This is a genomic window from Streptomyces wedmorensis (assembly GCF_000716445.1).
In the GTDB taxonomy this organism is placed as follows: domain Bacteria; phylum Actinomycetota; class Actinomycetes; order Streptomycetales; family Streptomycetaceae; genus Streptomyces; species Streptomyces wedmorensis.
Map to the genome: position 1 here is coordinate 1 of NZ_JNWK01000002.1, position 57,671 is coordinate 57,671.

At 73.6% G+C, this 57,671-nt stretch carries 43 protein-coding genes and 1 tRNA gene (1 of these 44 running past the window's edge); 13 read left to right on the forward strand and 31 right to left on the reverse strand.

Going from position 1 to position 57,671, the window contains the following annotated elements:
* From OO54_RS01280 to OO54_RS01310, 7 genes are all read right to left on the reverse strand, one after another.
* Positions 1-269 (reverse strand): GTP-binding protein (locus OO54_RS01280; RefSeq protein ID WP_033201030.1); only part of this gene is annotated, 269 nt, incomplete at its 3' end.
* A gap of 2 nt (positions 270-271) precedes the next feature.
* Positions 272-1,210: a sulfate adenylyltransferase subunit CysD gene (gene cysD / locus OO54_RS01285; RefSeq protein ID WP_033201031.1), complete on the reverse strand. Its 939-nt coding sequence runs from the start codon at positions 1,208-1,210 to the stop codon at positions 272-274.
* Positions 1,207-1,794, reverse strand: a complete 588-nt coding sequence (gene cysC / locus OO54_RS01290) for an adenylyl-sulfate kinase (protein ID WP_051786643.1) — start codon at positions 1,792-1,794, stop codon at positions 1,207-1,209. The genes cysD and cysC overlap by 4 nt, the downstream gene beginning before the upstream one ends.
* Positions 1,795-1,945: 151 nt before the next feature.
* Entirely contained in the window at positions 1,946-2,722 is a 777-nt protein-coding gene (locus tag OO54_RS01295) for an alpha/beta fold hydrolase (RefSeq protein ID WP_033201032.1), read from the reverse strand.
* 113 nt (positions 2,723-2,835) lie between these two features.
* On the reverse strand, positions 2,836-3,444 hold the full coding sequence (locus tag OO54_RS01300) for a response regulator transcription factor (protein WP_017237901.1): 609 nt from the start codon (positions 3,442-3,444) through the stop codon (positions 2,836-2,838).
* A 70-nt stretch (positions 3,445-3,514) separates the two neighbouring features.
* Complete coding sequence (locus OO54_RS42215) at positions 3,515-5,488, reverse strand: sensor histidine kinase (RefSeq protein ID WP_051786644.1); 1,974 nt, start codon at positions 5,486-5,488, stop codon at positions 3,515-3,517.
* A 213-nt stretch (positions 5,489-5,701) separates the two neighbouring features.
* Complete coding sequence (locus OO54_RS01310; protein WP_051786645.1) at positions 5,702-7,906, reverse strand: TOMM precursor leader peptide-binding protein; 2,205 nt, start codon at positions 7,904-7,906, stop codon at positions 5,702-5,704.
* Between the two features lie 339 nt (positions 7,907-8,245).
* On the opposite strand from OO54_RS01310, the gene OO54_RS01315 reads away from it, so the two are divergent.
* Positions 8,246-9,130 carry an AfsR/SARP family transcriptional regulator gene (locus OO54_RS01315; protein WP_063738241.1) on the forward strand — a complete coding sequence of 295 codons (885 nt, stop codon included), beginning with the start codon at positions 8,246-8,248 and terminating at the stop codon, positions 9,128-9,130.
* A 92-nt stretch (positions 9,131-9,222) separates the two neighbouring features.
* Here OO54_RS01315 and OO54_RS01320 read toward each other — a convergent pair whose 3' ends face one another.
* Both OO54_RS01320 and OO54_RS01325 read right to left on the reverse strand, forming a co-directional pair.
* On the reverse strand, positions 9,223-10,731 hold the full coding sequence (locus tag OO54_RS01320; RefSeq protein WP_033201033.1) for a long-chain-fatty-acid--CoA ligase: 1,509 nt from the start codon (positions 10,729-10,731) through the stop codon (positions 9,223-9,225).
* Between the two features lie 88 nt (positions 10,732-10,819).
* A complete protein-coding gene (locus OO54_RS01325) occupies positions 10,820-11,491 on the reverse strand; it encodes a DUF4097 family beta strand repeat-containing protein (RefSeq protein ID WP_033201034.1) in 672 nt (223 codons plus the stop codon).
* 356 nt (positions 11,492-11,847) lie between these two features.
* Between OO54_RS01325 and OO54_RS48260 the strand changes: the two genes are divergently transcribed.
* Positions 11,848-12,660: a hypothetical protein gene (locus tag OO54_RS48260; protein ID WP_033201035.1), complete on the forward strand. Its 813-nt coding sequence runs from the start codon at positions 11,848-11,850 to the stop codon at positions 12,658-12,660.
* 201 nt (positions 12,661-12,861) lie between these two features.
* On the opposite strand, the gene OO54_RS01335 is transcribed toward OO54_RS48260, so the two are convergent.
* Positions 12,862-13,347, reverse strand: a complete 486-nt coding sequence (locus OO54_RS01335) for an Imm21 family immunity protein (RefSeq protein ID WP_157856425.1) — start codon at positions 13,345-13,347, stop codon at positions 12,862-12,864.
* A gap of 168 nt (positions 13,348-13,515) precedes the next feature.
* On the opposite strand from OO54_RS01335, the gene OO54_RS01340 reads away from it, so the two are divergent.
* The gene (locus tag OO54_RS01340; protein WP_033201037.1) at positions 13,516-14,094 is read left to right on the forward strand and encodes a hypothetical protein; all 579 of its coding nucleotides are present in this window, start codon (positions 13,516-13,518) and stop codon (positions 14,092-14,094) included.
* 19 nt (positions 14,095-14,113) lie between these two features.
* Here OO54_RS01340 and OO54_RS01345 read toward each other — a convergent pair whose 3' ends face one another.
* A complete protein-coding gene (locus OO54_RS01345; protein ID WP_106969965.1) occupies positions 14,114-14,875 on the reverse strand; it encodes an AfsR/SARP family transcriptional regulator in 762 nt (253 codons plus the stop codon).
* Positions 14,876-15,025: 150 nt separating this feature from the next.
* Between OO54_RS01345 and OO54_RS41345 the strand changes: the two genes are divergently transcribed.
* Positions 15,026-18,034, forward strand: a complete 3,009-nt coding sequence (locus OO54_RS41345) for an AfsR/SARP family transcriptional regulator (RefSeq protein WP_051786646.1) — start codon at positions 15,026-15,028, stop codon at positions 18,032-18,034.
* A gap of 13 nt (positions 18,035-18,047) precedes the next feature.
* On the opposite strand, the gene OO54_RS45720 is transcribed toward OO54_RS41345, so the two are convergent.
* From OO54_RS45720 to OO54_RS01360, 3 genes are all read right to left on the reverse strand, one after another.
* Positions 18,048-18,203 carry a hypothetical protein gene (locus OO54_RS45720; RefSeq protein WP_157856426.1) on the reverse strand — a complete coding sequence of 52 codons (156 nt, stop codon included), beginning with the start codon at positions 18,201-18,203 and terminating at the stop codon, positions 18,048-18,050.
* 236 nt (positions 18,204-18,439) lie between these two features.
* On the reverse strand, positions 18,440-20,827 hold the full coding sequence (locus OO54_RS01355) for a proprotein convertase P-domain-containing protein (RefSeq protein ID WP_234439674.1): 2,388 nt from the start codon (positions 20,825-20,827) through the stop codon (positions 18,440-18,442).
* A gap of 207 nt (positions 20,828-21,034) precedes the next feature.
* Positions 21,035-22,645 carry a phospholipase A2 gene (locus OO54_RS01360; protein ID WP_234439675.1) on the reverse strand — a complete coding sequence of 537 codons (1,611 nt, stop codon included), beginning with the start codon at positions 22,643-22,645 and terminating at the stop codon, positions 21,035-21,037.
* 380 nt (positions 22,646-23,025) lie between these two features.
* Between OO54_RS01360 and OO54_RS47070 the strand changes: the two genes are divergently transcribed.
* A complete protein-coding gene (locus OO54_RS47070) occupies positions 23,026-23,661 on the forward strand; it encodes a hypothetical protein (RefSeq protein ID WP_063738242.1) in 636 nt (211 codons plus the stop codon).
* Between the two features lie 81 nt (positions 23,662-23,742).
* Here OO54_RS47070 and OO54_RS01370 read toward each other — a convergent pair.
* A tRNA-Arg gene (locus OO54_RS01370) sits at positions 23,743-23,815 on the reverse strand.
* Positions 23,816-24,117: 302 nt separating this feature from the next.
* Here OO54_RS01370 and OO54_RS01375 point away from each other — a divergent pair.
* The 7 genes from OO54_RS01375 to OO54_RS01405 all read left to right on the forward strand — a co-directional run bounded on the left by OO54_RS01375 (position 24,118) and on the right by OO54_RS01405 (position 33,062).
* A complete protein-coding gene (locus OO54_RS01375) occupies positions 24,118-25,737 on the forward strand; it encodes a dynamin family protein (RefSeq protein WP_033201038.1) in 1,620 nt (539 codons plus the stop codon).
* 1 nt (position 25,738) lies between these two features.
* Positions 25,739-27,616: a GTPase gene (locus OO54_RS01380; RefSeq protein WP_033201039.1), complete on the forward strand. Its 1,878-nt coding sequence runs from the start codon at positions 25,739-25,741 to the stop codon at positions 27,614-27,616.
* 255 nt (positions 27,617-27,871) lie between these two features.
* A complete protein-coding gene (locus OO54_RS01385) occupies positions 27,872-28,390 on the forward strand; it encodes a single-stranded DNA-binding protein (RefSeq protein WP_033201040.1) in 519 nt (172 codons plus the stop codon).
* Positions 28,391-28,614: 224 nt separating this feature from the next.
* A complete protein-coding gene (locus OO54_RS01390) occupies positions 28,615-30,030 on the forward strand; it encodes a Cys-Gln thioester bond-forming surface protein (RefSeq protein ID WP_033201041.1) in 1,416 nt (471 codons plus the stop codon).
* A 274-nt stretch (positions 30,031-30,304) separates the two neighbouring features.
* On the forward strand, positions 30,305-31,969 hold the full coding sequence (gene ettA, locus OO54_RS01395; protein WP_078905000.1) for an energy-dependent translational throttle protein EttA: 1,665 nt from the start codon (positions 30,305-30,307) through the stop codon (positions 31,967-31,969).
* A gap of 5 nt (positions 31,970-31,974) precedes the next feature.
* The gene (locus OO54_RS01400) at positions 31,975-32,400 is read left to right on the forward strand and encodes an acyl-CoA thioesterase (RefSeq protein WP_033201042.1); all 426 of its coding nucleotides are present in this window, start codon (positions 31,975-31,977) and stop codon (positions 32,398-32,400) included.
* On the forward strand, positions 32,397-33,062 hold the full coding sequence (locus OO54_RS01405) for a DUF8010 domain-containing protein (protein WP_033201043.1): 666 nt from the start codon (positions 32,397-32,399) through the stop codon (positions 33,060-33,062). The genes OO54_RS01400 and OO54_RS01405 overlap by 4 nt, the downstream gene beginning before the upstream one ends.
* Positions 33,063-33,180: 118 nt before the next feature.
* On the opposite strand, the gene OO54_RS01410 is transcribed toward OO54_RS01405, so the two are convergent.
* The 5 genes from OO54_RS01410 to OO54_RS01430 all read right to left on the reverse strand — a co-directional run bounded on the left by OO54_RS01410 (position 33,181) and on the right by OO54_RS01430 (position 42,087).
* The gene (locus tag OO54_RS01410; RefSeq protein ID WP_157856427.1) at positions 33,181-33,777 is read right to left on the reverse strand and encodes a hypothetical protein; all 597 of its coding nucleotides are present in this window, start codon (positions 33,775-33,777) and stop codon (positions 33,181-33,183) included.
* Positions 33,778-34,008: 231 nt separating this feature from the next.
* Positions 34,009-34,992, reverse strand: a complete 984-nt coding sequence (locus tag OO54_RS01415; protein WP_033201045.1) for an ABC transporter ATP-binding protein — start codon at positions 34,990-34,992, stop codon at positions 34,009-34,011.
* Entirely contained in the window at positions 34,989-37,796 is a 2,808-nt protein-coding gene (locus OO54_RS01420; RefSeq protein WP_033201185.1) for an FtsX-like permease family protein, read from the reverse strand. Before OO54_RS01420 ends, OO54_RS01415 begins: the two co-directional genes overlap by 4 nt.
* Positions 37,797-38,083: 287 nt before the next feature.
* The gene (locus OO54_RS01425) at positions 38,084-41,452 is read right to left on the reverse strand and encodes an ABC transporter permease (protein ID WP_033201046.1); all 3,369 of its coding nucleotides are present in this window, start codon (positions 41,450-41,452) and stop codon (positions 38,084-38,086) included.
* Positions 41,453-41,682: 230 nt separating this feature from the next.
* Entirely contained in the window at positions 41,683-42,087 is a 405-nt protein-coding gene (locus OO54_RS01430; RefSeq protein WP_033201047.1) for a globin, read from the reverse strand.
* A 194-nt stretch (positions 42,088-42,281) separates the two neighbouring features.
* On the opposite strand from OO54_RS01430, the gene OO54_RS01435 reads away from it, so the two are divergent.
* Positions 42,282-43,235, forward strand: a complete 954-nt coding sequence (locus OO54_RS01435; RefSeq protein WP_033201048.1) for a methyltransferase domain-containing protein — start codon at positions 42,282-42,284, stop codon at positions 43,233-43,235.
* A 121-nt stretch (positions 43,236-43,356) separates the two neighbouring features.
* Here the strand turns inward: OO54_RS01435 and OO54_RS01440 are convergent, their stop codons facing one another.
* The 11 genes from OO54_RS01440 to OO54_RS01490 all read right to left on the reverse strand — a co-directional run.
* Complete coding sequence (locus tag OO54_RS01440; protein ID WP_033201049.1) at positions 43,357-44,706, reverse strand: FHA domain-containing protein; 1,350 nt, start codon at positions 44,704-44,706, stop codon at positions 43,357-43,359.
* A gap of 41 nt (positions 44,707-44,747) precedes the next feature.
* Positions 44,748-46,100: a vWA domain-containing protein gene (locus OO54_RS01445; protein ID WP_033201050.1), complete on the reverse strand. Its 1,353-nt coding sequence runs from the start codon at positions 46,098-46,100 to the stop codon at positions 44,748-44,750.
* A 52-nt stretch (positions 46,101-46,152) separates the two neighbouring features.
* A complete protein-coding gene (locus tag OO54_RS01450) occupies positions 46,153-47,541 on the reverse strand; it encodes a PP2C family protein-serine/threonine phosphatase (protein WP_200146729.1) in 1,389 nt (462 codons plus the stop codon).
* 2 nt (positions 47,542-47,543) lie between these two features.
* The gene (locus OO54_RS01455) at positions 47,544-50,060 is read right to left on the reverse strand and encodes a serine/threonine-protein kinase (RefSeq protein WP_033201052.1); all 2,517 of its coding nucleotides are present in this window, start codon (positions 50,058-50,060) and stop codon (positions 47,544-47,546) included.
* Positions 50,057-51,334, reverse strand: coding sequence for a coiled-coil domain-containing protein (locus tag OO54_RS01460; protein ID WP_033201053.1), 1,278 nt, complete (start codon positions 51,332-51,334; stop codon positions 50,057-50,059). Before OO54_RS01460 ends, OO54_RS01455 begins: the two co-directional genes overlap by 4 nt.
* A gap of 53 nt (positions 51,335-51,387) precedes the next feature.
* Complete coding sequence (locus OO54_RS01465) at positions 51,388-52,419, reverse strand: glutamate ABC transporter substrate-binding protein (protein ID WP_051786647.1); 1,032 nt, start codon at positions 52,417-52,419, stop codon at positions 51,388-51,390.
* Positions 52,420-52,430: 11 nt separating this feature from the next.
* Complete coding sequence (locus OO54_RS01470; protein ID WP_078905003.1) at positions 52,431-53,858, reverse strand: hypothetical protein; 1,428 nt, start codon at positions 53,856-53,858, stop codon at positions 52,431-52,433.
* A 295-nt stretch (positions 53,859-54,153) separates the two neighbouring features.
* The gene (locus OO54_RS01475) at positions 54,154-55,128 is read right to left on the reverse strand and encodes an N-acetylglucosamine kinase (protein WP_033201054.1); all 975 of its coding nucleotides are present in this window, start codon (positions 55,126-55,128) and stop codon (positions 54,154-54,156) included.
* The gene (locus OO54_RS01480; protein ID WP_033201055.1) at positions 55,119-56,384 is read right to left on the reverse strand and encodes a 6-phospho-beta-glucosidase; all 1,266 of its coding nucleotides are present in this window, start codon (positions 56,382-56,384) and stop codon (positions 55,119-55,121) included. Before OO54_RS01480 ends, OO54_RS01475 begins: the two co-directional genes overlap by 10 nt.
* A gap of 8 nt (positions 56,385-56,392) precedes the next feature.
* Entirely contained in the window at positions 56,393-57,271 is an 879-nt protein-coding gene (locus OO54_RS01485; protein WP_033201056.1) for a carbohydrate ABC transporter permease, read from the reverse strand.
* Positions 57,272-57,274: 3 nt separating this feature from the next.
* Positions 57,275-57,671 carry the end of a carbohydrate ABC transporter permease gene (locus OO54_RS01490; RefSeq protein ID WP_051786648.1) on the reverse strand. The gene runs 602 nt beyond the window's last position, so the window shows 397 of its 999 coding nt (coding positions 603-999); its start codon lies off the right edge, out of view; it ends in the stop codon at positions 57,275-57,277.

Below are 57,671 nucleotides of genomic sequence, written 5' to 3' on the forward strand. Positions count from 1 at the left end.
AAGTAGCGGTAGGCCACGTCGATGGTGATGCCCTGCTCGCGCTCGGCCCGCAGGCCGTCGGTGAGCAGTGCCAGGTCGGGCGCCTCCTGGCCGCGCTTGCGGGAGGCGTGCTCGACGGCCTCCAGCTGGTCGGCGAGGACCGACTTGGAGTCGTGCAGGAGACGGCCCACCAGGGTGGACTTGCCGTCGTCGACGGACCCGGCGGTGGCGAAGCGCAGCAGCGAGGCGGCGGGGGCCTCCTGAGCGGCGGTCACGGCGGTGGTGGTCACGGCTAGAAGTACCCCTCGCGCTTGCGGTCTTCCATGGCGGCCTCGGAGAGCTTGTCGTCGGCCCGGGTGGCGCCGCGCTCGGTGAGGCGGCTGGCGGCGATCTCGGCGATGATGTCCGCGTTGGTGGCGGCGCCGGAGTCGACGGCGCCCGTGCAGGACATGTCGCCGACCGTGCGGTAGCGGATCAGCCGCTTCTCGACCCGCTCGGTCTCCTTGGGGCCGCCCCACTCGCCCGCGGTCAGCCACATCCCGTCACGGGCGAAGACCTCGCGCTCGTGCGCGTAGTAGATCGCCGGAAGTTCGATGCCCTCGCGTTCGACGTACTGCCAGACGTCCAGCTCGGTCCAGTTGGACAGCGGGAAGACGCGGACGTGCTCGCCGGGCGCGTGGCGGCCGTTGTAGAGCGCCCAGAGCTCGGGGCGCTGGCGGCGGGGGTCCCAGGCGCCGAACTCGTCGCGCAGCGAGAACACCCGCTCCTTGGCGCGGGCCTTCTCCTCGTCGCGGCGGCCGCCGCCGAAGACCGCGTCGAAGCGGTGGGACTCGATGGCGTCGAGCAGCGGCACCGTCTGCAGCGGGTTGCGCGTCCCGTCCGGGCGCTCGCGCAGCCGGCCCGCGTCGATGAACTCCTGGACGGAGGCGACGTGCAGGCGCAGCCCGTGCTCGGCCACCACCCGGTCGCGGTAGGCGAGGACCTCGGGGAAGTTGTGACCCGTGTCGACGTGCAGCAGCGCGAACGGCACCGGCGCGGGCGCGAACGCCTTCAGCGCCAGGTGCAGCATGACGATCGAGTCCTTGCCGCCGGAGAAGAGGATCACCGGCCGCTCGAACTCGCCCGCCACCTCACGGAAGATGTGCACCGACTCCGCCTCCAGGGCGTCCAGGTGCGACAGCGCGAACGGGTTCTCCGACGCCTCGGTCGGACGCCGGGTCGCGGTCGTCATGCCAGGCCCCTCTCGGTCAGGAAGGTGTACAGCTCGGCGGCGGACGCGGCCACCGACCGGCCCTGCGTCCGGATGCGCAGCTCCGGGTGCTCCGGTGCCTCGTACGGGTCGTCCACGCCGGTGAGACCGGATATCTCGCCGGCGGCCTGCCGGGCGTACAGGCCCTTCACGTCCCGCGCCGAGCAGAGCTCGACGGGGGTGGCCACGTGCACCTCAAGGAGCTCCGTGCCGCGGGCGGCGTGCCGCGCTCGGACGGCGGCGCGGGAGTCGGCGTACGGCGCGATGACCGGCACCAGCACCTTCACGCCGTGCGAGGCGAGCAGCTCGGCCACGAAGCCGATCCGGGTGACGTTGGTGTGCCGGTCCTCCCGGGTGAACCCGAGCCCCCTGGACAGGTACGAGCGGATCTCGTCACCGTCGAGCACCTCGACCTCGTGGCCCTCGGCGCGCAGCCGTCCGGCGAGGGCGAGGGCGAGGGTGGTCTTGCCCGAGCTGGGCAGCCCGGTCAGCCACACGGTGGCGCCGCGGGCACGGGCCGCGGCCGCGGTGTCCTCGGTGGCCTCCTGGGCGTGAGCTGTGGTCACGGCGATGTTCTCCCCGAAAGTGAGGTGGCGGCGGGGGCTCCCGGGCGCGCCTCGCCCGCGGACGTGTGGCCCGGGCGCGAGGGGCGGCGGGAACCCCCGGAAGGTCGCGGTAGTCCTCGGGCGGCGGAACCCCGGAAGGTGGCGGTGGCCCTCAGGCGGTGGCGAACTCGGCCAGGGTCCGGCCGAGCACGTCCATGTCGATCCGGTGCCAGGAGCCGGGCAGTTCGAGCCCCCGGCCGTTGGGCAGGGCCGCCGCCGTCGCCCGCGCCGCCGCCTTCAGCCAGGCGCTGGTGCTGTCGCTGTTGAGGACGAGGGTCTCCGTCTCGTAGGTCGCGAGCCGGTCGACCGGGACGGTGTAGTCGCCGCAGATCAGGGTGTCGTACGCGAGGGTGTGGGCGTTCGCCTCGTTCATCGCCCAGATCGGGCCCTTGCGCCACTCGGCGATGGTGTCGGGCGTGAAGCCCAGGAAGCCGCCGAGGAAGTGCTCGACCGCCTCGTCGCGCCGGTCCTCGGTGAGCAGGACCCGGAGCGTCTTCGCGAAGTTCCACACGGGCTTCGGGAAGTCCTCGGTCCGGAAGAAGGGCTCGTGCAGGGCGAGTTTCGTGATCGGGGCACCGGCGAGCGCCGCCTCGATCGCGAGGTTCGCGCCGGAGGACCCGGCGAACACCACCGCCTCGCCGCCGGCCTCCTGGATCACCGCCTCCAGGTCCTCCACCTCCCGCTCGACCGCGTACTCGGGCGCGTCGCCGCTCTGGCCGCGCCCCCGGCGGTCGTAGACGTACGTCGTGCAGTGCGGCGCCAGTTCGGGCACGAGGGCGTCGAAGATCGTGTGATCGCGGAACGACCCGTTGAGAAGCACGATGGGCGGGCCTTCGCCCGCCTTCTCGTAGGCGATCGTCGTGCCGTCCCGGGAAACGACCTTGCGCATCTCGCACTCCTCATGCCGACCGGAGGTGCTCTCACCTCGCCGTATGTCGGCATCTTCGAGCGCGTCGCTGGATCACCGGTCGAGGACCGGTCGCGGGTGGCGGCCCGCCTCCGTCAGGACAGCCAGCCGGCCTCGGTGGCGATGCGTACGGCGTCGAGCCGGTTGCGCGCGTTCAGCTTCATCACGGTCGTCGTCAGGTAGTTGCGTACCGTCCCGATCGACAGATGCAGTTTGGCGGCGATCTCGCTGGGCTCGTCGCCCTGGGCGGCCATCCCGAGGACCTCGGTCTCGCGCTCGGACAGGGGGTTCTCGCCGATGTCCCACGCGCTCATGGCGATCTGCGGGTTGATCACCCTGCGACCCGCGAACACCTCCCGGACCGCCTGCGCGAGCCCTTCGGCCGGGGAGTCCTTGAGCAGGAACCCCGAGACGCGTGCGGCCATCGCCCGCCGCAGCAGACCCGGGCGTCCGAGTCCGGTCATGATGAGCGTCCGGCAGTCCGGAAGCAGGTCGTGCAGCGTCTCCGCAGCCGTGAGACCGTCCATGTTCGGCAGGTCGACGTCCATGACGGCCACGTCCGGCCGGCACTCCAGCGCGGTGGGGACGATCAGGTCGCCCCGATCCACCACGCCGACGACCTCCAGGTCGGGCTCCAGTTCGAGCAGCGCGACCAGCGCTCCTCTGACCATGTGCATGTCCTCGGCGAGGAGAATTCTGATCACCCGATTCTCCACTTGTCCCCCTTTTACCTTCCTTGAAGGTATGTAATGCGCCTTAACCTACCTGCGAACCTCAGTTCGCGGCCCCCGAAAGACCGAGCGTGTACGACGGATCGTGTGCGACCGGTTGCCCCCGGTACCCCCGCGCCACGAGCCGCACGTCCGCGAGCGCCTGGCGCGAGATGTCGAGAACGGTCGTCAGTTCGTCCTGCGCGGGCCCCGGCGACCGGGGCAGCATCCGGTGGATGAGCGCGCATTTCATGGTGACCTCGGAGAGGCTCGACCCGAGCACCTCGTGCAGCTCGCGCTCCACGATCAGGCGCTCGCGGGCGACCGCCATCCGCACCAGCGCGCCCCTGGCCTCGTGGAGTTCGGAGACCAGCCGGTAGAGCGCGGTGAAGGCGTACACGGCCAGGCCCGCCATCAGCGAGGAGTCGGTCTCGTAGACGATCTCGTAGAGGGAGTCGCCCGCCGCCGCCCCCACCGGGATCACGACGGCGACCGAGGCCGTGTAGAGCACCCACCGGAGCCTCCCGCCCACGGTGAAGAGGAACGATCCGGCGAGGAACCCGACCATCGAGCCCCACGGCTCGCCGAGCCAGAGCAGCGGGGCGTACGTGGCCGCCGCCAGCACCCCGAGGCCGATGCCCCGCGCGTACCCCGGCCATGTGCGCGGGGGGCGCAGCGAGAGCAGCACCTGCACGGTCACGACGACCGCGAGGCAGCCGAGGAACGCGAGGAAGGCGGCCCCGGACGGGGTGGTGGCCGCCACGTTGATCACCGTGATGAGCGTGTAGCCGACCAGGACGGCCAGGAGCATGGCCCGCGCCATCCTCGGCGCCCAGGGCCGGGCGGCCTTCCGCTGCTCCTCGGGCTCGGGCTCCGCGCGGCGCTCCTCGGGCCGTGGCACGACCGGTGTCCGGGCGACCACCTCGAACCAGCCGTCCTCGGCCGGGCCGCCGCTCAGGTCGCCGCCGATGCCGCGCAGCCGGGTCGTCAGGTTGCCGAGCCCGCTGCCGCCCTCCGGGAGGGTGTCGGGACTGGTCTCGCCCACCCCGTCGTTGCGGATCCGCAGCGAGACCGTCCCGCCCTCGCGGGTCGCGGTGATCGCGCAGTGCTGCGCCTTGCTGTGGCGCAGGGCGTTGGTGACGGCCTCGCGCAGCACGATGGCCAGGACGGTGTCCACCTCGCGCGGCAGCGGCCCGCAGGTGAGGTCGGCCTCCGCCTCGATCTGCGCGGCGGTCAGCACCGAGAGCGCGGACTCGGCCTCGTCGGCCAGGGACATGTCGCGGTAGCCGGTGGCGACGACCCGCACGTCGGCGAGCGCCTCGCCGGCGATGCCGAGCACCTCGGCGACCTCGGACCTGGCCCGGTCGGGTGCCGTCGGGAGCAGCCGGTATCCGAGTTCGCTCTTCAGGGCGATCGCCGACAGGCTGTAGCCGAGCAGGTCGTGCAGGTCGTGGGCGACCCGCAGCCGCTCCTGGATGACGGCCATGCCGGCCAGCTCGCGCCTGGTGTCGCGCAGTTCGGTGACGAGGTCGGAGAGGGAGCTGACCCCGTAGATGATGAGGCTGGCGAGCAGTGTGGCGCCGAGTCCGTAGGCGGCCTTGTCGGGGCCGGCGATCGCGACGACCGCGGCCACGATGGCGGCGATGACGGAGGCGTACAGCGGCCAGCGGAGCCGGCCGGGAACGACGAGGAGGACCGAGCCCGCGAGCAGTCCGGCCATCGCGCCCCACGGCATCCCGAGCCAGACGAGCGGGAGGAAGGTGACCACGGCCTGCGCGGAGAGGGTCAGCGCCCGGGTCCGGACGGGCCAGTCGCGCGGCCGGCGGGTGGAGTGCGCGTACTGCAGGGCGAGGACGGCCGCCATGCTGAGGGCGAGTAAAGCGAGCCGCGCGGGGCCGGGGTTCTCGTCGCGGACGGCCAGCACGGTGACGACCGTGTGGCCGGCGAGCGTCCCCAGGGTCACCTGGAGCGCCATGCGTGATGCCTGCACCCCACACGCGTCGTGCGGGTCGTCCTCGCTTCGGGGTGCGTCGAGCATCAGCGCGCGCCTCCTAGTCCGACCAGCGGTGGACGAGAGCACAGGCGACCGCCCGAGTACCCCCCTGAATACCGCCGGTGATCATACCTGGGAAGTAACGGCTTGTCATGAGCACAATTTTCACTTTTCCGACTTCTTCGACGGGGCTCGACCGCCACCAGCGGTGATGCCCCCGGCCTCCTTTCCGGGCCTTTCGACCCCCCGCGGGGTCCCTCAGAGGAACAGCGGGACCGGGTTCAGATCCTCGTACGCCGTAGGGGAGTTCAGCCTTCCGAGCCGCACCGGCACGTCGAACAGGCGGCCGGGCGCGAACCTCGCCCAGAAGTGCCGCATGCCCGGGATGACGACCTTCACCACCGGCAGCCCGAGATCGGGCCGCGTCTGGTCGAGCACGAGCACCTCGAGACCGTGCTCGCGGGCCAGCGAGCAGAGGTGCTCCAGGTCGTCCCGCAGGTCGGCGCGCGGCACGTGGTCGTAGTCCGCGGGCGTCCGCGCCGGAAGCCCGGAGTCCGGTACTAGGTAGGGCTGTTCGGCGACCGTCGCCCCCCGCAGCCAGTCGAGCAGGTGCGCCGGCAGCCCCTTCGCGCAGCCGCCCGTCACGGCCGGCAGCAGCTGCCCCAGCTCGGTGACGGCGCGGCTCAGCGCGACGGCCGGATCCAGGTGTGCGCCGAAGCCGAGCATGATCTCCTCGGCCGGCCCGTCGACCCGCCGCGACACCGCCGCCATCACCGGAATCCCCAGGTCGGCGGTGAGGTCGAGCACCCAGAGCTCACGCCCCAACTCGCTGAATCGTTCCGGCAGAGCGGAGATCCACGCGTCGCCGAACGACTCCAGGTCCACCCCCGCGTGCCGCGTCCGGTTGTACCACCACAGCGCCACCGCGTCCCGCTCCACCAACTCCAGGAACCCCTGCAGGATCGCGTCCTCCACCGTGCCGCCGGCCGCGTTCCCGTTCGAGTCGGCGACGATCGAACCGACCCCCTCGGCGTCGAAGTACAACTGGCTCGTCGGCAGCAGCCGGTGCCTGCCCTCGGTGAGCGACCACACGGGCGTCCACTCGATCTCGGCGTCCTCGTCGAACCGCTCCGGCACATACTGGAAGGGAATCCCCGGCGCGTTCCACCGCTCCCGCTCCCGGTACTGCCGCTCGTCGAACAGCATGCACGACGCCGGATGCACCGCGTCCGGCGCCAGCGCCCGGTAACTGCCCAGCACCGTCGCCTCGTCACGGAACCGCGACGCGCTGTACCGCTCGACCGCCTCGCACAGCCCGCTGACCCGCGCGTCCAGATCGGTGCGCCCCTTGCCCCCGCTCTGCATCCGCAGCCCCGCACGGAACGACGACAGGTCCGCACCGGCGAACGCCAGGTTCGGCCCCGCCTGGTAGCAGTGCAGGAACGACGGGCTGCGCGGATCACGGACGACCCGCTCCACGATCCCCGTCACCGGATCCGCCAGGTGACCGAACCGCTCCCACATCTCCTCCGCCGACAGCGCCCGGTGCCCGTTGCCCGCGGCGACGCCCTTCGGCCGCGAGACCAGCCGCACCGGCCGCCTCGCCTGGTCGGCGACCAGCCCGGGATCGCCGCAGTCCGCGCACTGCGGCCTGCGGTCCACCGGATGGTGCGAGGCGCTCAGCGTCAGGGTGTCCAGTGACCACACCGCGTTCTGACTCTCGTCGCGCATCCCGGCCAGCCACTTCGCCGCCTGCAGCGCCGCCGTCTGCAAACCCAGCTCACGCGTGGCCGCCAACGACGCCTCCGGCACCCGCACCGGACCCGCCAGACCCAGCGCGCGCCGCACCTGCGACTCGCCGCGCCGGTGCGAGCGGAGCCGTACCGCCAGACAGGACCAGCAGGGCCCGTCGCCCGGCCGGAACACCGGGCCGATGCACAGCTGCGCCCCGTAGGGCTTGGCCGGCAGCCACGGCCGGCCGTCCGCGATCCGGGCGGCGTTGAACACGGCCAGCTCCGGATCGAGGTAGTCGTCACAGACGACCAGCGCGAAGGGCGCGTCGGGGCCGCACGTCAGTCCCGCCGCACGGCAGGCGCGCTCCGCCGCCTCCGCGTCGGCGCCGCCGATCGCCACGACGGCCACCTCGGCCGCCACCGGGTCGCCCACACCGGCGAGGTCCCAGTACGCCCCGGCCGCCGCGTCCCGCGGTCGCTCCGCGTGGAAACCGACGAGACCCGCGGAGGTGAGCCGGCCGAGCATGCCGTCCAGCTGCTCGGTGGGGATGTCCACGGCCGCCCGCAGTTCGGGAAGGGTCAGCGAGCCGTCGAGCAGCGGGGCCATCTTCTGGATCGCGGCACCGGAGAGGGCCGTGGTGCCCCGCGGGGAGACGAGGTAGACCGCCTCGCCCGGGACGATCTCGGCGCGGAAGTGGCGCCGGAAACCTATCCGTTCGTCAGCCTGCACGGTGCGTCGCTCTATCGCGCCACGTCGACGGGCAGGGAGTAACACCAGGGAGTGGGGTTCTCCCCGTCGGAGGGGGAGCCGTCCAGGTTCTCGATGATCAGGTCGTCGAAGCCGGGAGTGGTCTGCATGACGTCGCCTCTCTCTTCCGCCTGCCGCAGCCGGTTCGTCGCTGCGGTGCCCCGAAGTCAACAGCGACCCCGGCGAAGGCCGCCATGCGCCGATTCACGTTCCCCATGTGAATTCTTCATATGGGAGAGATGTGCAGCTCAGTGGGCAACTCCGGGCGCTCTGGGCATGCTGGAGACCGAGATCGATAGGTGCGATGCCTGGAGGAACGCAATGTCCGAAGGTCCTACAAGGTTCGACCCCGTCAACGCCGGTCAGCAGCCCGGACCGCTGAGCATCGGACTGCTCGGCTCGCTGTCCCTGCATCTCGACCGGACCCCGGTGACGGCGAGCGCCCCCAAGCAGCGGCAGGTGCTGGCGCTCCTCGCCCTGAACGCGGGCCGCGTCGTGACCGTACCGGCGCTCATCGAGGAACTGTGGGGAGACCGCCCCCCGCGCAGCCACGCCACCACCCTGCAGACGTACGTGCTCCAGCTCCGCAACGCGCTCGCGGCGGCCGACTCCGGCCGCCCCGGCGTGCGCCAGATACTCGGCACCTGCCACAGCGGCTACCTCCTCGAGGAGGGCGCCTGTACGACGGACGTGGAGGTCTTCGAGCGCCACGTGCGCGCCGGCCGCAACGCCTCCGAGGCGGGCGACCACCGCCGCGCCTCCGAAGAGCTGCGCCAGGCACTGCAGTTGTGGCGCGGTCCCGCCCTCGTCGACGTCCGCAAGGGCAGCGTCCTGGAGATCGAGGCGGTGTCCCTGGAGGAGAGCCGGCTCGGCGCCCTGGAACGCCGCATCGAGTCCGACCTCGCCCTCGGCCGCCACGCCGACCTGCTCGGCGAGCTGACCCGGGTCGTCGCCCGGAACCCCATGAACGAGAACCTCTGCGCCTACCTGATGATCGCCCTCTACCGCGCGGGCCGCGTCGGACGCTCCCTGGAGGCCTTCCACCGCCTGCGCTCCGTGCTCAACCACGAGCTGGGCGTCGAACCCTGCCCCCGACTCCAGGGCCTCCAGACGGCCATCCTCTCCGGCGACCCGGCCCTCGACGTCCGGTCCGTCTCCTGGTCCCCCGAGGAGTTCGCCGCCAACCGCCTCGCCCGCGCCTCCTGAACCCCCACCACGCGGGAACCTCCCCACCCGCAGGAGCCGTCCCCCCGGCACACGGCTCCTGGTGGGGGCGGGGGACGGCCGACGCGGTCCCGCTACTCCGCCGGGCCCTCGACCGTGATCTCCCGCTTCAGGATCTTGCCCGTCGGCCCCTTGGGCAGCCCCGGCACCAGCCGGACGATCCGCGGGTACTTGTACGGCGCCACCCGGGCCTTCACGAACGCGCGCAGTTCGTCCGCCGTGACCTCCGCACCCGGCTTCAGGGTGACGACGGCCGCGACCTCCTCGCCGTGCACCTCGTGCGGGACGCCCACCACGGCCGCCTCGGCGACCGCCGGGTGCTCGTAGAAGACCTCCTCGATCTCGCGCGGGTAGACGTTGTACCCGCCGCGGATCACCAGGTCCTTCTTGCGGTCCACGATGAAGTAGAAGCCGTCCTCGTCGCGCCGGGCGAGATCCCCGGTGCGGAACCAGCCGTCGGCGAACGCCGCCTCGTCGGCCTCGGGACGGTTCCAGTAACCGGCCATGACGTTCGGCCCCTTGACGGCGATCTCGCCGACGTCACCCTCCGCGACCTCCTTGCCGTCGTCGTCGACCAGCCGGACCCGCACGCCCTCGATCGGCGTCCCGATCGACCCCGGCTTGCGGGGCCCGTCCAGCGACCCGAAGGTGACGACGGGGGAGGTCTCCGACAGCCCGTACCCCTCGACGACAGGACACCCGAACGCGGACTCGAAGCGGTACAGCACCTCCACCGGCATCGCGGAACCGCCGGTCACACAGAGCCGCAGCCCCTCCTCGCCCGTCAGCCCGGTGGAACCCGCCGCCTCGGCGGCGGCGAGCAGACCCAGGAACATCGTGGGCACCCCCTCCATCACCGTGACCCGGTCCCGGGAGAGGATCCCCAGCGCCTTCGCGGCGTCGAAGCGCGGCAGCAGCGTGATCCGCGCGCCCGTCAGGACCGCCGCGTTCAGGCCGCAGGTCTGGCCGAACACGTGGAAGAACGGCAGCCCGCCGAAGACCGTGTCCGACGCCGACATCCCGAGCACCCGCGCCACGGTCGCCGTGTTGGAGCCCAGGTTCCCGTGGGTGAGCCGGGCCCCCTTGGGCCGACCGGTGGTGCCCGACGTGTACAGCAGCACCGCGAGGTCGTCGTCGTCCCGCTCCACGACTTCCCCGCGCGGCTCGGCCGCGGCCAGCTCGGCCCCGAAGCCCGGGTCCGTCACATCGACGCACCCGATGCCGAGCGCCGCCGCCGCGGCGCCCGCCTCGGCCATGGCGGCACCCCACGCCAGGATCAGCTTCGCCCCGCAGTCGCCCGCGCCGTAGCCGATCTCCCCCGACTTCAGCAGCGGATTCATCGGCACCGCGACCGCCCCGGCCCGCAGCACGCCGTAGTAGGCGACCGCGAAGTGCGGGATGTTCGGCAGCAGGATCGCCACCCGGTCACCGGGCCCGACTCCCCGCGCCGCCAGCCACCCCGCGACCAGCGCGCTGCGCCCGTCCAGCGCCCGGTAGTCGAGCGCCTGGTCGTCCAGCAGGATCGCCGTACTGTCCGGCCGCGCCGCCGCGGTACGAGCCAGATTGAGGGCCAGATTGGTCACCGTCGACCTCTTTCCGATGGTTCGGCTTTGCTCCCCGGCAGGCTATTCGGCCCCCCTCGGGACGCTGTCGGCAGCCCGCCGCCGCAGCTCAGAGGCTGCGCGCGGTGATGTCGCCGTACGACGTGCCGGCGTGGATCCGCAGGCCGGCGTCGGCGCCCTCGGTGTTGCCGAGGGTGTTGGTGATCCGCCCGTAGGCGGTGCCGGCGTCCAGCGTCGCGGAGGTGCCGCGGGCGGCACCGACGTCGATCGTCCCGGCCTCGGTGCGCAGCGTGACCGCGCCCCGCGTCGCCTCGACGACGCGGATGTCGCCCTGCTGCGTGCGGAACTCCGCGTCGCCGCCCAGCCGGTCCACCGTGATCCCGCCCGCCTGCAGCACGATCCGGCCACCCGCGACCTCCTCGAGCCGCACCTCGCTCTGCGCCCCCTCGAACGCGACCTCCCCCAGCCGTCCGACGCCCGTCAGCTCCCCCGCCGCCGTCCTGGCCTCCACCCGCGACCCGGCCGGCAGCCACACCGTGACCCCGACGACCCCGGACTCCCCGAACAGCCGGTTCTTCGGCGCCGTGTTCCCGACCCGCAGGACGCCGTCCTCGTACGCGACCTCGACGCCCTCGGCCGCCTTCACGTCCCGCCCCTTCGACGCGTCGGCCGGCAGGACCTCCACGGCGACCTCGTCCCGCTCCCCGGCGACGAGCCGGATGTCCCCGGCGGCGATGTCCAGGACGGCGACGATCTCGGCGGTGGTGGCGAACTTCTGCATTGCCTTCTCCTTCTCCAGCGGCGGGCTCTCGTCGGCCCGTCGTTTCCGATGAGGGAAAAGCTACGTTGCGTTCGCGCTGTTGGCAACAGATCTCCCCTTCGAAATGGCCATACTTGCAGGTCAATCCAGAGATTTCATTGCAACGACTTGTGAACTAACGCAACGCCAGATACGGAATTCATTGCAATGAACTGAAGGTGAATGCTCCTCGGGCCGGCCGGACCCGGGCGACCGGCCGGTGACCAATGGTGACCAATGGTGACCGGAGGTGGTCGAGATCGTTGCCCGGTCATCAACGAATACAGCCGATACGGGCGTAAAGCCGGAGGTGTGCGGTGGGCGGACAAGCGGCGAGCATGACGCGGGACCTGGTCCTGGGCGAGGCCGAGGACGTGCGGCGGGCGGCCGAAGCACTGGCCGAAGGGGCCGCGGTGGCCCACGGGTTCGGCAACTTCTACGCCCTGACGGCGCGCCCCGACCGGGAGGCCGTCGAACGCGTGAACCTGATGAAGGGCCGCCCCGCCGGCCAGATCGGCAGCGTCACCACCGTCCGCGAACGGGTCGGGTCGCTCTTCGACTGGACGCGGCTCCCGCCCGCGCTCCCGCGCCGCCAGATCGAGGACCTCGTCGACGAACTGCTCCACCTCGGTCCGTTCGGCCTGCGGGGCCCGGCGGCCGCGCACGTCCCGGCCCATCTGACGGCGGTCGCGCACGGCGTCGACACCGTGCAGCTGATCGTCCCCGGCTACTCCTGCCCGTCCAACGCGTTCCTCGCGGAGGCGCTGAGCCGTACCGGCACCGGATTCCTCTCGATCACCTCGGCGAACCGCTCACGCCACCTGACGGGCGCGGACCACGAACCCGCCCACTGGCGCGCCGACGGCGTCACCGCCGACTTCGGCCACGAGCCCGGCGTCCGCGTCCTCGCCCACCCCGACGAAGCCGCCGCCCGCCGCCGTCACCCCCACCACGCCACGACCTCCACCACCGTCCTCTCCTTCCATCACACCCCCGGCCACGGCCGCCCCGGCATGCCCGCGCTCACCCTCGAACGTCACGGCTCCCTCTCCGCCGACCACACCCGAGCCATCGCCGCCAACCACGGCTTCACCCTCACCCTCTCCCCCCAGGCCCACCACCGCCTCACCCCCCGCCCCTACTCCGCCTGAGTCCCGGCCCGCCGCTTCGGCGGCGGGCCCGGCCGGCCGCCGCCGCCCCGGCCGGGCGAAGGGGCGCACGCGCGCGAAGACGACCGTGGCTCCGCACCCGACGAAGGGTGCGGAGCCACGTTGTCCGCCCGGCGCACCGGTTCGCCGGACGTACGTGGCCAGGAGCACGGGCACGGCGTTGCCGGACCCTTCGGCGGCCGATCACTCGGGCAGCAGCCGGTCCAGCATGAACCGCGTCTCCGGATCGGGATCGATCGTCAGCGACTGGACGTGGTAGCGACGGGGCGGCAGTTCGACGCGGAGCGCCTCCACCGGCTGCTGCGTGCTCCGCAGGGAGTCGACGATCCTCTCGGCCTCGTAGGCGGCGTCGGCCAGCACGTACCGCCCTCCGAGTTCGACGGAGACGACGTCCTCCCAGCCGTCGGCCGGCATGGCGGCGCGGACGGCGGACAGCAGGCCCGTGTCGTCGTCGGCGTGACACCAGCGTGCGAACGCGAGTGGCTCGGCGAGCCACGTGACCGGCAGAGGCTCGGCCCCGAGCGTCAGGACGTCACGGCCCGCCAGCCGCAGGACCGAGACGTACTCGTCGATCACGGCGTCCGCCTCCGTCCCTTCCCACATCGGAAGGAGCTCCTCCGGGACGAGCGCGTAGCGAGCGAAGTCCGTGCCGTCGATCCAGGTAGCCACGCGGCAGATCATCACACCCGCCTCTGACGGACGTCGATTCCCCGCCGACCGAGGGGCGGAGAGCGGGCGGAGAAGGCAGGGAATGCGGAGAAAATACAGAACCCGTGCAGCCTCCTCTGCGACGTTGGTCCTCGACCCCGACCGCGGGGCGCGGAGGGAGGAGCGAGCATGGGGACAGCGCGGGACGCCGTACTCGACTACGCCGAGGGCACCTTACGGTTGCTGCCCGGCCAGGCCGCGGTGACCTCGGCGGTGCTCCAGGGGCCGCCCGCCGCCCTCCTGGAGCGGAGCACGCAGCTGGTGCGCGGTTTCGCGGGCGAACGGACGGACGGCGGGGCCCTGTTCCGCGCGGCGGCCGGACTTCCCGGGGAGACGGCCGCCCCGGGCCCGGACGGCGGGGCGGACGACGGGCGCGGCTGCGCCCTGGTGCAGTCCCTGCCCGCGCTGAGCCGGGAGTCGGAGGGGAGTGCGATGGCCACCCGCGCGGACCGGCTCGCCGAGGCCGCCGACCGGCTGCACTGGGAGCTGGCCGAGCGCGGGGGCCTTTCCGAGGGCCCCGCCGCCGGGCGCCTCGCCGCCCGGTACGCGCTCTGCTACGCCGGGGCCGCCCTCCTCTGGCTGTGGCGGGCGGGCGGGGAGAGCCGCCCGGAGTGGATGTACGAGGCCTTGGACGTCGTCCTGGCCGCGCTGGAAGACCCCGCCGGCGTGCCGGACGTCCCGGCCGCGCTCGCCCTGCTTCCCGCCTGAGGATCGCCGACAGCTGCGGTCAGGCGGCGAGTTCACCCGCCAAGGCCTGCTGGAAGGCACGGGTGAGCAGTGGGCCGGGGCCGACGCCCAGCCGGTCGGCGAGCAGTTCCCGGCCGGAGTGGAACTGGAGCAGGGCCGCCGCGGGCTGACCCGCACGGCACTGGGCGGTCATCAGCAGACAGCGGAACCGCTCCCGCAGCGGGTAGCGGGCCACCAGTCCGGTCAGTTCGGCGACGAGTCCGTGCGGCAGCCCGGTGGCGAGCTCGGCCTCGGCCCGGTCCTCCAGGGCTGTCAGCCGTGCCTCCTCCAGCCAGGGGCGCTCTTCCTGGGCGAGTTGCTCGGTGGTGTCGGCCAGTGCCTCGCCCTGCCAGAGGTCGAGCGCCGAGCGCAGGGCGGCGGCGGCCCGTCGCGGGTCCCCCTGCCGCAGCAGCGTGCCGCCGAGCGCGGCGCGTTCCGCGAACAGGTGGTGGTCGCAGGTCAGGTGTCCCGGGGCGGCCGACAGGCGGTAGCCGCGTCCCACCCGTTCCAGTCGGGCGGCCCCGTCGAGCGGGGCGCGCAGCCGGGAGGCGTAGGTGTGCAGCTGGGCGACGGAGCGGGCCGGGGGGCGCTCGCCCCACAGGGCGTGGATGAGGCGGCTGTCGGGGACGACCCGTCCCTCGGCGAGCAGCAGTGCGGCGAGGACCGTGCGGGGCTTCGCGCCGCCCAGGGCGTTCTCCGCGTCCCCCGACGCGGCCCGGATGCGGACCGGTCCGAGCAGCACTGTCTCCAGGAAGGGCGTCATGGGGGGCGACCGTAGGCCGACGGCCCATCCTTCCGGTATCGGCCGCTTATCGGCGGTCCGGACCGCCCGCTCGGACGGGGATCGTTCGCTCTGTCGAACCCGTGTCGCGGGCGTTATGATCATGACAATTTTCAGGGAGGGGGGCCCGGTTTGTCGTCGATACGGTTCGGTCTGCTCGGGACGATCCGGCTGACCTGCGAGGACCGGGAGATCCGGCTCGGCGGGCCCCGGCAGCGTGCGGTGCTGGCCCTGCTCCTGCTGCGGCACGGCCGCACGGTCTCGGTGGACGAGCTCGCCGAGACCGTCTGGGACGGTTCGCCGCCGCCCACCGCCCGGACCCAGATCTCCATCTGCGTCGCCCAGTTGCGCAAGTTGTTCCGGGAGGCGGGCGTCGACGGCGAGGTCATCGTCACCTCCCACCCCGGGTACCGGCTCGACACCGAGGGCCACGGACTCGACCTCGTGGACTTCCTCTCACTGACCGGGCACGCCGCCGCGCTGGCGGGCTCCGGCCGCTCGGCGGAGGCCGCCGACGCCTACCGGCGGGCCCTCGCCCTGTGGCGGGGCCCTGCGCTGGACGGCCTGACCGGTTACGCGCTGGAGCAGGAGGCCTGCTGGCTGGAGGAGCAGCGGCTGACCGCGCTGGACGGCCACGCCGAACTGCGGCTCGCCCTCGGCCGCCACCAGGAGCTCACCGCCGAACTGGCCGCCCTGGTCAGGGAGCACCCGCTGCGGGAGCGCACCCGGCACTCGCTGATGCTCGCCCAGTACCGCTCCGGTCGCCGCGCGGACGCCCTGGAGACCTTCCGCACCGGACACCAGCTGAGCATCGACGAGCTGGGGCTCGAACCCGGCACCGCACTGCGGGAGCTGCACAACGCGGTCCTCTGCGAGGACCCGGCCATCGCGGCCCCGCCGACCGTCCCCGAGCCCGTCGCGGCTGTCGCACCCGTCGCGGCTGTCGCGGCTGTCGCGGCTGTCGCACCTGCCGTGCCCGTCGCACCCGTTACGGCCGAGGATCCGGAGGGCCGGCCGGACACCTCGCCGGCGGACCTCGCGGGCGAGGCCCACACCACCACCACCACCGCCTGCCGCCCCGCCCCACCCACCACCCCGTCCGACCTCCCTCCGAACATCCCCTCCTTCACCGGCCGCACCGCCGAGACCGAGGTCCTCGACGCACTGCTCGACGGCCGCCCCGACGGCGAGCCGCCCCGGGTCGCCCTGGTCACCGGGGTGGCCGGGATCGGCAAGACCGCGCTGGCCGTGCACTGGTCGCACCGCGCGGCCGCCTCCTTCCCGGACGGCTGCCTCCACGTGGACCTGGGCTCCGCCCCGGCCGCCCCCGGCGAGGTCCTGGGCCGCCTGCTGCGCTCGCTCGGCGCGCCCGGCGACCGGCTTCCCGACGACGAGGCGTCCCGGATCTCGCTCTACCGCAGGCTGCTGCGAGGCCGTCGGGTCCTCGTCGTCCTGGACGACGCCTCCTCGTTCGCGCAGGTCGCCCCGCTGCTGCCGGCCAACGGCGGCTGCTGTGTGGTCGTCACCAGCCGGGAGAGCATGGAGGAGCTGGTGCTGCGGAACGGCGCCGTCCGGGTGCCGCTCGGGGTGCTGGACCGGGCCGACTCCACCGCCCTGCTCGATCGGATCGTCACCGGCGGCCGCACCGCCGCCTCCCCTGCGCAGACGGCCCGGCTGGCCGAACTCTGCGACGGGCTGCCGCTCGCCCTCTGCATCGCCGCCGCCCGGCTGGCCACCCGCCCGCACTGGACCGTGCGCCGCCTCGCCGACCGGCTCGCCGACGAGCACCGCCGCCTGGACGAGCTCAGCCTCGGCGGGAGCCGGGTCCGGGCCAGCTTCGAGCTGAGCCACGGCTGCCTGTCGCCTCGCCTCGCCTCCGTGTACCGGCGGCTCTCCCTCCTCGACGTCCCCGACGTGCCGGCCTGGGCCGTCGCCGCCCTCCTGGACTGCCCGGTGGAGACCGCCGAGCAGTACCTGGACGAACTCACCGACGCCCACCTCCTGGAGGTCTCCGGCCCGGACGCCACGGGCCAGTACCGCTACCGCTTCCAGAGCCTGCTCCGCCTCTACGCGCGCGAACGCGCCCAGGAGGACCCCGACCGCCCGGCCGCCGAGGCGGCCCGGGACCGGGCGCTGCACAGCTGGCTGACCGTCGCCGAGGCCGCCCACCGCCGCGAGTACGGCGGCGACCACTCCGTGGTGCACGGCCCGGCCCCCCGCCCGCACGTCGACCGGGACCTCCTGGACGACCTGCTGGCCCGCCCGCTGGACTGGTTCGACTCCGAACGCCACTGCCTGGTGGCGGCCGTCACCCAGTCCGCCCGGCTGGGACTCGCCGCGCTCGCCTGGGACCTGGCCGCCTCCACCGTCGGCTTCTGCGAGATCCGCAGCAACACCGACGACTGGCGCCGCCTCTGCGAGGAGGGCCTGGCGGCATCCCGGGCCGCCGGGGACCGGCAGGGCGAGGGCGTGATGCTCGGTGAGCTGGGCGCCGCTCTGCTCTACCGGGGCGAGTCGGAGGCATCGGTCCGGCTCCTGGAGGAGGCGGAAGGTGTCCTGCGAGCCGGCGGCGAGGTCTACGGGGCCGCGCTGAACGCCTGCAAGCTGGCCGTCGTGGTCCGCCAGCGGGGCGACGCGGCCGCGGCACGCGCCCTCCTGGACGGGGCGCTGCCCGCGCTGCGGGCCGCCGGGGACCTCTCCGCGCAGGCTCACGCGCTCAACAACCTCGCCCAGATCGCCCTGGACGCGGGGGACCCGGAGGAGGCCGTACGCCTCGGCCGGGAGGCGGTCGCGCTGGCCCGCGGGCTGGGCGCGACCCGGGGCGCGGCCCAGGCCTTCCACCGGCTGGGGCGGGCCCTGTTGGCGGCCGGGCGGCTGCCGGAGGCGGAGGAGGCCCTGACCGAGGCGGCGGGAATCGTCCGCACCAAGCACGACCGGCTGGGCATGGCCTACGTCCTGCTGGGTCTGGCCGAGGCCCGCCTGCGGGCCGGCCGCGCCGACCGGGCCGACGAGGACCTCACCGCCGCCCTCGCCCTGGCAGAGGAGACCGGCAGCACCGTTCTGATGGGCCGCCTGCGCCTGCTCCGGGTCGAACTCGAGGAGGCGCGGGCACCGGGCGCGGCGCTCCCGCAGGAGGCGTGACCCGGGCGGTCGTTCAGTCCCAGGGCTCGGTCTGGACGACCGTCGTCGTCTCGCCGGCCGCGGCCGTCACCGTGGCCCCGCCGGCCACCGCGGTACCCACGGCCAGTACGACACCCGTGACGACCGCCGCGACCGCCATGACCGCCTTGACCAGATGCCCGTTCCCCATGTTCCCCACGTCCTCTCACCGCGCCCACCGGACTCCGGCCCCTTGCCGGTCCGTTCCCCGGGCGACTCGCTCTGACATCGACAGACGTTAGGGGACCGTGACTTCGAATCCTTATCGGACCGCTATCCGTAGGCCTTCCCCGCCCCGCCCGCCTGCGGAAAAGGGCGAGGCCCCCGGTGGGGGAAACCGGGGGCCTCGCGTGCGGGAGTGGTTCGGAGTGGTCCGGACGGGACCGGTCAGAACTTCAGGGTCCAGTGGTCGAGCGTCCCGGAGGAGCCGGCCGAGATGTCCTCGACCCGGAGCTTCCACACCCCGCTCGCCGGGGAGGCGGAGGCGTCCACCGTGTAGACCTGCTGGATCACGCCGTTGCCCTCGTCCTCCACGGACTCCTTGACCAGGTACACCTTGCCGTCCGGGGCGACCAGGTGGACGTCCAGGTCACCGCGCCAGGTGTGGGTGGCGTGCAGGTACACCTGGAGGTTCTTCGGAGCGTTGCCCGCGATGCCGGTGACGGTGACCGGGACCGCGATGGTGCCCGGGTCCGGGACCGAGTGCGGGGTCTGCACCTCGTACGCGGGGAACGTCATCGACCAGGCGTTGAGGGTGCCGACGGAGCCGGTGTACGGGTCGGAGACCTTCAGCGTCCACTTGCCGTCCGCCGGGGAGGCGGAGGCGTCCACCCGGTAGGTCTCGCGGAGCACCCCGCCGTTCTCGGTGGCGGCGGTGGAGGTCGAACGCAGCGGGTAGGTCCGGCCGTCGGGGGAGAGCAGCTCGATCCGGACGTCGCCGCGCCACTCGTGGGTGACGTCCACGGCGACCTGGAGGGCGGCCGGGGCCTTGCCGCCGATGCCGTCGACCGTGAGGTCGGAGGTGACCGATCCGCCGTCCGGGACGCTGAGGTTGCCGGTCATGGCGAAGGGCGTGGGGAAGTTCAGGGACCAGCCGTAGAGGGTGCCCTTCCCGCCGGCGGAGGCGTCCGTGACCTGCAGCTTCCAGGTGCCGGAGGCGGGGGAGGCGGAGGCGTCGACGGTGAAGCCGCCGAGCGCGCCGCCCGTCTCGGTGGCGGAGGTGGACTTCAGGCGGTACAGCCGCCCGTCGGGGGCCACCAGGTCGATCTTGAGGTCGCCGCGCCAGTCGTGGTAGCCCTCCAGCTCGACCCGGAGCGCCTTGGGCGCGTTGCCCGGAACGCCGGTGACGGTCAGCGGGGCCTCCAGGGCGCCCGCGTCAGGGATGGGCCGGTCGGTGTCGTCGAAGACCTGGGAGGGACGGGGTCGGGCGGCCGGCGCCGGCTCCGGGGCGACCGTGCCGACGACGGCCTTGCCGACGTCGATCCGGGGGGTGACGGCCCCGGTGTACGTGATCGGCGTGCCGGTGGTGCCCAGCTTCGCCACCAGGTTCGCGATGCTCTCCGCCGGGTACTTCTGGCGCAGCAGCGCCAGGGACCCCGCCACGTGCGGGGCCGCCATCGAGGTGCCGTTCTTCGCCGCGTAGCCGCCGCCGGGGACCGAGGACACCACGGACGTGCCGGGGGCCATCAGGTCGAGCAGCGGGCCGCGGTTGCTGAACGAGGCCACCTGGTCGTCGTCGGTCGTCGCGCCGACCGTGACCGCCGACGGGACGCAGCCGGGGGCGTTGACCGCGTCGCCGTACCCGTTGTTGCCGGCGGCGACGACCGTCGCCACGCCCACCGAGTACAGGCTGTCGATCACGGACTTGCGGGGGTCGGTGTCGCAGGCCGTGGTCCAACGGCCCGCGCCCAGCGACATGTTGGCCGCGATGATGTCCATGCCGGACTGCTTCAGCGCGTACACCTTCTCCAGCGCCTTGATCTGCGAGCTGGTGAAGCTCAGCACGCAGGGGCTGTTGCCCGCGCCGCAGTAGTCGTCGGAGTCGAAGCGGGAGAACACCTGCATCGCCACGATGTTCGCGCCGGGGGCCACCCCGCGCTTGGGGGCGCCGCTCAGGCCGGTCCCGTCACCGGCGGCTATGCCCGCCACGTGGGTGCCGTGCGAGCAGGCCGCGCCCAGTTCCGCGCAGCTGCCGGTGTCGGCGTCGGCGCTGCCGGTGCCCTCCTGGGAGGCCTCGCCGTTCGGGCAGAGGCTGGTCGCGCCGTAACTCTCGTCGTTCACCGAGAAGCACGCCTCGGCCGTCACCCGGCCGCCCAGGAAGGGGTGGTTCTTCGCGACACCGGTGTCGATCACCGCGACCGCGGTGCCCGCCCCGGTGGCGCCGGCGGCGAAGGCCTTGTCCGCGCCGATCCGGACCGTCGATTCGTCGAGCATCGGGGCGACCGGGACGTCCTCCGTCACGCTCACCACGTCCGGGTTGGAGCGGAGCGTGGTGAGTCCCGCCTGGTCGACCGTGAGGGTCACCATCGGCAGTCGCTCGTAAGCCACTTCGGTCTCGCCCGCCGCGGCGGCCGTGGCCACGTCGGAGCGGGTCTGGGTCACCACGTTCACCCGGACCGTGCCGCCGCCCTGGGTGCCGGTCTCCAGCGCCGGGTCCACCGGGACCTCGTCGGCGGCCGCCGCGGGGGTCACTCCGACCAGGGGCGCCAGGCCCGCCGGCAGTGCGCCGAGCAGCAGGCCCGAGGCCATCGCGACGGCCACAGCAGATCTCTTCACGACAGGCTCCAGGGAGTAGGCACCGAGCGGGCGGTGCCGCGGCGGTAGGGAAAAAGAAGGGGGGGAGGGGGTAACTCGCTCACGAAGCCCGCGAGTTCAGGGCTGGAAGTTCAAGGGGCGGGGCCGTGTGGTCAGGCCCCGGGGCGGGGACCGGGCAGCAGCGTCGGTTGCTCAGCTGCCCGGTTCCCCTGCGTTCGCACGAGCCCGTCAGGTGGCGTCGGCACCGTTCCTCGGGTGGCCGCCGTAGAAGACACCGAGGTAGTACGAGTACGCGGTGGAGCGGCAGGCGCTCTTCCAGAAGTACGCCGGGCAGGTGTTGTAGTAGAGCATGTTGTAGAACGCGACGTCGGTCGCGATGCCCTTGTTGCGGTCCAGGTAGTAGCGGTAGCCCTTGTAGCTGTTGCCGATGGTGCCGTAGCCGTAGTCGTGCGAGTCACAGGCCGTACGGAAGTCCCAGCCGCCGGGCGTGTCGGAGGCGCTGGTGCAGTGGTCCTTGAAGACGCCCATGACCCAGGCGCCGGTCGGGGTCCTCTTCCAGCTGGGGTTGCGCCAGCCGTAGTGGGCGACCTTGGTCGCGCAGCCGCTGTACTGGTACCACATCCACGTCTCGGGGCGGGAGCAGTAGCTCGGGTAGGCCTGCGCGGAGGTGATCTCGCCGGGGCCGAAGTCCTCGGAGGCCGGGGCGACGCCCTCCTCCTGGGCCAGGCTGGGGGCGCCCTGGACGGCGCTGCCGGCCTCCGGGCGGATGCCGCTCGTCTCCACCGACTGCGGGGCGGCCGCGTCACCGGAGTAGGTCAGCTGCCAGGACGCGCCGTCCTCGGCGGAGGCGGCGACCACCCGGTCCGAGGCGTCGTAGCTGTAGGTGTTGAGCTGGCTGCCGGCCGCCGGGTCGATGACCTTGCGGAGCAGGCCGGAGCCGTCGTAGGAGTAGCGGGCGAGGGTCTGCACGGTCTGGCCGACGGTGACGGTGATGTCCTTGACCTGGCCCGCGACGTCGCCGAGGGTCTGGCCGGCGGCCGTGGTGGCGGTCGCGTAGTTGACCTTCACCGTCTGCGCGGGGATGTCGGCGCGCGCCGGGTCCTTGACGGTGGAGACGCGGCCGGTGCTGTCGTAGGTGACCGTCGTCGGCTTGAAGGCGGTGTTGCCGACCGCCGTCACCCGCCAGTTGTCGCCGCTGCCGCCGACCTGCTTCCAGGTGTAGGACGGCTTGAGGGAGGCGGCCGCGATCGGGTTGCCGGCGGAGTCCAGCGGCACGTCGTCACCCGAGGCGACCTGGGTCAGGTCGACGTTGAGCGTCTCGGTGACCGTGGTCTTCAGCACGCCCGCGAGGTCGTCCCACTGCACGTTCTCCACCAGCGTGGAACCGTCGGACGCCTTGTAGGTGTTGATGCTGCCGCCGTTGGCGCCGGCCACCGAGTCGGTCAGGTCGTAGCGGACGGACTCGGCGGTGTCCAGGTCGGTGGTGGTGATCGATCCGGAGCCGGGGACCAGCTTGCGGTTCAGCTGGCCGCCGACGAACTCGGCCTCCCAGCTCGGACCGAACACCCCGAGGTCGGCGCGGGCGGCCGGGGCGTCCTGGGCCTGGGCGACGCCCGCCCCGGTGCCGTCCACCGTGTGGGTGCGGCTCATCAGGCCGTACGTCACGTCGTTCTCGGATATCTGGAAGGTGTCGTCGGCCGACTGGTACATGCCCGGGCCGATCAGCTGGGTCTCCCCGGTCTCCAGCGCCGGGGAGGGGATCTCCTCGGCGACGGCCGACTGCGGGAGCAGCAGGGCCAGTGACACTGCCGCCACTGCGGGAAGCGCGGTTCTGCGCACGTTCGGTTCCTTCGGGTAACCGGCGGCATACGGCCCTGACCTCGCGGTCGGCCCCTGTTCGCCTGTTCGAACCGGTCGTTCTCGGCCGGCAACGAGAAACCTAGGAACCCGCCCCTTCGATCCGTTATGCCTCCGCCATCGCCCGCCCCGATGCCCATCCGATGGCACCCGGTTGCCCGTGCGACAACGCCCGCGGACGACCCCCGCGGCCACCTGGTCGGGCGGCCTGGGCGCGGGCGTCGTCGAGGGCCCCACAGGCGCTGTTCCTCGCCTGGCCCGATGAAGCCCGCCCGCGTCCCATCGGGGTTGAGTGCCTCTCTCCGCCCGCGTGAGTATGCGTACTCACGCGCACGGAGGCGGCTTGATCAGATGCTGTGCACATGAGACGAACCCCTTCCTCGCCCGCCGTGTCCGTGCGTTCCTCGCGTCGGCCGCTGCTCACCCTGGCCATGACGGCCCTCGCTGTGCTGGCACTTGGTGCGTGCGGCACCGCGAAGACGACCACCGGCGGCGAGGAGGCCGTGCGCGCAGAGGCAGTGGGAAGCCGGCAGCCTGCTCCGACCCTCGCGCAGATCAAGGAGCACATCGAGCGGTCGTGCCCCCCTCCGGGCGCCCCGCCCGCGACGCCGCCGAGTCCGCAGGCGCCGCCGCCCGGCATGGAGCCGCCGGCCGACATGGTCGTACCGATCACGCCCACGGCCGGACCGGAAGTGGAGCTGAACGCGCGTGACTGGTGCGCGGGCGCCCTTCACGAGCAGCGCATCGCCGAGGCCCTCCTGGATCTGGTGGATCCCACCCCCACGAAGGTCAGGGCGATCCTGAACGACCTCGGTTACGTCGACGAGCGCATCCACGACCTGAAGCAGTCCGGTGCCACCACGCGGTTCTTCCTCGACCTGCGCGAGAAGGGCGGCCGGCTCTGCCTGGACGGCTCGGCAGCCGGCGAGGAAACCGTCGTCGACAAGTGCGTAGCCCCCGCGACCGGCCCGTTCACCCCCGGAGACCGGAATCAGTGACCGCCACGACAGGGGACCGAAAACCCCGAAATCGCCCCTGACCAGCAAAAAGGACCCTCCCGAAGGAGGGTCCTTTCCTTGCGCCCCCGGCAGGACTCGAACCTGCGGCCAAGTGCTTAGAAGGCACCTGCTCTATCCACTGAGCTACGGGGGCCGGGTGGTGGCTGTGGGGCCAGGGGTCCCGGGTGGGCGGGGTGGGGCACGCCGGGACAAGGATAGGGCTCCGATGGCCTTGGCCCGGTTGCTTCACCTGCGTGGCACGATGTGGAGGTTCGGTGAAGCGGAACGATAATCGCAGGCAGGTGCGATTCGCGCAGCGCTTTTGACGTCGCTCGGGGCGGGTGTTGTGCACTCGTTATGCCTGGGCTTCCGATTGCCACCCCTTTCTACGGCGCGCAGGGCCGTAATAGGCTTCAAAAACACTCATAAATTGGGCATTCTTCGCATGTGGTGACCTTGGACGAACGGCCTCAGCTGATCGACGCACTCTCCGCCCTGCGCGACCGTGTCGCCGCCGTGCGTCTTCCCCTCCCCCTGCCGGACACGCCGCGCGCCCGGCAGACGAGGTCCGAGCTGCTCGCCCAGCTCGACGACTACCTGGTGCCCCGGCTGAAGGACCCCGACGCGCCGCTGCTGGCCGTCGTGGGGGGCTCGACCGGGGCGGGGAAGTCGACGCTGGTCAACTCCCTTGTCGGGCGGCGGGTCAGCGAGTCGGGCGTGCTGAGACCGACCACCCGGACGCCGGTGCTCGTCTGCCACCCCGAGGACCACCACTGGTTCGCCGGGATGCGGGTGCTCCCGCAGCTCACCCGCGTCTGGCTGCCCCAGAGCGACGAGGACCACCCGGCGGAGGAGAACGCCGCAGAGGAGAACGCCCTCCGGGTCGAGACGGCCGCCTCGCTGCCCCGCGGCCTGGCCCTGCTCGACGCGCCCGACATCGACTCGCTCGTCGTCGAGAACCGGCTGCTCGCGGCGGAGTTGATCTGTGCCGCCGACATCTGGGTGATGGTCACCACGGCTTCGCGGTACGCCGACGCCGTGCCCTGGCACCTGCTCCGTACCGCCAAGGAGTACGACGCCACCCTCGTCACCGTCCTCGACCGCGTCCCCCACCAGGTCATCGGGGAGGTGTCCCGGCAGTACGAGGCGCTGCTCGACAAGGCCGGACTCGGTGACGTGCCGCGCTTCACCATCCCCGAGCTGCCCGAGTCGGCGGACGGCGGCAGCGGGTTGCTGCCCGACAGCGCCGTCGCCGCCCTGCGCGGCTGGCTCGCCCACTGCGCCCAGGACCCGGCGGCCCGGCAGCAGGCCGCCGACCGCACCGCCTCCGGCGTCATCGACTCCCTCGACACCCGACTGCCCGAACTGGCGGGCGCGGTCGCCGCGCAGTACGCCGCCGCCGTCCGCCTCGGCGGCGTCGTCGAGACCGCGTACGCGGAGCAGGCGAAGCGGGTGCGGCAGCTGCTGGGGCGCGGCGCCGTCCTCGCCGGCGACGCCCGTACGCGCTGGCGCGGCTACCCCCGCGACAGCACCGCCGAAGAACTCCTGGACGCCCTCGCCGAGTCCCTCGCCGCCCTGCTGCACTGCGCGGTCTCGGCCGCCGAGGAGCGCGTACGCGACACCTGGCGCCGCGAACCCGCCTCCCAGGCCCTCGGCCCGCCGCGGACCGGCGGCGACCGGGAGGCCGGCGAGCGGATCGGCGTCGAGGTACGGCGCTGGCGCCGCGTGCTCGAGGAACTGGCCGAGGAGGAGGTGCGCGACGTCGAGCGCCCCTCCGGTTCGCGCGCGGCCCGCACCGCCGTCCCCGAGGCCGACACCGTCGCCGCCCTCCTCGCCGCCTCCCTCCTCGGCGGCCGCCGCAGCCGGTCGGCCGGCGAGCGCCTCGCCGAACTCCTCGGTGCCCAGGCCGCCCTGCGGCTGCGCGACAAGGGCGGCGAACTGGTCCTCTCGTACGTCGACCGTGTCCTGTACGTCGAGCGCGACCGATGCCTCGCCCCCCTCGAATCGCTCGCCGTGACCCCCGAGCCGCAGGCGGAGCTGATCGCCGCGCTCTCCGTACTGCAGAAGGAGAAGTGACGTGGTGGATGTGGACGTGGCGGGCAGGGCGGACGGGGACGGGGCGGGCAGGGGGAGCGGGGCGGGCAGGGCAGGCAAGGAAGGCGGGGCGGGCGACCGCGTCAGCTGGGACGACGGACTCATCGCGCGACGGGCGAGCGAGCGGGCCGCGGTGAAGGACGAGCAGCCCGGGGCAGGAGGGGGCCGGGAGGAGGACGAGGACACGTTGCCGCCGCTCGGCGGGAGTTACGGGGGGCCGCTCCGCAGCCGCCTCGACGCGTTGCACGAGCTCGTGGGACTGTCCCGTACGAGAGTGGAGACCGAGGCGCTCGCAGAGGCGGGGCGGGTCCTCGACGAGGCCGCCGCACGGCAGCGACTCTCCTCCCGGCACACGGTGATCGCGATCGCCGGGGCCACCGGAAGCGGCAAGTCGACGCTCTTCAACGCGCTGGCCGGCGTGCCCGTCTCGGAGACCGGCCTGCGGCGCCCGACGACCTCGGCACCCATCGCGCTCAGTTGGTCCGACGGGGCGGCGGGACTGCTCGACCGGCTCGCCGTGCCGGGGCGGCTGCGCCGCCGGCCCCTGGCGGGCGGAGCCGCGGACACCGAACTCCAGGGGCTCGTGCTCATCGACCTGCCGGACCACGACTCGGCGGTGACCGCGCACCGGGACCAGGTCGACCGGGTCCTCGGTCTGGTCGACGCCGTGATCTGGGTGGTCGACCCCGAGAAGTACGCGGACGCGGCGCTCCACGAGCGCTACCTGAGGCCGCTGGCCGGGCATGCCGAGGTCACGTTCGTCGTCCTCAACCAGATCGACCGGCTGGGGACGGAGGCCGCCGACCTCGTCCTCGACGACCTGCGCCGCCTCCTGGACGAGGACGGCGTGGCGCTCGGCGAGCACGGCGAGCCCGGGGCCACGGTCCTCTCGGTCTCCGCGCTGACCGGCGAGGGCGTGCCCGAACTGCGCGAACTCGTCGCCCGGTTCGTCCAGGAACGCACCGCTCCGGAACGTCGGCTCGCGGCCGACGTCGACGCGGCGGCGGCGCGGCTGCGCCCGGTGTACGTGGCCGACGGCCGTTCCGGCCTCGACGAGCGGGCCCGGGAAGCCTTCACGGACCGGCTGGCCGTCGCCGTCGGCGCGCAGGCGGCGGGCGAGGCCGCCGAGCGGGTCTGGCGCCGGGGGGCGATCCGCGCCTGCGGAACGCCCTGGCTGCGGCTCTACCGCCGGTACGAGCGGATGCGCGCGCACGGCTCCACCGACCCGCGCCTCGCCTCCCCGGTCGAGGAGGAGCTGACGGCCCGCCAGCGCGTCGAGCAGGCCGTGCGGATCGTCGCCGACGAGGCCTCGCGCGGGCTGCCGGTGCCGTGGGCGCAAGCCGTGCGCGAGGCGGCGGAGCGCGGGGCGGAGGGCCTGCCCGAGGCGCTGGACGAACTGACCGTCACCATGGGCGACCCCGCCGCCCGGCCGCCGAGGCCCGCCTGGTGGCCGGCGGCCGTCCTCGCCCAGGTGGTGATGACGCTCCTGCAGCTCTTCGGCGCGCTGTGGCTGGTGGGCCAGATCGTCGGTGTCGTACCGCCCGGCCTCCTGCCGCCGGTCCTCGTCATGCTCGGCGGCATCGTCGGCGGTCCCCTCGTGGAATGGGCCTGCGAGGGCGCGGTGAAGGGGCCGGCCCGCCGGTACGGCCAGGAGGCCGAACGCCGTCTGCGCGAGGCGGCGGCCGCCTGCGGCCGGGCCCGCGTGCTCGACCCCGTGGCGGCGGAGCTCATGCGCTACCGCGAGGTCCGCGAGCAGTACGCGACGGTGGTGGGCGCGCGCCCGCCGGCCCGCGTCGTCGGCGGCGGCCGCCCCGGTACGGCGCGGTTCGGGGCGACGCGGGCGGGGGTGCGCAGGAGGTAGGCACCGGGCAGGACGAGCGCGCGCCGCGAGCCGGGGTCCGACGCCGGCCGCGGCCGTGCTTTGTCCGGTATCACCCTCCAGGGTGAGGGAGTTGTCCTCATTCGCCCGGCTGTCCACAGGCCCCGGCGGGGTTGCCCGTGACGCTCCAGCATGGTGTCGAAGGCGAAGGGCGGCCGGGATGCGGCGCCCGGGCTTCGGCCTTCGGCCGACGGCGGCCGGAGAACGACAGACGGCACACAAAAGTGGGGGCGGACCATGAACGACACGACCGTGACGCTCGTCGGCAACGTGGCGACGGCGGTGGAGTACCGGGACACGGCGGCGGGCGGGGTGGCGAGGTTCCGCTTCGCGGTGACCGCGCGCCGCTGGGACCGTGAGCAGGGGGCCTGGTCCGACGGGCCGACCAGCTTCTACACGGTGTCGGCCTGGCGCTCGCTCGGCGCCAACCTCGCTGCCTCCGTTTCGGTGGGTGAACCGCTCGTGGTCCACGGGCGCCTGAAGGTGCGTGAGGACGAGCGCGACGGACAGCGCAAGACCTTCGTGGACGTCGCCGCGGTCGCCGTGGGCCACGATCTGAGCCGGGGGACCGCGGCGTTCCGCCGCGCGGCCCGGCCGGAGCCGGAACTCCGTGCCGACGGCGGCCCGCAGCCACCGCCCCGGCCGCAGGCGGGGGCGGCGCCCAAGCTGTCGCCGAGGCCGCCTTCGGAGGTGGGGGAGGACCCCTGGACGGTGGCCTCGGACGAGGCGACGAAGCGCCTGGTAACCGCTTCTTGACCATGCGTCGTGGGGATTTGTCGACCAACTCGCCCAGTGGATAACGATTCCGAGACGGAATGGTTATCTGACCGTATGGCCGGGCACCGCGGGGTTCCGCGTCCCTAGGATTCCCGAGTACTCAATGAGGCACGTGAGTCCATTGAGTCTGTGAGTCTGCTGGCGTGCGCTCCCCCCACGTGAATCGACCAAGTTCGCGGAGCCGCCGCCCGGAGGGGAATCCAATGTTTTCAGTTCGTGGGCGGGGCACTGCTCGCCGCCTTGCCGCTGCCACCCTGGTCTCGGGCCTCGTCGCCGCCGGCGCGATAGCCCTCGCGGGACCGGCCGCGGCCGATGATGCTCCGGGCGCGAGCGGTGGCGCCACCGCCAAGCTCGGCGAGTTGAAGATCTTCGACGGGGTGAAGATCGCGGGCCAGGATCGCGAGGAGCGCGGTGGCCTCTTCGAGATGCAGGTCGAGAACGGCGGAAGCCTGCTGACCTACTGCATCGACTACCGGACCACCGCCTACGAGGGCAAGCAGTACAAGGAGGTCGGCTGGGACCAGTCGTCCCTCCACAACAACCCCGACGCGGGCAAGATCCTCTGGATCCTGGAGAACTCCTACCCGACCCTCAAGGTCTCCGACCTCACCTCGAAGGCCGGCGTCGAGGGGCTGAGCGACGAGACCGCCGCCGCCGCCACGCAGGCCGCGATCTGGCACTTCTCCGACGACCTCGACGCGAAGCCGGTCGACGAGAAGGCCCAGGCGCTCACCAAGTACCTGATCGACAACGCCACCAAGGTGGAGGAGCCCAAGTCCTCCCTGAGCCTGTCCCCGAGCTCCCTCGCGGGCAAGGCCGGCGACCGCATCGGCCCGTTCAAGGTCGGCACCAACGCCAAGACCGGCGCCGACCTGTCCGTGGTCCCGGGCGCCCCGGCCGGCCTCGGCATCGTCGACAAGGACGGCAAGGCGATCACCAAGGCCAAGGACGGCGACGACGTCTACGTCAACGTGCCGAGCGGCACCCCCGACGGCGACGCCGAGATCAAGGCCGAGGTCACCACGCAGGTCCCGCTCGGGCGCGCCTTCGTCAGCACCCAGGGCAAGAGCCAGACCATGATCCTGGCCGGCTCCAGCAACTCCACCGTCACCGCCAAGGCCACCGTCGCCTGGGCCAAGAAGGGTGCCGTCCCGGCCGTCACGGTCGCCAAGGACTGCGCCAAGGGCGGCCTGGAGATCATCGCCTCCAACGCGGGCGACGAGCCCTGGACCTTCGACCTGAAGGGCACCTCGTACACGATCGCCCCCGCCGAGAAGAAGACCATCACGGTCCCGCTCGCCGAGGACGAGGCGTACAAGTTCACGATCACCGGCCCGAACAAGTTCTCGGAGACCTTCGAGGGCGTCCTGGACTGCAAGACGGCCACCCCCGGCCCGAAGCCCTCCGAGACCCCCTCCACCTCCCCCTCGGTCGAGCCCTCCCCGTCCACCCCCGGCACCACGGGTGACACCACGGGCGGCACCACCGGTGGCGGCGACCTCGCCGAGACCGGCAGCTCCAACGCCACCCCGATGATCGCCGGCATCGCCGCCGCGCTCGTCGCGATCGGCGGCGGCGCGGTGTTCTTCCTCCGCAAGAAGAAGACCGCCGGCCAGTAACCACGGGCCACCGGTGCCGGGCCCCGCGCCCGGCACCGCGCCCCACCCCATGGAGTGATCCGCGTCACACGCCCTTCACCCCGTGACCCCCGCCCGACCCCGGACCGCACCCGCGCCCGGGGTCGTCGCACGTCGGAACCCCGCCCCACCCCCTCGCACCCCCCTCACCGCCCCCTCCGCGGCCCCGCCGGAGCCGAACCGGTTTCCGCCCGGGGCTGGCGGTCAGGCAAGATGGGGTGTATCTGCCCACTCACTCTTTGCCGGACGGTTTCTCTTGGCTGAGTACATCTACACGATGCGCAAGGCGCGCAAGGCGCACGGCGACAAGGTCATCCTCGATGACGTGACGCTGAGCTTCCTGCCGGGCGCGAAGATCGGTGTGGTCGGCCCGAACGGTGCCGGTAAGTCCACCGTTCTGAAGATCATGGCGGGCCTGGAGCAGCCGTCGAACGGCGACGCGTTCCTGTCGCCCGGCTTCTCCGTCGGCATCCTCATGCAGGAGCCGAAGCTCGACGAGACGAAGACCGTCCTGGAGAACGTCCAGATGGGCGCCGCCGAGACCATGGGGAAGCTGAAGCGCTTCAACGAGGTCGCGGAGCTCATGGCGACCGACTACTCGGACGCGCTCCTGGACGAGATGGGCAAGCTCCAGGAGGACCTGGACCACGCCAACGCCTGGGACCTCGACACGCAGCTGGAGCAGGCCATGGACGCCCTGGGCTGCCCGCCCGGCGACTGGGCCGTCACCAACCTCTCCGGTGGCGAGAAGCGCCGCGTGGCGCTCTGCAAGCTCCTCCTCGAGGCCCCCGACCTGCTGCTCCTCGACGAGCCCACCAACCACCTCGACGCCGAGTCGGTGAACTGGCTGGAGCAGCACCTGGCCCAGTACAAGGGCACCGTCGTGGCCATCACCCACGACCGGTACTTCCTCGACAACGTCGCCGAGTGGATCCTGGAGCTCGACCGCGGGCGCGCCCACCCCTACGAGGGCAACTACTCGACCTACCTGACCAAGAAGTCCGAGCGGCTCAAGGTCGAGGGCCAGAAGGACGCCAAGCGCGCGAAGCGTCTGAAGGAAGAGCTGGAGTGGGTGCGGTCGAACGCCAAGGGGCGTCAGGCCAAGTCCAAGGCGCGTCTGGCGCGCTACGAGGAGATGGCGGCCGAGGCCGACAAGATGCGGAAGCTGGACTTCGAGGAGATCCAGATCCCGCCGGGCCCGCGCCTGGGCTCCATCGTCGTCGAGGTCGAGAACCTCTCCAAGGCCTTCGGCGACAAGGTCCTCATCGACGACCTCTCCTTCACGCTGCCGCGCAACGGCATCGTCGGCGTCATCGGCCCGAACGGCGCCGGCAAGACCACGCTCTTCAAGATGCTCCAGGGTCTGGAGACCCCGGACTCCGGCTCCGTCAAGGTCGGCGAGACCGTCAAGATCTCGTACGTCGACCAGAGCCGCGCGAACATCGACCCGAAGAAGACGCTGTGGGCGGTCGTCTCCGACGAGCTCGACTACATCAACGTCGGCCACGTCGAGATGCCCTCCCGGGCGTACGTCTCCGCGTTCGGCTTCAAGGGCCCGGACCAGCAGAAGCCGGCCGGCGTGCTCTCCGGCGGTGAGCGCAACCGCCTGAACCTGGCGCTCACCCTCAAGCAGGGCGGCAACCTGCTGCTCCTCGACGAGCCGACCAACGACCTCGACGTCGAGACCCTGTCCTCCCTGGAGAACGCGCTCCTGGAGTTCCCGGGCGCGGCCGTGGTCATCTCCCACGACCGCTGGTTCCTGGACCGAGTCGCCACGCACATCCTCGCCTACGAGGGTGAGTCGAAGTGGTTCTGGTTCGAGGGCAACTTCGAGTCGTACGAGAAGAACAAGATCGAGCGCCTCGGCGCGGACGCCGCCCGTCCGCACCGTGCCACGTACAAGAAGCTGACCCGAGGCTGAGGTCAGTGACGAGGCACATCTACAGCTGTCCCCTTCGCTGGTCGGACATGGACGCCTTCGGGCACGTCAACAACGTCGTCTTCCTGCGGTACCTGGAAGAGGCGCGGATCGACTTCATGTTCCGGCTGGCGCCGGGGGACGGTTCCCCCTCGTTCTCCGGCGGGTCCGTCGTGGCCCGGCACGAGATCGACTACGTGCGGCCGCTGGTCCACCGGCACGAGCCGGTGACCATCGAGTCGTGGGTCACGAAGATAGGCGCGGCGTCGCTGACGATCGCGTACGAGATCAAGGACCCGGACGTGACCTACGTCCGCGCGTCCACGGTCGTCGTGCCCTTCGACCTGGAGGCGCAGCGCCCGCGGCGGATCAGCGCCGAGGAGCGGAGCTTCCTGCAGGAGTTCGTGGACGACGGGATGTCCACCGCCGCATGACGCTCCTCGCACCTCTGCACTTCGACGACGCCAGGGAGGCGGCGGCCCTCGCCGCCTTCCTGACCCGGCTGGTCCGTTACGACCGGGCCGCCGCCGTCCGCCTCCAGGCGGGCGGCGGGGCGCTGGCCGTCTTCGGGCGGCCGGCGTCGTTCGACGTCCTCGCGATCCGCACGGCCCGCCTCGTCGACGCCGTGGACCTCGACGTCACGGTCTCCGCCGGCGAACTCCTCGAAGGCATCGAGGAGTCGGGCGGCAAGGCCGTCGTTCCCGACTCGGTGACCGGACCGCCCTGGGCGGGCGTCCTGCCGCCGCGCTCCGGATGGCGGCCCGTCGAAGGACTGCCGGGCGCCGCCGAGATGCGGGGCGCGGTCGCCGCCGCGGTCGCCGAGTTCCGGGCCCGGGACGAGGAGCTGCCCGAGGAACGCCGGACCAGGGCGGAGCGCGACCGGATCGGTCACGACATCTGGTCCCGCACCCTCGGCACCACCGGACTGCCCCTGCGGGCGGTGCACGCCGCCCAGTCCCTGGGCTTCCTGCCGCCGGCCGACACGGGCCTCGCCCCCGCGCTCTTCGCCTCCGGGCCGTGGCTGCGGCTGCGCACCCCGTACGGCTCGATCGCGCTGCGCACCGCACCGATGTCCCTGGCGGTCGCCCCCCGGTGATCCGCGTACGGGGCGACGAGTCCCTGGCGGGCCGGGTCCGATAAGGGCCCGGCCCCGCTTGTCTTCAGGGGCCGCACCGCTGGTCCGGGCGGTCCCACGCCCCGGCGAGGCGGCTCCGTCAGCCCTCCTCGCGTCCCTCCTTGGCGATCGCGACCGCCGACAGCGCCGCCGAGAGGGCGAGCAGGACGGCGGGGACGACGGGGGAGCCGTGGGCCTTGTTCCGGCGTTCCAGGATGGGGTCCATGCGGTGGGCGGGGTCGTACGCGATGCGGACCGCGGTGCCGGAGGAACCGATCCGTTCCTCGGCGGAGAAGTCGGCGGGATAGCCGCCGGCGCAGTCCAGCGTGTGGTGGTACAGGGTCTTGGCGGACGGTGCGCCCTCGCCGAAGGTCGGATGGTGGGTGACCCTGACCTTGCCCACCACGACGCAGTCGGTGACCGCGCCGCGGACCGCGTCGTCCCGGGCCTCCACCCACACCGCCGTGAGGCCCGCAAGGATCAGGACGGCCGCGGCGATGCCGCCGCCCTCACGGAACAGCGCGTTGTGCGCCAGGAGCGCGGCCGCGGTGAGCGCGACGCCGCCCGCCACGCCCAGCGCGGTCGGGAGTCCGTGCGGGCTCCGCAGGCTCCAGCCCGCCCACACCCACAGGAGCGTTCCGGCTGCGGCGGGCACGAGCAGCGCCCCCGCGTACGGCACGGCTTTCCCCGTCCCCATCCCCATCGGTACACCCCCGTGAGCGACGTCGGCAGCGGTCAGGTCCGTGGGCGGGGACGTCGATCACGGGGTACGCGGTTGCGCCACCGTCCCGTGGGCCGTGGGCCGTGGGCCGTGGGCCGTGGGCCGTGGGCCGTGGGCCGTGAGTCATGAGCCATGAGCTGTGGGCCGTGAGCCGTGGGCGGTGGGCGGTGGGCCGTGAGCGCCCCACACGTCACACCCGTACGGCCCTCACTGCTCCACGTCGTCCGGCCACACCCCGATGTGGTCCTGTTCGAGTTCGAGGGCGACGCGGTGTTCCATGCCGAGCGCCTCGGTGTACTCGGCCGGGAGCTGGAGGCGGCCGGCGCGGTCGAGCATCGCGTACTCGCGGGCGACGAGGGATTCCCGGCCCAGTTCGTCGACCTCGGTGCGGCGCAGGACCTCCGAGGAGGTGCGGCCGTCGCGGATGGCGACGGTGCGGCGGACCTCGGAGGCGACGGCCTGGTCGTGGGTGACGATGACGATCGTCGTGCCGAGCTCCTCGTTGGCGCGGCGGAAGGCCGCGAAGACCTGTTCGCCGGTGGCCGAGTCCAGCTCGCCCGTCGGCTCGTCGGCGAGCAGCACGGCCGGGTTGTTGGCCAGGGCCACCGCGATGGCCACGCGCTGCTGCTGGCCGCCGGAGAGCTGGTGGGGCCGCCGGTCGCGGATCTCGGCGATGCCGAGCATGGCGAGCAGCTCCTCGGCCCGCTGCGCCTTCTGCTTCGACCTGCCGCGCAACTGCATGGGCAGCGTCACGTTCTGGGCGGCCGTCAGATAGGGCAGGAGGTTGCGGGCGGTCTGCTGCCAGACGAAGCCGACGACCTCGCGGCGGTAGCGGAGGCGTGCCTTGCCGTCCATGGCGAGCAGGTCGCAGCCCGCGACCCGGGCCGCGCCGGCGGTCGGCACGTCCAGGCCCGCGAGGATGTTCATCAGGGTCGACTTGCCGGAGCCGGAGGCGCCGACCAGGGCCATCAGCTCGCCCTCCTTCACGAGGAGGTCGAGCCCCTGGAGCGCCTGCACCTCCACGCCGTCGGTGGTGAAGATCCGGACGAGCCGGTCGCAGGCGATGAGCGAGTCGTGTCCGTACGAGGGCCGGTCGCGGTGCGCCGTGGCCCGCCGCTCCAGCTCTTCGAGGGTGGTGTCCGAGGCGGTGTCGGCCGTCGTCGTCCCGCCCGGGGTCCCGGTCCTGGTCATCGTGCGTCTCCTGCCCTGAGTTCCTTGATCGAGCCCCTGCGCCCCGCCCACCAGGCCTGTCCCGCCGCCGCCAGCCCCGTGAGGAGGACGACGCCGAGCGCGGGCAGCACGAGCGACCACGGGTCCGCCCGCAGCGGGGCGCTGTCCAGCGGGGCGAGCCCCGGTGCCGTCGCCAGTGCCAGCCGGAACAGGTCGATGCCCGGCGCGAGCAGCGGGACCGTCGCCCAGCCCACCAGCGTGCCGCCGATCGCCGCGAGGACCGCCTGCGGCAGCGCTTCGAGGCCGAGCAGCCGCCGGCCCTGCTTGCGGGTGAGACCCATCGTGCGGAGCCGGGCGAGGAGCTTGGTCCGCTCCGGCGCGCTCTGCATGAGGGAGAGCAGGACGGCGACCAGCGCGTAGCCCGCGCCCGCGCCGATCGCGCCCAGGTAGATGCCCTCGGCGCCCGACTGGAGCGGCGAGTCCACATAGGTGGACCGCTCCTCGCTCCGCGTCGTCACGGCGAAGTCGCCGGGCCGCGAGGAGGCCGCGACGGCGGCGCGCAGCGCGGCGCCGTCCGGCGTTCCGGTGACGAGCAGGGCGGTGGACACCCGGTGGGTGAGGTCGGCGGCGTTGACGAGGAGGAAGTCGGCGTCGGAGAGGGCCGGGGTGGCGGACCGGACCGCGACCACCTTCACCCGGAACACGCCGGCGGCCGACACGATCTCCAGCGGCTTCCCGCCGAACCGTTCGGCGACCGCGGGCGAGGCGATCGCGGGCAGCACCCGGTCGGTGTCCCCGACCGATTCCGGGCCGCCCCGCCCGGTCGACGCGAGCAGCCCGGCGGGGAACGGACCGAAGCCGGTCCGCTTGGCGAGCCGGGTGTACGAGTCGGGCTCGACGCCCACGAGCGGCGCGGTCATCGGCAGGGCGGTGGTGCCCTCGACGGACGGCATCGTCACCCCGTACTCGACCTGCACCGGGGCCAGGTCCCGTACCCCCGCCGTACCGCGCACCTTCTCGGTGAGTCCTGCCGGCAGCGGCGTCCACTCGGCCGAGCCGCCGACCCGGGCGTCCGCGCCGGTGGCCAGCAGCGCGGCCCGGTCGCGGGCGTCGGCGACGCCGGCGAGGACGGAGCCGCCGAAGGCCGCCGTGGTCAGCGCGAGGACCAGCGCGAGCAGCGGGAGCGTGCCCGTCGAGGACGAGCGTCCGGCGCGGGCCAGGGCCAGCGGTCCGACGGCCCCGCGCAGCCGGCGGGCCGGGCGGGTCGCCCACCGCAGCGGCAGCGGGTAGATCCGTACGAGCAGCATGGCCGCGATCAGGCCGACGAGCACCGGCGCGGCGCTCACCAGGTGGTCACCGGCGTCGGCGGTGCCGCGCAGCCGCAGCGAGGCGACGGCGCCGACGGTCAGCACGAGCACGGTGAGTTCGAGGACCGTGCGGCGCCGGGAGGGACGGGCGGTGAGCAGGTCGTCCCGGCCGCCGTGCAGCCGCGGGGTCCGGTGCACGACGATCGCCCGCAGGGGCAGCACGAGCATCGCGATCAGGGCGACGGCCACGGTGGCGAGGAGGGAGGGCGCGAGCGGGATCGTGCCCGACCCGCCGTCCGGGCCGCGGACCGTCGCCACCGCGAGGCCGAGGGCGAGCGCGGCGGCCGGTACGGCGACCGCCGAGGTCTCGCCGAGCAGCCGCAGACCGATGCCGGTGAGCGAGGCGCCGCGGGAGCGGATCAGCGCCAGCTCGCTGTCCCGGCGGGCGGTGAAGAGGCCGCCGGTCATGGCGAGGACGACCGCCGCGACCGCGCCGACGCCGAAGACGGCGACGGCCACGACCGGGTTGATCGCGTCACGCATCGAGCGGTACGAACCGATGATCGTGTCGAGGTCGGTGGTGAGGGTGCCGGTCGGCCCGATGACCCTGCGCATCCTCACCAGGTCGGGTCCGCCGGCGGCCGAGTCGAGCACGGCGGCGAGCCGGTCGGTGTCGTGGGTGGTGAGGTGGTCGGCCTCCGGCATGAACCGGAAGAAGACCTCCGGGTCGCCGAGGGTGGCGAGCAGGGCGGGCGCCGACTCGGGAGAGAGCAGCAGCGACGCCTGCCAGTAGTACTTCACCTCGTCGCCGACGAGCACGGCGAGGGCGGGGGTGCGCATGACCGGCTCGACGGCCCAGTACGCGCCCTCGGGGTCGCGCGGCTCGACGATCCCGGTGATCGTCACGGCGATCGGCTCGGCGCTGACGCGGCCCGGCACGTGCACGACCGAACCGGGCTTCAGGTGCAGGGCCTCGGCGGTCTTCGCACTCACCACCGCCTCGGGGTGGCGGGCGTTACCGGCGGCGGGCCGGCCCTGCCGCAGCGTGGAGTGGCCCGCCGGGTCGGACGGGGAGGCGAGGGTGAACTCCGGGGAGATCCCGTCGGGCCGGGGCAGCCACGGGTCGAGGCCCTTGACCCGGGTGACCGTACGGACACCGTGGACGGTCTGCCGCGGGTCGACGCGCAGCGGCTCGGGGACCAGGGTGAGCACCTGGTCGCGCTGCCTGAGGAGCGCGGCGGGGGCCAGGCCCGCCTCGCGCTCGGACTGGCTGCGCTCCAGGACGGGCGCCTCGGCGGTCAGTTCGAGGACGCTGTTGCGGGGCGCGGCGGTCCGGATGTCGTGGCGCAGGCCCTCCGTCTCGTACGCGTCCATGGCACGCGGCAGCGCCGCCGCGAGGTACGCGGTGACGAGCACGAGCAGGGCCAGCGACGCGGCGGCCCAGGGCGCGGTCCGCAGCCGGGTCCGCACCCAGGGCGCCACGGCGCGGGCGGGCTTGTCGGACCGGGACGGGGACATGTCGGGGACCTTCCTGCGTACGACGGGGCTTTCGGTGGCTCCGGTGTGTGCGCCGGCGGTTCCGGGAGGAGCCCCGCGGGCGCCGCCCGGGGGCGCGGGCTCCCCGCCGTGCGGCTTTCCGGAGGGCTCGCCGGTGGGCCTCGCGCCGTGCTTCCCGCCGTGCGGCTTCCCGGAGGGCTCGCCGGTGGGCCTCGCGCCGTGCTTCCCGCCGTGCGGCTCCCTGCCGGGAGGCACGTGCGGCTCTCCGCCCGGGGTGTCGGCGGTCACGTCGTCGTCCGGGGCGGGCATCAGTGGTCCCCCTGGTGGCGCAGGGTCACGACCGGGTCGGTGCGGCGGAGGGCGATGGCGGCGACGATGGCCAGGGGGAGGGCGGCGACGCCGACGAGGAGCAGGGCGACCTGGCCGAGGGGGAGTTGGACGAGGACCTCGGGGACGGGGCGGGCGGCCTGGCCGGTGAGGACGACGAGCGGGACGACGGCCCGGGCCAGGACGGTGCCGAGCCCGATGCCGACGAGCAGGCCGATGCCGATGAGGATCCCCTGTTCGGCGGCGATGAGCCGGGCGAGCCGGCGGCGCGGTGTGCCGAGTGCCTGGAGGACGCCGAACTCGGCGGACCGCTCGCGCATCGCGCCGGCCGAGCCGACCGCGAAGCCGACCGCGGCGAGCGCGGCGGCGGCGGCCGCGACCGCCATGAGGGCGGCGTTGGGGCCGGCGCCGAGCGGGTCGCCGAGGAGGTCGGTGGCGGCCTCGTCGCGTACGAGGACCTGGGCGGGGTCCGCGTTGGGGCGGGCGCGCAGCGCCGCGGCCACGTCGTCCGCGCGGCCGGGTGCGACGGTGAGCCACCACTCGGTGGGCGGCACGGTCGAGCTCTGCTCGGGGTCGGCGGCGAGGTACCGGTTGGCCGACGCCAGGTCGACGAGGACCGCGCCGCCGTCCTCGGGGGTGGCGACGGGCGTGGTGGCGGACACGGTCCTGGCGCCCGGACCGGTGGTCGGCAGCTCCTTGACCACCCGGGCGACGGAGACGGTGATCTGCCGGCCGTCGACGGAGACCTCGATCGGGTCGCCGGGCTTGCCGCCGGTCGCCTTCATGAAGGCCTCGGTGGCGACGGCGGGCACCTGCTCGGGCGCCGGAGGCGTGGGCGCGGCCATCCGCAGGGTGTACTCCTCCGTCTCCCAGTGGCTGTCGTCGGGGACCCCGCCGGTGACGACGAACGGGACGGAGTACGGGGCCGGGCCGCCGCCCGGTCCGGCGGCGCCCGCGGTGCCGCTCACCGGGCCGCCGCTCCCGGGGTCGCCGAACTCGGTCTGCTCGTAGGCGGACGTCCAGGAGGCCAGGACCCGGGCGGGGGAGTGCACCTGCTCGGTGCCGTCGGTGCGGGTGGTGGCGAAGCGCTCGAAGCGGAGGGTCTGGCCGTGGGTGGCGCCGTCGGGGATCTGCCCGTCGGCCTCCAGGCCGGTGAGGGTGAGCAGCCCGCCGGAGCCGCGGCTCCCGTCGGTGCCGGGCCCGGCGGTCATCGCGCCGAGGTCGACGGTCAGCCGGTGGGTGCGGCCGTCGGGCGGCAGCGTGCCAAGGAGCTGCTGGTAGGGGATGCCGTTCGGGTCCTCGAGGACGGCCGTGACCGTGCTCTCGGGCGTTCCGGCCGGGGCGACCGTCCGCAGGTCGACGGTGAGGGTGCGGGTGCCCGCGGGCAGCGGGAGGCCGGGCCGGGGGGTGGCCTTGGGGGTGATCGGGGCGAGCAGGTCCGGGGCCGTGGCGCCGGTGAGGTCGGGGCGGAGCAGCATGCCGCCGGCCGCGTTGCGGGTGTCCATGGCCAGGACGGTCGCGTTCTTCCCGGCCACGTCCGTGGTGGCGCGGTGCACCGGGGTCACGGCCGTGACGCCCGGCACGGTGGCCAGCCGCTCGGTCTCCGTCGGCTCTCCGGGACCGGCGCTGAGGACGCGGACGGCCGCGCCGGTGCGGAAGTCGGCCTGGTCGCGCTGCGAACGCTCCCACGAGCCGCTCTGCCCGATGGCCAGCATGCCCATGGCCACGGCGAGGACGAGGAGGAGGACGGGCCCGGCGCCGCGCAGCGGCCGGCGGCTGAACTGCCAGCCGGCGAGGGCGGCGGACAGACCGCGTCCGCCCGCCGCGCGCCGCTCGGCCAGCTTGGCGGCGGGCGGCAGCAGGCGCAGCGTCAGGACGGTGCCGGCGAGCAGGGCGAGCGCCGGCGCGGCGACGAGCACCGGGTCGATGGACCCGCCGCCGGCCTCGTCCGCGCCGAGGGTGCCGCCGGCGGCGGCGGGCCGCTGCAACTGCCAGTAGGCGACGGCGGCGACGGCGAGGAGGGCGATGTCGGCCCCGGCCCGTACGGGGGCGGGCAGGGATGCCGAGCGGGCCTTGCGCAGCGAGACGACGGAGCCGTCGCCCGCGGTGAGCGCGGGGGCGACGACGGCCGCCGCGCAGAGCAGGGCCACGGCGGTGGCGACCAGCCACACCTGGAGCGAGGGCGCCGTGTCGAGTCGGACGCCGAGCGAGGAGAGCGCGGAACGCTCGGCGAAGAGCCGGGTGAGCGGTCCGGACAGGAGCGGCGCGGCGATCGCCGCCGGCAGCGCGAGGAGCAGCGCCTCCATGCCGGCGAGCCCGGCGATCCGGCGCCGCGAGCCGCCGCGGGCCCGCAGCAGGGCGGTCTCCCCTGAGCGCTCGGTGCTGAGCAGCCGGGCGACGAGCAGCAGCGCGTACGTGGCGAGCAGCACCAGCTGGACGGCGACGATCAGCAGGGTGGAGCGGGAGACGAGCAGCGCGCGCTGGGTCTGCTCCAGGGCGGTGGGCAGCGCGGTGGACGCGGAGATCGTGGTCCCGAACGCGTCGGTGTTCTCGGCCAGTGCCTTCGGGCCCGCGGTCGACGAGGCCCGCAGGGCGTCGATCCGGTCGGTGGTGAAGCCGGTGAAGTCGGCCGAGCCGAGCCAGGACGTGGTGCCGGCGCTCAGCACTCCGGCGCCGAGCACGGTCGGGTCGACGAGCAGCGGCCCGTACGTCGTGAACGCGACCGTCTTCACGCCGCGCCCGCCGGCCGGGTCCAGCTGCCAGTACAGGTCGGAGGTGTCGACCGGGCGGTAGACGCCGGTGATCCGGGTCCTCACCAGCCGGCCGTCGTCGAGCCGGTCGCCCAGGTCAAGGACGGTCCCCGGCCCGATCCGCAGCCGTCGGGCCGCCTCCTCGGGCACCGCCGTCTCGACGACTCCCGCCGTCCGGGACGCCGAGGGCCAGGCGCCCTTGACGAGCGCCAGCCGTGAGCGGTCGAGCGCGGCGAAGTACGTCAGGTCCGGGTCGCCTTCGCGGGCCGCGGCGGCCTGGAGGTCGCGGGGCAACGCGTACGGCCCGGATCGTTCGAGGCGCCGTACGCTCACCGGCAGCCCGTCGTAGGTCCGCCGCATCCCGTCCGTCACCGCCGCCTCGGCGCCGGCCCGCTTGGCCTCGGTGACCTGCCCGGTGACGAGCAGCGAGGCTGCCGCGGCCGACCGCCCCCGCAGTCCGGCCTGGAGCGCCGCGTCCCCGATCGCACCGGAGAACGCCGCGAGGGTGGCGAGCACCGAGGTCGTCAGCAGGACCGCGAGGAGCGCCGCGGAGAGCAGCAGCCGGTGCGCCCTGACACGCAGAAATACGAACCCCGTCACCCGTCCCCCTGGCCACCCTGAACACGGCACGCACGTCGAACACTCGTCGAACGCCCCCGGAACCTCTCTCGGATGCTTTCAGAGTGCCCGTGCTGCTGGAAACCGCTTGCAGCCCGACCTTGATGCGATTGTGACCGTTATTTGGGGCTCGATCTCCGGAATGTGTCCGTCCATGCGCGACCGGGGGCAGAACCGCACCACCGGGGCGACGGCGGCCGGGTGAGGGGGCGTCAGTCCGCGGAGTTCACCATCGACGCGGCGGCGTAGCTCAGGTAGCGCCACAGCTCCGCCTCGTGGGCGGGAGAGAGGCCGAGGGTGTCCACGGCGGCGCGCATGTGACGGAGCCAGGCGTCGTGAGCGGCACGGTCGACGGTGAACGGCGCGTGGCGCATGCGGAGCCGGGGGTGCCCGCGGTGATCGCTGTAGGTGCGGGGACCGCCCCAGTACTGGATCAGGAAGAGGGCGAGGCGCTCCTCGGCGGGACCGAGGTCCTCCTCCGGGTACATGGGACGCAGCAGCGGGTCCTGGGCGACGCCCTCGTAGAAGCGGTGGACCAGGCGGCGGAAGGTCTCCTCGCCGCCGACCTGCTCGTAGAAGGTCTGCTCCTGCACTGTTTCCCCGGGAATCTCGTTCACCGTTCCATCGTCTCAGATGCCCGGGCCTAGGTCCGGAGGTCCAGGACCGGCCCGGATCCGCCCGCCCGGATCCGCCCGCCCGGATCCGCCCGCCCGGATCCGCCCGCCCGGGACGGCTCGGCCGGGACGGCTCACCAGGGTCCGCTCACCAGGGTCCGCTCGCCCGGGGTCCCCGGCGGCGGGAGAGTGGAGGCATGGGTGAGCCGCGGGACGAGTTCGCCGGGGCCGGCGCGCGGGCGCGGCGGGCGCTCGTGCGCGAGGTGGAGGCGGAGGGCGAGCTGGCCGATCCGGCCTGGCGGGCCGCCTTCGAGGAGGTCCCGCGCCACCTCTTCGTCCCGTACTACTACGTCCCCGGGCCCGGCGGCTACGAACGGCTCTGGTCCGGCGACCCGGACGCCGGGCGCCGGGAGCGCTGGCTGCGCGGGGCCTACGAGGACACGGCGATCGCCACCCGGGTACGGGACGGGGAACTGGTCTCCTCGGCCAGCCAGCCGTCCCTGATGGCGCTGATGCTCCGCGCCCTGGACGTGCGCGACGGGGACGACGTCCTGGAGATCGGCGCCGGCACCGGCTACCACGCCGCCCTGCTCTGCCACCGGCTCGGCGACCGGCACGTCACCACCGTCGACCTGGACGAGGAGATCGCCGAGTCCGCCAGGACCCACCTCGCCGCCGCCGGGTACCGGCCGGCCGTCCTCGCCGCCGACGGCGCCCGCGGCTGCCCGGAGCACGCCCCCTACGACCGGATCGTGGCGACCTGCGAGGTGCCGTCGGTGCCGTACCCCTGGCTCGCGCAGTGCCGGCCGGACGCCCTGGTCCTCGCCCCGCTGTCGACCGGGCTCGTCCTGCTGCGGGTGCCCGACGGCACCCACGCGGAGGGCCGGTTCCTGACGACCTCGGCGTACTTCGTGGCGCTCCGCGGCGCCGCAGCCCGCGCCTCCGGCCGGGGCCCGGCGGGGGACGCGGGCTTCCGCTTCCTGTGGGGCCTCGCCGGCGAGGTCCTGGACAGGCGAGAAGCGCTCTCGCTCTGGCTGCGCGAGGGGCGGCCGGAGCGGGAGCGCTTCGGGGTGACGGTCAGCGGCGACCGGCAGTGGGCCTGGCTGGACGACCCCGGAGGCCCGTACGCCTGGCCCCTGCCCGAGGCATGAGCCGGATCGGCCGCGATCCGGCTCAGATGACCTGGACCGGGCGACCCGCATTCGACTCGGATCAGCCGCGACCCGGCTCAGCCGGTCCGGATCCGGCGACCCGGATCAGCCGCGAGCCGGGTCAGCCGAGCCGGATCGTGATCGTCGTCCAGGCGCCGACGTGCACCCGGTCGCCGTCCTGGAGCTGGACGGGGACGTAGGGCTGGATCGGCTCCTCGCCGCCGTTGATCGTGGTGCCGTTGGTGGAGTTCTGGTCCACCACCGCCCACGAGCCGTCCGGCTGCTGCACGAGCACGGCGTGCTGGTGCGAGACGCCCGGGTCCTCCGGCGGCACCGACAGGTCGATGTCGGGGGACTCGCCGGTGGAGTGCCGGCGACGGCCGATGGAGACCTGGTTGCCCTGGAGCGGCAGGTGCTTGTCCGGCGAGTACGCGGGCAGGTTGAGGCCCGAGGCCTCCGGCCCGCTGCGGTGCATCATCGCCATGAAGTACTCGCGGTCGGGACCGATGACCGCGGTCCAGGTCAGCGGCTGCCGTGGCGGCTGGAACTGCTGCGGAGGCCCCTGGGGCGCCTGGTGCGGCGGCGGTCCCTGGTGCTGCGGGGGCTGCTGCATGGGCGGCTGCTGGTGCTGGGGGGCCGGCGGCTGCGGGGCGTGCGGCTGCGACGGCGGGGACAGGACCCAGTCGTCGTCGGCGCGCGGCTGCGGCGGCGCGGGCGGTGCCGGTGCCTGCGCCGGCGCCTGGAGGTAGGCCGGCGGGGCCGGCGGCTGCTGCGTCCCCGGCTGCTGCTGCACGGGAGGCTGCTGAACCGGCGGGCGCGGCGCCTGGTGGTGCGTGGGCTCGGCGCCCAGCGGCTCGGCCGGACGGTTCACCTGCGACGGCCGCGAACCCTGGTAGCCGAACGGGTCCGGCTGCTGCGCCGGCGGCTGCCGGCTCGGCGGCGGCGGCGGGGACTGGAAGCCGGGCGGCAGGTTGAGGCCCGGCGGCGGACCGGGCTGCTGCGGGCCCGGCGGGTTGTGCGGGGCCAGCGGCGTGTACGAGGTCGCCGTGTTCGTGAGGAAGTTCCAGCGGCACTCCTCACAGAACGGAGCCATGTGCTCGCGCGGCGTGCGGCACTGCGGGCAGAGCTCCGCCTGGGCCGTCGCGTTCGGGTCGCCCCCGTGGCCGAAGCCCCCGGGAGCCGGCGGGGCCGGGGGAGCCGAGGGGGCGCCGGGACCGAAGCCGCCGGGGCCGTCGAAGCCACCGGGAGCGCCCGGACCGCCGTGAGCACCGGGGCCGTCGAAGCCGCCCGGGGCGCCCGGCGGCGGGCCGGGCGGGGCCTGGCCGGGGCCGGGGTATCCGTACGCGGGGGGCGGCGGCGGGGGAGGCGGCGGTACGGCACCCGCAGGCGCGCCCGCCCCGGCCATGCGATGGCCGCAGACCTCGCACCAGTCGTCGGAGACCGACTGGTGTCCGTTCGGGCAGGTCGGCATGTCGGTGCTTCCCCCTCTCGTCGTCCGGCCCGGTGGCCGGGCTACCTCTTGACGCGAACGGTCTTGGTGGAGCGGGTCTCGAGTGTCATCTCGTCCGCTTCCGCGACCTTCGCCTTCAAACGCACAGTACCGGTCGCCGCGTCGACGACGTCGACCACCTTCGAAAGCAATTTCGCCGTATCCGCGTTGCCGGAGGCCGCCGCGAGCTGCACGGCGCGGCCCAACTTGGCCGTCGCGCCGTCGCGATCGCCCGATTTGCGGGCATCGAGCCCCTGTTGGATGACGTCCGCGAGCTCCGCCTGGCCCGTGTAGTGCGCGACCTGCGGGTTGATCGACGTCGACATCGCGAGGTCGTCCGTCCACACCGCCCGTACCAGCCCTTGAGACAGGGGCCGCGGGTCGCCGCCGGCCGGGTCCGGGGCGAGCAGCGAGACGCGGGCGGCGAGCATCTCCTGTCCGACCGCCGCCCGGGGCACCCGCACGCTCACGTGGTAGTCCCGGGACTCGTCGCCCCACGAACCCGTCGGGTAGTCCCCGGCGCGCGGGCCGGCCTCGGTGCGCCGCCCGGTGAGGTCCTCGACCGTCGGCGCCACCTGCTTCACGAACACGATCTCGACCCCGACCGGGGTCCACAGCCGGAGCGCGACGTCCGCCACGCCCTTGTCCATCGCGGTCTCCATCATCGACGTGAAGTCGGCGGCGAGGCCGGCCGGGTCGGCGACGATGTCGGCGGTGCCGAGGAGCGCGGACGCGATGCCGGTGACCTCCTTGACCTCCCAGTCGGTGCCGACCCCGCGCGCGTCGCAGGTGAACCGGCCGGCGCAGGCGTCGAGCGCGGCCCGCAGCTCCTCCGGCGACTCGTGCTCGTTGCGGCCGTCGGTGAGGAGGATGCCGTGCCGGATGGACAGCTCGGCGGAGGAGAGGAGCCGGTCCGCGAGGCGCAGCCAGGTGCCGATCGCCGTGCCGCCGCCGGCGGAGAGGCGGCGCAGCGCCTCCTTGGCCTCGGCGCGGGTCCGGTGGTCGGCGACGGCGAGGCCGCCGTTCCCCGGGTAGACCTCCTTCGCCACGTGCGTGCCGGCGACGACGGCGAAGGAGGTGCCGTCGCGCAGGGTGTCGACGGCGGCGGCGGTCGCCTCGCGCGCGCCGCGCATCTTGGTGGCCGGGTAGTCCATCGAACCGGAGCAGTCGACCATGATCACGACGCCGGCGGTGCCGCCGCCGGTGAGGCCCCCGGGGCGCCCGAAGCCGCCGAGCCCCGCCGCGCCGCTGGTGCCGCCCCCGGTCGAGGTGACCGTGACGATCGCGCTGACGTCCCTGCCGCCCTCCGGCAGGAACTCGTTCTGGTAGACGTCCACCGAGAACTGCGGCACGGTCGACTTGGAGAAGTTCGCCATCTGTTCGGGCTCCTCGGGCAACAACGGTGAAGGGACGGGGATCGGCGACCGCTCAGGCCGATCCTGCCCCTTGCGGAGTGACGGTGAACGGCACGAGCGCGACCGTGATGTTGTCGTGGCCTCCGCCGTCCAGGGCGTGGCCGACCAGGACCTGGGCGCTGTGCAGCGGGCGGTCCGCCGCGTCCGCGGGGACGACCCGGGCCATGTCCTCGGGGCCCTCCGCGTAGTTCCACAGGCCGTCCGTGCAGACCACCACCACGCCTGAGTGGTCGGGCTTGAACGAGGCGGTGTGCGGCTCCAGTTCGTACGAGTCCGCGCCGAGCCAGCCGGTGATCGCGTGGGCGCGCTCGTCCGCGTACGCCTCGGCCTCGTTCATCAGGCCGGCGGCGACCATCTGGGCGGCCCACGAGTCGTCCTCGGTCAGCCGGACGGACGCGGTGCCGCGGTCGTTCGGCACCCAGTAGGCGCGGCTGTCGCCGACCCAGCCCACGACGAGCAGGCCGTCGGCCACGATCGAGCCGACGATGGTGCACGCCGGGGCGTTCCGGTGGCGGTGCGGGTCGTGCTCCGCGCCGTCCTGACCGGGCTCCTCCGCGAGGGAGTTGACGGCTTCGGCGGCGGCCACGATGGCCTCGTGCATGGCCTGCTGCGGGTGGGTGCCGCGCGGCAGCGCGGCGAGCAGGGAGGCGTCCGCCGCGGCCGCCGCGGCGGCGGAGGCGTCGTCGGGCCGGGTCGCCGACGAGACGCCGTCACAGACGATCGCGAGGGCGGCGGGGGAGCCGTCGGGGAGGGTGGTCGTCGAGACGGCGAACGCGTCCTCGTTGCGGTGGTGGCGCAGCCCCCGGTCGCTGACGGCGGCCACGGGGCCGGCCTCCCGCTCCATGTGGTCGCGCTCGCGCGGCTGCGCGTGCCCGCAGTTCTCGCAGTAGCCGTCGGTGTCCACCCGGCCGGCCCGGCAGGCCACGCAGAGCGCGGCCGACGAGGCCGGGGCGGCGGTCGCCCCGGGGGTCGCGGCCGGTTCCTGGGCGAAGGCCGGCGGCGGATCGGCCTGGACGGCGGTACGGGGATCGGGGGCGGCCAGTTCGAAGTCGCCGCCGGTGGCGCTCCCCGCCGCGGGTGCCGGCGGCGTCTCGGGCGCCGGCACCGGGCCGTCCGTGCGGACCTCCATCGTGGGGAGGTCCCGGCCGCCGGAGTCGGTGCCCGGGAGGTCGCCCGGGTGCTGGGTCATGGTCGAGAGCGAACCGGGGTCACGGGGCGGGGCGTCCGGCCAGGTGACGGGGGTGCCGATCGCCACGGTCGGGCGGTCCGGCTCGGCCCCGGCGGCCGGCACGGCCGAGAGGTCGTAGCCGCACGCCCCGCAGAACCGGTCACCCGACTCCAGCGGCTCCGCGCAGCCCGGGCAGGCGGCGAGTCCGTGCGACGGCTTCGGCTTCTGGGACATCCTCACACCCACGTCCGGGGACGGAAGCGGTTGGCCCGCTCCACCAGTTCGATCCTCTCGTCGCCCTGCTGGGCGAGCCGGGCAAGCACCCGGTACGAGCGTTCGAGGCCGAAGCGCAGTCCGCGCTCGTCCAGTTCACTTCCGAGCAGCAGCGCGCCGCCGCCCGGTGCCGCACCGGGACTTCCGGAGAGTACCCAGTCGAGAGCCGTTCCGAGGACCTCCGTCGACAACTGCTCGCGGCGCACCGCGTCCAGACCGAAGCCCTGGAGCGCGGAGACCTGCGCCGCGGCGGCCGTCAGATCGCCGCCGAGCGGGTCGTGCGCGGGGCGCCGCCGCAGCCGCGCCCGCACGGCCGCGACCCGGGCCGCCGTGTAGTGGATCGACGCCTCCGGTACGGATTCCAGCGCCTGTACGGCACCGGTGCGGTCCCCGGCCGCGAGGCGCACCCGGGCGAGTCCGAAGGCGGCACTGACGAAGCTCGGGTCGGTGGCCCACACCAGGTGGTAGTACTCGGCGGCGTTGTCCAGCTGGCCGAGGACCTCGGCGCAGATCCCGAGGGCCAGCTTCGGCGCCGGCTCGCCGGGGAAGGCGTCGTAGACCGCGTCGAAGGCCAGCGCCGCGTGCTCGTGGTCACCGGTCACCAGGGAGGCGACGCCCCGGTACCAGACGACCCGCCAGTCGTCCGGGTCCCGCTCCTCCAGGCCCGCGAGGGTCCGCGCCCCGGACGTCAGGTCGCCCAGCTCCAACTGGGCCCGCAGGGTGCGCAGCCGTAGTTCGGCGGAGGGCGCCGGCGCGGCGTGGAGCGCCCCGAGCAGTTCGCCGGGCGCGGCGGCCGCGAGACCGGCGAGGAACCCGGCGTTGGGGTCGGTCGTGTCGACGCGCGGCACGGGCAGCGCGAGTGCGGTGGCGGGCGCGTCGAGCGGCGCGAGCGCCCCGCCGAGCCCGTACCCCTCGGGGACCTCCGTCACCGGCGGGACCTGCGCCCGTCGGCCGCGGCGGGCGCCGAGCAGGGAGACGTCCTCCGTCAGTTCGGCGAACAGCGTGGTGTCCGTGACCCGGACCTCCGTGCCGAACAGGGTCGAGAGGGCGGGGCGGGGGCGCCCGGACTGGAGCGCCACGACCTCGCGCAGGACGCCGGTCAGCTGCTCGGCCATCTCCTGTGCGGAGGCGAACCGGCGGGCCGGGTCCGGGTCGGTGGCGCGGACCAGGAAGCGGTAGAAGGACTCGTAGGTGCGGAAGACCGCGATGTGCTCCGGCTCGGGCAGCGAGTCCACGAAGACGTTCGTGTAGCCCTGGAAGTCGAAGGTCATCACCGCGAGCGTGCGCGCCACCGTGTACAGGTCGCTCGCCACCGACGGGCCGACCTCGGCCACCTCCGGCGCCTGGTAGCCGACCGTGCCGTAGATCGCGGACTCGTCGTCGTCCATCCGCCGGACCGCGCCCATGTCGATGAGCTTCAGCTGGTCCTCGGTCTGGATGGCGTTGTCGACCTTGAAGTCGCAGTACAGCAGGTTCCGGCTGTGCAGGTGGCCGAGCGCCTCCAGGGCCTCGATCCCGTACGCGCAGGCCTGCTCCACCGGCAGCGGGTCGCGGCGGCCGTCCGGGGTGCGCCGGTCGTTGGCGATCTCCTTGAGCGACTTGCCGCCGACGTACTCCATGACGATGTAGCCGTCCAGGGAGCCGGTGCGCTGGTCGAGGTGCTCGACGAAGTTGTAGATGCGGACGATGTTGGAGTGCTCGATCTCGGCGAGGAAGCGGCGCTCGGAGATCGCCGCCGCCATGGCGTCCTGGTCGCCGGTGTCGAGAAGGCCCTTGAGGACGACCCACCGGTCGGAGACCGCCCGGTCGACGGCGAGGTAGATCCAGCCGAGTCCGCCGTGCGCGAGGCAGCCCGCCACCTCGTACTGGCCGTGGACGATGTCCCCGGCGCGCAGCTTCGGCACGAAGGAGTACGGGTGCCCGCACTTGGTGCAGAAGCCCTCGGTGCGGCCCGGCCGGTCGCCCCGGGAGCGGCCCACCGGGGCCCCGCAGTCGGAGCGGGAGCAGAAACGCTTCCGCTCGGGGACCTCGGCGTTCTCCATCACCGCCGCCCGCGGGTCGGGCCGCGGCACCTCGGGGATGGCCACCAGACCCGCGCCCAGCCGGTTCCGGGCGGACTGGCCGGTCGACGAACCGGAGCTGCGCACCGAGACCGAGCGGGCCGTGGACGCGCCGGACGCCCCGGAGAGCGCGCGCGACAGACGACCGGAGACCGAACGGCGGGAGGTCGAGGAGCGCGACGACGCCCGCGAGGAGGCGCGCGAACCGCTCCGTGAGGAGCCGGAGTCCGGCCCCCCGACGCCGCCCGTCCCCTTCCCGGCCGCGGCGATGCCGGTCGGCGTCGAGCCGATCAGCCCCCCGGGCGCGACGACCGGCGCGAGCCCGCAGGTGTCGCAGTACAGCTCGCCGCCTCCCATGTCCTCGTACGATCCCCCGCACGAAGGACGCTGACAGCTCCCCACACCCGTCTCCCCGCTCACCACTGCCGTCCTCCCGCGTCTCTCGGGCCGGACAGTACGTCCGCCGCCGCCTGCTGGTAGCGCAGCACGGCCTGTTCGGCGACCCGGAGGTCGCAGGGCGCGCTCCACAGCATCCTGCGGGCCGCGTCGTACCGCTCGACGAGCAGCGGGTCCTCCGCCGCGCCGAGCCGTGCCACCTTCGCCTTGTACGCGTCGAGCCGGCCGCGCAGTTCGGCCCGGACCGCCAGCGGCGCCGTCACCGCGGTCAACGACTCGCGGGCCCGCAGCAGTTCGTCCTCCGCCTCCCGCTCGAGGGACTCCAGGAGCGGCGAGAGCCGGTGCCACTGGGCGTGCCTGCGGTACTCGGCGGCGACCGCGAGACGCTCCTGGAGCACCGTCGGCGGCCCGCTGACGGCCGGCACCTCGGAGGCGGCGATCTTCGCGAGGACCTCGCCGCGCGCCGAACGGGCCTCCGCGAGCGTCCGGTCGGCCCGCGAGAGCACGTCGCGCAGCCGCAGCAGCCGGTCCTCGGAATCCTGCCGGACGGCCAGGACGGCCTCGATCTCGCGGCGGACGTCCTCAAGGGCCAGCGCGGCCCGGTCGTACCGCTCGGTGTCGGGGCGACCCCCGCCGGGCGCCGAACTCCCGACCGCCGGACGCCAGAACGCCAGCGGGTCGGTCACCACCTGGGACCGCAGCAGGGTCAGCTCGGCCGTGATCTCCTCCAGCTCGTCCCCGGCCGGGTGCTCCCCGGGCCGTACGCCCACCGAGTGCGCGAGCGAACGCGTCCGGCCCAGCTCGGCGGCGAGCAGGTCTATCCGGGCGGGCAGCGCCGACCAGACGGCGTCGGCGGTGACGACCATGTCGAGGGAGGCGGCGTACAGCTCGTTCATCCGCCGGACCAGGCCCTCCAGGCTGAACCGCTCGGTGAGCAGTGCCTTCTCGCCCGCGCCGCCCGACACGAGCACGCTCTCGCCGCGCAGCCGGTCGGTCAGCTCCACCAGCTCCTCGCGGGTGGGCCAGCGGCGTCGGGCACGCAGTTCACGGGCCTCCCGCAGGGCCCCGGTGTACACGTCGAAGCAGGTCCAGAGCAGGGTGATGGTGCGCTCCGCCGTCGCCCAGCGGTCCCGGGTGGTGCCGGTCAGCTCCGCGCCTTCGAGCAGCCGGCGGCCGGCGTGGTCCTGGAGCGCGAGGAGGGAGTCCTCGACCGCCTTGTGCTCGGCGCCGAGCCGCGCCAGCGCACGGTCCACCTCGTCCCGGTCCATCACCGGCCCGGGGGGTCCCGTGACACCCATCTCTTACCTCTTCCGCTTCGTGTGCAGGGTGACTCGTCGGGGCGTGGACAGCGCTACCTGTACAGCGGAGCCGGCGGCCCGGTGATGCCGGGGAGGTCCTTCTCCAGCCACTCCTTGTACGCGGCCTGCCAGGGGCCCTGCCGGTAGCCCACGAGCACCTGGTTGACCCGGCGGACCAGGTCGTCGTTGCCCAGCTTGGCCGCCACCCCGTAGTACTCCTCGGTGAACGGCCGGCCCTTGAGCTCGACCGCCGGGTCCTGCGCGGCCTGGCCGGCCGCGAGGGCGTTGTCGGTGACGACGGCGTCGACCTCGCCCATCTGAAGGCGGGCCAGGCAGTCCAGCTGGTTGGGGACGGTCAGCAGGTCCTTGTCGTCCTTGGTGCCGTCCGCCTCGTCCTTGAAGAGCGCGCCGAAGGAGTTCTCGGCCAGGGCGTCGTAGGCCGTGGAGCCCTCGGCGGTGCAGACCCGCTTGCCGCGCAGCGAGGAGTCGTAGCCGGTGATGTCCTTGGCGAGCTTGGGCGCGAGCACCTGCTGGCCGGCCTGGAAGTAGGCGGTGGAGAAGGCGACCTGCTCGATCCGCTTGCAGTTGATCGTCATGGTGCGCACGACGAGGTCGACCTTGCCGCTGTTCAGGGCGGCGATCCGCTGGTTGGTCGGGATCGCGCGGAAGATGATCGCGTCCGCGTCGCCGAGGAGGTCCTTGGCGACGGCCCGGGCGAGCGTGATGTCGAAGCCCTCCAGGACGCCCTTCTCCGGGTTCCGGTAGCCCCAGCGGTAGCTGGACTGGTCGACGCCGACGATCAGCTTCCCGCGGTCCTTGATCGCCCGGACCGACGGGCCGTCCGCCGACGAGGGGGTGAGGGAGGCCTCGGGGTGCTCGCAGGTGTCCGTCTTGATCTGGACGCCGGTGCCCACGCCGGGGCCGGGCGTCCACGGCGCGGGCGCCGCGCCGGTCCCGTCCTGCGCGAGCGGCAGCAGGGTGAGTGAGGCGGTGAGCCCGCAGGCCACGGCCATGGCGGCCACCCCGCCCCAGCCTCGCAGCCGCAGCGCGGCCCGCCGCGCCAGCGGGTACGTGCCGTTCGGCATCCCGCCCCCTCTCACCGGTACTCCGACAGTCTGCGGTTGATGCCGAGCAGGGCGCCCGCCGCGCCCAGGATCCCGAGCGCCGCCGCGCCGAGCGGCAGCGCCGTCAGGGCGTCCCTGGCGTCCCCCGCGGCGCGGGTGAACTCGGTCTGCTCGTGCGCGAGGGCCCGCTCCAGGCCCGTGTCGACCTGGTCGAAGGACCGGCCCGTGGACTGCTCCGCGCCGATGACCCGGCCGAGGGCGCCCTCGTAGTCGCCGGCCTCGTCCTTCGCGCGGGCGTCCTTGTGGCGCTCCCGCCACTCGGCCGCGTGCTCGGCGGACTCGTCGACCGGGCCGCGCCCGGCGTCGTCGTCGGCCCGCTCGCGCGCCGTGGCGAGGGCGTCCGCCAGGGCGGCCATGCTCGCCGTGTACTCGGCCTCGTACTTGTCGTTCTTGCCGTCCTCGGTGAGGACGGCGCCCCGGGCGACCAGGGTCAGGTTCTCGTTGGCCCGGGCCGTGAGCGAGCTGATCCGGGCGGTGTTGAGGACCTGGAGGGACTCCTGTCCGTGCAGCCGCGCGCTTTCGAGACCGCCGCGCGCGACCGTATGCGCGCCGACGAGCCAGAGCAGGACGACGGAGGTGGCGGCGGTCGCGGCGAGCAGTCCGTGGTTGAAGACCCGGTTGGTGCGGGCGTAGTTGCGGCGCTGCGCCCACCCGAGGACGGCGAGGGCGAGCAGGCCGAGCGCGAGCGACAGGAACGGCCAGGTGCGGGCCGACTCGTCGTCGCGCTGGAGCCGTACCGTCTCCGCCGCGTAGAGCCGCTCGGCGGCGGGCAGCAGCGTGCCGGCCATCTGCTGGTTGGCGTATCTCAGGTAGGCGCCGCCCAGCGGCAGGCCCTGCCGGTTGGCGGCGCGGGCGCGCTCGACCAGGCCGGTGTAGCGGGGGAGTTGCTCGTTGAGGGTGGCTATCTCGCGGGCCGACTCCGAGGAGCCGTCGGTGTTCGCCGCGGCCTTGACGAGGAGCCGGGAGGCGGTCGTGATGTCCCGGGTGTACCGCGTGCGGGACTCCGCGGGCTCCAGGGTGCCCGCCAGGAAGCCGGCGGCGGCGGTGGTGTCGGCGTCGGCGAGGGAGCGGTAGATCGCGGCCGCGTCGGCGCTCAGCGGCTGGCTGCGGCCGACGACGTCGTCGGCGGCGGAGGCCCGGTCGGACACCTCGAGGGCGCTGACCGCGCCGAACGCCACGACGAGCAGGGCGAGTACGGCCCCCAGGATCTGCAGCCGGCCGGGCTCGGTCGTCGCGGCGACCCGCAGCCGCTCGCGCCCGACGGCCCAGGCGCCGCGCCCCGCGGGCGGGGCGGCGGCGGGCGCGGGCGACGGCTGCGCGGGCACTCCGCCCGGGCGCGCGGGCGCCTGCGCCGTGCCCCGCGCCGCCGAGGCGGCGGGCGCGTTCGGCGGGTGTGTCACTTGACCTCCCCCTCGGTCGCTGACGTCGGCCGGCCCGTCCGGTGTCCCGGTACGACCGGTTCCGGCGGACGACCACCCGGCCAGCAGTATGGCCTCAGGGGGCCGTCCGCACACCGGGATTGACTCGATCTTGTTCCTATCGTGCCTCATGCCTCCGGCACATCAGCAGGCGAACCCCCTCACTCTGAATACGTCGCCCGGCCAGGATCGGTTCCCTTTCGGACACCCCTCGAACGGGTGAACATGCGTACGGGGTGCCTCGTCGTGACGACGAGACACCCCGCATCCGCGACCCTCAGGCGCCGTAGTGCTCCCTCAGGCGGGCCTTGGCCTCCGGGCCGGCCCCGTCCGCGTCCAGGGCGAGCAGTCCCGCCCCGAGCACCGGCGGCGCGGTCACGAAGCCGATCACGGCCTTCGGCGCCCGGGCCGCGAGGAGTTCGCGGATCCGCGCCTCCAGCTGCGGGTGGCGGGCGGCGAGCACGCTGCCGCCCAGCATCACCGGAGCCTCCTCGTCATGGAGCCCGAGCCGGCGGAGCGCGACCGCCGACATCGCGACGACCTCCTCGGCCAGCCGGTCCACCAGCGACATCGCCACCGGATCGCCCCCGGCCGCGACCGCGAACAGCACCGGCGTCAGCTCGTGCCGCCGCTCCGGCGGGACCCCTCCCAGGTGCAGCGCCTCGATCAGCGCGTACATCGAAGGCAGGCCGAAGTGGGCCGGCAGCGCGTCGGCGAGGGCGGTGGGCAGGCCCCGCCCGTCCTCGGCGCGCGCCGCGAACCACAGCGCCTCCTCGGCGAGACCGCCGCCCCCGCCCCAGTCCCCGGAGATCTTCCCGATCGCCGGGAAGCGCGCGGTCCGCCCGTCGGGGGTCATCCCGACGCAGTTGATCCCGGCCCCGCACACCACCGCGACGCCCCGGGGCTCGTCGAGCCCGGCCCGCAGGATGGCGAAGGTGTCGTTGTGGACCCGGACGGACGCGCTCCAGCCGCGCGCCAGGAGCGCCGCCTGCAACGCGGCCTCCTCGACGGGCAGGTCGGCGTTGGCGAGGCAGGCCGTGACATGGACGAACTCCGCCGGGACGCCCGCCTCGGCGCACGCCCGGCCGACGATCTCGGCGAGCCCGTCGACCGCCGTCTCCACCCCCACCACGGGAGGCTGGAAGCCGCCGCCGCGCGCCGCGCCGAGGACCGTGCCGTCCGCGGTGAGGACGGCCACGTCGGTCTTGCTGTTGCCGGCGTCGACGGCCAGCAGGGTTCCGGTCACGCCCACGCGAGGTGCTCCCGGTTGTGCGCGATCAGCCGGTCCGTGAGGCCGTCGGCGTACGCGTACTGCCCGACCAGCGGGTGCGCGAGCAGCGCCTTGAACACCCGGTCGCGGCCGCCGCGGAGCGCCGCCTCCAGGGCGAGGTCCTCGTAGGCCGTGACGTTCGCGATCAGACCGGCGTACAGCGGGTCCACCGGCGCGACGGGCAGCGGCGTGGCGCCGTGGGAGCCGACCGCGGCCTGCGTCTCGATGACGGCGTCGTCGGGCAGGAACGGCAGCGTGCCGTTGTTGTACGTGTTCACCACCTGGTACGGCGAACCGCCGCCGCCCAGCAGGGACGCCGCCAGGTCGACGGCCGCATCCGAGTAGAACGCGCCGCCGCGCTTGGCGAGCAGGGCCGGCTTCTCGTCGAGCGCCGGGTCCCCGTACATCTCCAGGAGCTCCCGCTCCATCGCCGCGACCTCGGCGGCCCGCGAGGGCTTCGTGCCCAGCTCCCGCACCACCTCGTCGTGGGCGTAGAAGTACCGCAGGTAGTACGAGGGGACGACGCCGAGCCGGTCGAGGACCCGGCGGGGCAGCCGCAGGTCGTCGGCGACCGCGTCGCCGTGCTCGGCGAGCAGCCGGGGCAGCACGTTCTCGCCCTCGGGGCCGCCGATCCGTACCGCGCGCTCCCAGGTCAGGTGGTTGAGCCCGACGTGGTCGAGGTGGACGTCGGCCGGAGCCACGTCGAGGAGCCTCGCGAACTTCCGCTGGAAGCCGATGGCCACGTTGCACAGGCCGACGGCCTTGTGCCCGGCCTGGAGCAGCGCGCGCGTGACGATGCCGACGGGGTTGGTGAAGTCGATGATCCAGGCGTCCGGGTTGGTGCGCCGGACGCGTTCGGCGATGTCCAGGACGACGGGGACCGTGCGCAGCGCCTTGGCGAGGCCGCCGGCGCCGGTGGTCTCCTGGCCGACGCAGCCGCATTCCAGCGGCCAGGTCTCGTCCTGTTCGCGGGCGGCCTGCCCGCCGACCCGCAGCTGGAGCAGGACGGCGTCGGCGCCCTCGACCCCGGCGTCGAGGTCGGTGGTGGTGGTGATCTTCCCGTCGTGGTCCTGCCTGGCGAAGATCCGCCGGGCGAGGCCGCCGACCAGGTCGAGCCGGTCCGCGGCCGGGTCGACGAGGACGAGTTCGGTGATGGGCAGGGTGTCGCGCAGCCGCGCGAAGCCGTCGATGAGTTCGGGGGTGTAGGTGGAACCGCCCCCCACGACAGTGAGCTTCATCGTTCGTATCAGCCCTTCACTCCGGTCAGTGTGACTCCCTCGACGAACGCCTTCTGCGCGAAGAAGAACACGAGGATCACGGGGGCCATGACCAGCACGGTCGCGGCCATGGTCAGGTTCCAGTCGGTGTGGTGCGCACCCTTGAAGGACTCAAGGCCGTAACTGAGCGTCCAGGCCGTCGCGTTCTCGGAGGCGTAGATCTGCGGCCCGAAGTAGTCGTTCCAGCAGTAGAAGAACTGGAACAGGGCCACGGCGGCGATGCCGGGCTTCGCCATCGGGAGCACGACCCGTATGAGGGTGCGGAGTTCGCCGCAGCCGTCGATCCTGGCGGCCTCGACGTACTCGTCGGGGATGGTCAGCAGGAACTGGCGGAGCAGGAAGATCGCGAAGGCGTCGCCGAACGCCATCGGGATGATCAGCGGCCACAGCGTCCCCGAGAGGTCCATCTGCTTCGCCCAGAACAGGTACATCGGGATGATCACGACCTGCGGCGGCAGCATCATCATCGAGATGACGAGCAGCAGCGACAGGTGGCGGCCGCGGAAGCGGAACTTCGCGAGCGCGTAGGCCACGGGGATCGAGGACACCACGACGAGCGCGGTGCCGAGCCCCGCGTACAGCAGCGAGTTCTTCCACCAGGTGAGGAAGCCCGGCGTCTCGAAGACCTTGACGTAGTTGTCCCAGTGCCAGGAGTTCGGCGTCAGGTCCCTGGTCAGGGCCTGGTCGTCGCTCATCAGGGACGTGAGGAGGACGAAGACGAACGGGAGCACGAAGAACAGGGCGGCGGCGATGCCGAGCGAGTGCACGGCGATCCAGTGCAGCAGGGACCTGCGGCGGGCCCGCTTCTCGGCGGGGCTCGCCCCGTGCGGGGCGGTTGCGGTCGTCATGTGTCAGTCACCCGAGCCGATCAGGCCGCCGCGCCGGCGCATGAGGAGCGCGGTGAAGGCCATGGAGAAGGCGAAGAGCACCAGTGCCACGACGCAGGCGGCGCCGTAGTTGAACTGGCTGAAGCCGAGGCTGTAGACCAGCTGCGGGAGGGTCAGCGTGGACTCGTCCGGGTAGCCGGGGACGAAGACCTCGCCGGAGCCGCCCATCTTGCCCGAGGCGACCTTCGCGGCCACGATCGGCTGCGTGTAGTACTGCATCGCGCCGATGATCCCGGTGACGACGGCGAAGAGCACGATCGGCGAGATGTTCGGCAGCGTGACGTAGCGGAACCGCTGCCAGGCGGACGCGCCGTCGAGTTCGGCGGCCTCGTACTGCTCCTTCGGTACGTCGAGGAGCGCG

Excerpts from the sequence above, each read along its gene's own strand:
- OO54_RS01440 (WP_033201049.1), bottom strand. The coding sequence starts at position 44,706 with ATGCCGACCTGCCCGAACGGACACCAGTCGGTCTCCGACGACTGGTGC.
- OO54_RS01435 (WP_033201048.1), top strand. The coding sequence starts at position 42,282 with ATGGGTGAGCCGCGGGACGAGTTCGCCGGGGCCGGCGCGCGGGCGCGG.
- OO54_RS01390 (WP_033201041.1), top strand. The coding sequence starts at position 28,615 with ATGTTTTCAGTTCGTGGGCGGGGCACTGCTCGCCGCCTTGCCGCTGCC.
- OO54_RS45720 (WP_157856426.1), bottom strand. The coding sequence starts at position 18,203 with ATGGGGAACGGGCATCTGGTCAAGGCGGTCATGGCGGTCGCGGCGGTC.
- OO54_RS42215 (WP_051786644.1), bottom strand. The coding sequence starts at position 5,488 with ATGCTCGACGCACCCCGAAGCGAGGACGACCCGCACGACGCGTGTGGG.
- OO54_RS01345 (WP_106969965.1), bottom strand. The coding sequence starts at position 14,875 with ATGACGCCCTTCCTGGAGACAGTGCTGCTCGGACCGGTCCGCATCCGG.
- OO54_RS01450 (WP_200146729.1), bottom strand. The coding sequence starts at position 47,541 with ATGTCCCAGAAGCCGAAGCCGTCGCACGGACTCGCCGCCTGCCCGGGC.
- OO54_RS01325 (WP_033201034.1), bottom strand. The coding sequence starts at position 11,491 with ATGCAGAAGTTCGCCACCACCGCCGAGATCGTCGCCGTCCTGGACATC.
- OO54_RS01445 (WP_033201050.1), bottom strand. The coding sequence starts at position 46,100 with ATGGCGAACTTCTCCAAGTCGACCGTGCCGCAGTTCTCGGTGGACGTC.
- OO54_RS01405 (WP_033201043.1), top strand. The coding sequence starts at position 32,397 with ATGACGCTCCTCGCACCTCTGCACTTCGACGACGCCAGGGAGGCGGCG.
- OO54_RS01420 (WP_033201185.1), bottom strand. The coding sequence starts at position 37,796 with ATGTCCCCGTCCCGGTCCGACAAGCCCGCCCGCGCCGTGGCGCCCTGG.
- OO54_RS01315 (WP_063738241.1), top strand. The coding sequence starts at position 8,246 with ATGTCCGAAGGTCCTACAAGGTTCGACCCCGTCAACGCCGGTCAGCAG.
- OO54_RS01485 (WP_033201056.1), bottom strand. The coding sequence starts at position 57,271 with ATGACGACCGCAACCGCCCCGCACGGGGCGAGCCCCGCCGAGAAGCGG.
- OO54_RS01385 (WP_033201040.1), top strand. The coding sequence starts at position 27,872 with ATGAACGACACGACCGTGACGCTCGTCGGCAACGTGGCGACGGCGGTG.
- OO54_RS01295 (WP_033201032.1), bottom strand. The coding sequence starts at position 2,722 with ATGCGCAAGGTCGTTTCCCGGGACGGCACGACGATCGCCTACGAGAAG.
- OO54_RS01340 (WP_033201037.1), top strand. The coding sequence starts at position 13,516 with ATGGGGACAGCGCGGGACGCCGTACTCGACTACGCCGAGGGCACCTTA.
- OO54_RS01465 (WP_051786647.1), bottom strand. The coding sequence starts at position 52,419 with ATGCCGAACGGCACGTACCCGCTGGCGCGGCGGGCCGCGCTGCGGCTG.
- OO54_RS01410 (WP_157856427.1), bottom strand. The coding sequence starts at position 33,777 with ATGGGGACGGGGAAAGCCGTGCCGTACGCGGGGGCGCTGCTCGTGCCC.
- cysD (WP_033201031.1), bottom strand. The coding sequence starts at position 1,210 with ATGACGACCGCGACCCGGCGTCCGACCGAGGCGTCGGAGAACCCGTTC.
- OO54_RS01460 (WP_033201053.1), bottom strand. The coding sequence starts at position 51,334 with ATGGGTGTCACGGGACCCCCCGGGCCGGTGATGGACCGGGACGAGGTG.
- OO54_RS01415 (WP_033201045.1), bottom strand. The coding sequence starts at position 34,992 with ATGACCAGGACCGGGACCCCGGGCGGGACGACGACGGCCGACACCGCC.
- OO54_RS48260 (WP_033201035.1), top strand. The coding sequence starts at position 11,848 with ATGACGCGGGACCTGGTCCTGGGCGAGGCCGAGGACGTGCGGCGGGCG.
- OO54_RS01480 (WP_033201055.1), bottom strand. The coding sequence starts at position 56,384 with ATGAAGCTCACTGTCGTGGGGGGCGGTTCCACCTACACCCCCGAACTC.
- OO54_RS47070 (WP_063738242.1), top strand. The coding sequence starts at position 23,026 with ATGAGACGAACCCCTTCCTCGCCCGCCGTGTCCGTGCGTTCCTCGCGT.